This is a genomic window from Marinobacter sp. 1-4A (assembly GCF_016597725.1).
In the GTDB taxonomy this organism is placed as follows: Bacteria; Pseudomonadota; Gammaproteobacteria; order Pseudomonadales; family Oleiphilaceae; genus Marinobacter.
This window is the reverse complement of the sequence record NZ_VCGY01000002.1, coordinates 573,119-630,789: the sequence shown is the minus strand read 5'-3', so window position 1 is coordinate 630,789 and position 57,671 is coordinate 573,119. Positions and strand designations below refer to the sequence as shown.

Genomic DNA, 57,671 nt, shown 5'->3' with positions numbered 1-57,671 from the left:
GGTGCGGCAGCTCTTTGGCATCCAGACTGTCCACCATGGCTGCCAATCGGTCATGACAACGGAATAGGAGATCTGACAATTCTTCGTTAACGGACAGCCGTTTTTCGGTCAGCCCTTCAAACAGGTTTTCAAGTTCATGGGCCAAGTCGCCCACTGCTGAAATATCGGCAAGGCGGGCGCCACCCTTTAAGGTGTGCAGGTCTCGCTGTAGCAGGCGCAGTATGTCTAGATTGCCGGTAGCTTCGCTCCAGCTTTGCAGGGCTTCCGCCGTGCTGTTGATGAGTTCCCGCGCCTCTTCGAGGAAAATCTCTGCGAGTTCGTCATCCAATTCACTGTCGGAGGCGTCGGCATCGCCGTCATCTGCCCAGTCGATTTCAGGCAGAGGTAGATCGGACGTCGACTGCGGCTCTTTGCTGGCTTCATCAGCAACAGAGGGGTCAAGCTCGTCCATGTCGAAGCTGAGGTCGATTTCTTCCAGATCTTCTGTGAACTCTTGGTCGAAGGCGCTGGTACCGTCGTCGGCTTCGGAAAGAGATGCGGTCAGTGTTTCAAGCTCCGTCACCAGCTCATCGCCAGATTCGGTGGCCAGCCCCGCGGCAACCTGATCCATCATGTTGATCAGGTGTTCGTGGGCGTTGCGCAGGGTCGCGAAGAAGGGTTCATCCGGTGCTTGGTTCCGTGCGGCGGCGGCCACGTACACCTCTTGCAAGGCTTCTGACAAAGCTGCGACATCCGGTAGCCCAGCGTCGGAAGCAGCGTCGGTAAGCTGCGTCAGTTCTGCTGTGAGGCGCTGAAGCGGGTCTTGGTCTTGAGGGTTTTCTGCCCACTGCGCAAGAATAAGATCGGCATCCAGAACAACGTCCAAACCTTCATTCAGGAATAGCTGAACCAGCTGAGAAGGCGCCGGTTGCGTACTACCGCTGGTGTCTTCGCTGTAGCTGTGGAGCGTGTCGTTGGAGATGCGCTCCAGCTTTTCCAGAAACTCGTCAGTGCCGGGCAACGAGGCTTGGGGTTGCTTGCGTATCTGGGCCAGTCCTTGTGTCAGGAATTCGCAGGCCGTTTCAATCAGTGAAATCACGTCACGGTCGGCGCGCAGATTCTGGGCGCGGGACTCTTTTACGAAGCGTTCAAGCGGCGCAATAACCGCTGCAATAGGCGCTATGCCTGCCGTATGCGCACTGCCTTTGAGGGTATGCAGTGCCCGTGACAGGTTATCGGTGTAGGAAACGCTAATCTTGTCGCCAGCAGATGCCAGAAACTCTTTGAGGGTTTGCAGATGAGTCTCTGTTTCGCTCTCGAAGATATCCAGCAACACCGGATCGGCAGCGTCATCTTCCTCGTAGTATTCGGCTTCAGTGTCTTCTATTTCAATAGAGCCAGATACGCCATCGACTTCGGCGGCAGGCATGGTGCTGGCATCCGGGATTTCACCGTCCGCAAGCGCTTTCGCTCGCGCCTCCAGACCTGAAGTATCAAACGAGGGCGGCTGATGGTTTTCAAAGTCACTGACCAGAGCCGGGAAAACTTCGGTGGCGTCTTCCAACAGACGAGCAATGTCGTCGTTCATGAAGGTACTGCCATCGATCACACGGTTCAGCAGGTTCTCTACCGACCAGGCAAGCTCTCCCACAACCAGAGCGCCGACCATGCGGCCGCTGCCTTTGAGCGTGTGATAGGCACGGCGGACTTCAGCAAGTGCGCTACGGTCATCGTGCTGGCGTAGCAGCATGGGCAGGTATTCACGGATGGTATCCAGAACCTCGCCCGCTTCTTCGACAAAAATCTCCAGAATTTCGTCGTCAATCAAGTCGTCCTGTTGTTCCGAGCTGGCAGCTACGACCGGCTCTGGAGCAGTCTCAACAACGGGCACCTCATGCAGGCTTGTATTGGCTTCCGGGGCTTCAACCTGTTCGCCATCACTGCGGCGGGTTGTAGCCATGGCTTCACCACGCTCAATCAACTCGGCTACGTCGCCCGTGCTTTGGCCATCGCGGAACTCTTGAATCAGCGAAGGAATGCGAGCGTTCGCTTCATCAATGTATGAAAACAGGTCGTCGTTAGGCTTGATACTTTGGTCAATAACTCGGTTCAGTAGGTTTTCTACAGACCAGGCAAGCTCGCCAAGGCTGGTGGCACCAACCAAACGGCCACTCCCTTTAAGCGTATGGTACGCGCGACGAACTTCGGTCAGTGCCGGGCGGTCGTCATGATTTTGGCGCAGGCGAGGGTAAAACTCTCGGATGGTTTCCAGAACTTCTTCGGCTTCTTCTACAAATATGCCAAGAATTTCGTCGTCCAAAAGTTCTTCATCGGAGCCTTTGGTTTCGGTTTGCTGCGCTGTGCCACTTGCCGTGGGCGCATCTTCCGCCGTAACAGGGTCGACAACCGGTATTTCGTCTGCGGCGGGCTCTGTGCCCCAGGTGGGTTCCTCACCGACCGGGAAGCCAAGGCTTGCAAGGCTCTCTTCTGCGATACGCAGAATATCTTCGTTATCACTGATGCCCTCTGCCAGTCGCTCAAGGTAGTACTCGATACTGGTGATTGCATCGGCAAGGGTATCGAGCTGCTTCCAGTCTGGAACGTGCCGGTCACTGAGCAATACGTCTGAAATGTAGCGCTCAGCAGAGGCTAACATGCTGGCCACACGCTCCAGCGGCACCAGACTTAGGCCGCCACGAATGCTATGAAGCAGGCCGGGAACGTGTTCGATTTCCCGAATGTCCCACTGGGAGGCAATAAAGTTAATGACCGCCGACTTTACCTGCTCCAGCGTATTTCGGGATTCTCTCAAAAGCGCACTACTGGCCTCGCCAAGCTCGCGAGATCCCTGATTGCCCGGCAGGTTGTCTATGCTGCTTCCAGACGATTCCGGTTGCCGGTCACTGTCGAGCCCGGCTAGGCTGGCTTCCACGTAAAGCAGCGCCCCGGCTATGTCCATCATTGTGCCGTCGTCGACTAACTCACTCTGGGCACTCAGTTTTTCTATAAGCTCGATTTGATCGGTAATAACTTTTCGCGGTATACCTAAGCCCAGTACAGCAAGCGTATTACCCACTTGCACCAAGCCCGGAAGAAGGTCTTCAAGTTCGCTGTTCTGACGCAGCTCTGACCGCACAAACAGGTCTAGCTGGTCTTTTAGTTTGGCAAGCTCTTCGTTGAGCGCACTGACAACAGAGTGAATCGCTTCACGGCCTGGGCCGGAGACACGATTTCGGGCAGCGACCACATCGTCGTCAGACGGCAGAGCCTCGCCTAGTTGGTAGCGGCTACGTAGATCCCGGACGTTTTCGGAATCCAAATCCCGCGCCCGTGCGACGTAATAAAGTAGGTGCTTGAGCAGGGCATCGGGTGCTGGCTGCGCGAGAATATCCGCGTGCTCGTCAGTAAGGCGGCGGATTTCGCTGTCGAGCTCCCGCAGCAGCGATTTTACTGCTGCGTTAACCGGGTTGGCTTTTGCCTGAAGGGTTTCCACGAAGGCTGCTGCTGCTTTCCAGAGTTCCCCGCGCGGAGTTCTCTGGCACAAGCGGACCAATCTGTGGATAACTTTTTGCAGGTATACGAACTGGGCGCTGAGGTCTTCTTCGCGAATAATACCCGCAAGTGCAAACTGATACATTTGCCGAAGCTTGCGGATATGGCCAAGCACCGTGGGGTCCTGCAACCGCTGTGAGACACTGCTCGCCACCTTCATGCGCGAGGGCGCCAGATCGGGCTTGAACAGCGACGTGTCTGAAAGCAGGGAATCACCGCGTGCTGCCCGGAGATCGTTCAGCAGAGGTAGCAGCACCATGGGGAAATCATCTTGGCTACTGGCCAGATGTTCCAGATACTGTGGAAGCTGCAGGATGGCCTGCATCAGTACCTCAACGGCTTCGTCCACGCTGGTGACGCTGTTATCCAGCACCGCCTGAGTGAGCTTTTCCATTTCTTCGGTCAGCAGGGCCGCACCGTAAAGCTCAACCATCTGCAGGGTGCCATGCACCTGATGGAGATAATTCAGGCAGAAACGCAGGCGTGCCGTGTCGTCACGATTTTCGACATACGCCTCAAGCGCATGCTGACCTTGGGTCAGCGTGTCCTGTATTTCGCCCCGAACCCAGTCGAGGGCGATGCTGTCATGGTGATTGCCCATAACCTCTCCGGTTATTCTTCGTCAGTCTGGCGTTTTATCCACGCCAGTACATGTTCCGAGGGTACCTTTTGAAGACCCGGGGGCTGCCAATCGGTCAGCTCTCCCTGGCCCAGAACCAGTAGTCCCCCGGGCGCCAGCCGCTCTGCAAGTCGCCTGACAATGTCCCGCCTGCGCCAGCGACGGAAATAAATCAGCAAGTTCTGGCAGAAAATAATATTCATTCCGTGCATGGGCGCTTTATCCAGATCCAGTACATTCAGTCTGGTAAAGCAGACCCGCTCCCGGATGCTTTCGATAATTTCAACGGTGTTCCGCTCGGCCGGGCGGAAGTACCGGGTTTTCATGTTTTCTTCCATGCCCAGCAGTTTGCGGGCATTGAACTGGCCGGTCCGGGCCTTTTCGATAACCGGTGTACTGATGTCTGAACCGGTTACTCCATACAGCGGTTGCAGCCCCAGTTGGGTCATGCACTCGTTCAGCACCATGGCCAAGGTGTATGGCTCTTCGCCGGACGAACAACCAACACTCCAGGCCTCAATCGGCCGCTTTCGGAACTGCTCCCTTGGCCGCGTAAGAACGTAGTCGGCAACCAGTCGGAAGGCATCAGGGTCCCGAAAAAAACGGGTTTCCTGCACCGTAAGCCGGTCAACCAGCGTTGACCATTCCCGTATGGCATCCGGCCCCGAGACAATCGTTTCGTAATAGGCCTGATAGCTGCTGCAGCCTATTTCCCGCATCCGGATAGCCAAATTGGTTTCCAGAAACGAGCGGCGCTCTGCAGGCAGCGTCATGCCGGTACGGTGTTCCAGTAATACTTGCCACTGGCTGAACTGCGCCTCGTCCATTTCAGGAAGACGGCGCAGAAACCAGGTGCTCTCGGCAGGTGACGGAGCGTTATGAAGCTCAGACATAAACCGCCATTAGCCTCGGGCTGAAAATCAGCCCACCACCGGAACGTTGCTGTCTTCCTCTTCTTCGTGGCCTGCCAGATCTTCTTCTGGCAATGTAAAGCCGGCAACGGAGGATCGAAGCTCGGAAGCCATTTCTGCCAGATTCCCGATAGACTTCGCAGTAGCATTGGTACCGGACGATGTCTGGGAGGTGATTTCCTGGATAACGTTCATCGTGTTGGAAATGTGGGCCGCAGAAGACGACTGCTGGCGTGCCGCGTTGGAGATGTTCTGGATCAGCTCCGCAAGGCTCATGGATACGTTCTCGATTTCTTCGAGGGCGATACCCGCGTCTTGTGCCAAACGTGCACCACGTACCACCTCGGCGGTGGTGTGTTCCATGGAGATAACCGCTTCGTTGGTATCAGACTGGATCGTCTTAACCAGCGCTTCAATCTGTTTGGTTGCAGCAGAGGAACGTTCCGCAAGGCGCTGAACTTCGTCCGCAACGACCGCAAAGCCTCGGCCCGCATCACCGGCCATAGAGGCCTGAATAGCAGCGTTCAAGGACAGAATGTTGGTTTGGTCGGCAATGTCGTTGATTAGGGATACGATGTCACCGATTTCCTGTGAGGATTCGCCCAGACGCTTGATACGCTTGGAGGTTTCCTGAATCTGCTCACGAATGTTGTCCATGCCGCGAATGGTGTTCTGTACCACTTCAGCGCCTTTCTTGGCGATGGCAACCGAGCGCTCCGCAACCGCAGACGATTCAGCAGCGTTAGAGGATACCTGATCGATGGACACGGCCATTTCGTTAACCGCAGCGGAGGCGCCTGCAATTTCTTGCGCCTGATGCTCGGAAGCGTCTGCCAAGTGCATCGCAGTAGACTGGGTTTCCTGAGCAGCAGACGCTACACGTACCGCTGTACCACGAATCGCTTGTACCAGCCCGCGCATCTGGTCGATCGCGTAGTTGATGGAGTCAGCGATGGCACCGGTGAAGTCCTCGGTAACCGTGGCCTCGGTAGTAAGGTCACCGTCAGCCAGATCGGCGAGTTCGTCGAGCAGTCGCAGGATTGCGTTCTGGTTCTGTTCGTTTTGTTCCTGAGTGGTTGCTAGGCGAGCTTGAGCTTCCCGGTACAAGGCCAAACCGATAAACACAACGATGGCAACCATGGCCGCAAGAATAACAAAGGCCAGAGTTGGGCTTACGAGGCGCGAGCCACTTTGGGCGCGGAAGCTCTCAGCAAGAACAGACAGTTCTGAAAGCAGAATCTCCGAGTTCTGGAAAATGTCGCTGGCCGCAGTACGTACCTTGAAGAGGTCGGGAGAGGCTTCAAGGATGGCGTCTACGTTTTGGGAAATGAACTCGAAAAGCTCATCAACCGCTTCAAGGCCATAAATGGCGTCTTCATCATCAACCTTGGAAATGCCCATGTTGGGATTTCCGGTCAGCTGGCCTTCGAGCACCCGTCCAAACAGGCTGGCGTCACGGCCGAAGCGGTCGGCAGCAATGACGGCATCTTCATCACCGGAGAGTACGTTGTTAACCGAACGCACAATACGCTCTGCAAGCAGCGATTGGCGTTGAGCCAGCGCAATCTGTTCCGCCGGAGCGCCACTATCCAGAAGGATTTGTACGATATCGTCGTACTCCACCTGAAGCTGGGGTATGGTTTCGTTCAGGGTGCGCGCTACTTCGTGCAAGCCCAGCACTGCGTCCCGAGTGGACAGAATGCTATCGGCGTTCTCGCGTACCGTATTCCAGTGCTGTTGAACGCCGCTTCCGCGGGCCATTTCACTGGCTGGCAGGCCGGTTTCCGGGTTGCCTTCGGTCACGTTGGACCAGAGCTGCTGGAACTCATCGCGGGAGCGACGCAACTGGTTAAACGCCTCGGCGGTACCGCCAGCAGCTTCAGTCGCGTTTTTCGCGATTTCCTGTGACAGCACCCTGAGTTCAGCGGCGTTGGCGATATATTCCTGATCGTTCTGGCTATCCCTGTTAATGATAAACAGGACCACAACGAGCAGGACGGTGAGTGCGATCAGTGAGGTAATCAGGCCAGCAACAAGCTTGTTGCCCCCCTGACCCATACCGATTCTTCCGGCTCTGTTTTTCATTTTCTGGCTCCCGGCCTCTATCTGGAATTTGGCAAGTTGTTTTTAATTAGGTTTCAGGCAGTCAGGGTGTTTTTCCTGCCACTGTCATCACCCTTACCACTGTGCGACGTCAAGAAAGCGTTCGTCTTCGAGCAGGTCGACGGCGGAGAACACTTTCCAGACTTCTTCGTTTCGTTCATAACCGCCTGCGACAAACGGCTGAACGTTTTCAGGCACACCAGCAGGTGCTGCCTTGAAACTGTCGGTTGCAAAGTACTGCATACCCAATACGGAATCGACGACTAACCCGCTGAAAATATCCCCCTGCTCAATGACAAGAACCCGCCGTTCCCTTTGGTTACGGGAAGAGCGGGGAATGTCGAAAAAGTTGGCTAGATCGACCAGAGGGAGGAGGCGCCCGCGAACGTTGGCAGCTCCCATGAGAAACGGCCGTACTCCCGGAATGTGCGTAAACCGGGGTACGTGCAGAATTTCAGTGACCTCACCCATGGGAGCCACATAGCGCTCGCCTGCAAGAACAAAGCCGATGCCGTTCCAAAGTTCAACGGCTTCTTCCTGTTCGGGTAGGCCAGCGGCCATGGATCGGCTACGCCGGGCGATATCCGTCAGAACGGTAAAAGGGGCGGCCTGTGCGGACATGCTTACTCCACAGTTGGGGATCAGCCAATCAGATTGTTGATTGTTTTGATCAGGTCGTCTTCGTTTACCGGCTTAACCAGATACCCTTTGGCGCCCTGACGGGTACCCCAAACTCGGTCGGTTTCCTGATCCTTGGTGGTGACAATAATCACCGGAATGGAAGCCGTTTCCGGAGCCCGGGTTAACTGGCGGGTCGCCTGAAAGCCGTTAAGGCCAGGCATAACCACATCCATGAGCACCAGATCTGGGGTCTCAGCGCGGGCCTTGGCAACACCATCCGCGCCATTGTCGGCTGTAAGCACCTCGTGTTTGTGCTTTTCCAGAATGGTGGAGATTTTCTTAACCTCGGTAGGAGAGTCGTCAACAATCAGAATGCGAGCCATTGGTTCCTCGATGGTTCTTTAGTGTCAGCAGGGTTTACTGTGGCGTCACGGGTATGTAGTGACGAATCGTATTGAGCAGTTCATCCTTGCTGAACGGTTTGGTCAGGTACTGGTCAGAGCCGACGATGCGACCCTTAGCCTTATCGAACAGCCCGTCCTTGCTGGATAGCATGATAACGGGCGTCTTTTTAAATGAGGAATTATTCTTGATGAGCGCACAGGTCTGGTAGCCGTCCAGACGGGGCATCATGATATCCACAAAAATGATGTCCGGCTGCGAATCGGCAATCTTTGCCAGAGCATCAAAACCGTCTGTCGCGGTGATAACCTCACAGCCAACCTTTTTCAGGAGGGTTTCTGCGGTGCGACGGATGGTTTTGCTATCGTCGATCACCATGATCTTCAAGTTCTCGAAGTTGTCATCCATTGTCCAGGTGCCTTGCGCTCAGCGACTGTCATTGTTTTCAAACGAGGGTTTTAACATAAACCTTAAGGTTCTTCTGTAAACCCCGTCCATTTATAGATTATTGATGGCCCGATAAAAAGTATTACTTTGTGACCAAATGTACTTTTGCCTGAAACATCACGTAATTTACCAGAGATTTCTCGGGATGCATTCACGGCTCGGGTACAATACCATCTGATTTCCTAGCATAGCACTTATTGGCCGGTTCGCTCTGCAGACCGGTTCTGTTTTTTCACTCCTTGGGAGCTCAAGAGGCACTATGACAGTTCGACTCGGGATAGTGATGGATCCGATTCAGGATATCCACTTCAAAAAAGACAGCTCTTTGGCGATGCTACTGGCAGCGCAAGACCGTGGCTGGGAAATCGAATACATGGAATTGCAGGACCTCTATATGGAAGGCGGCAAGGCCATGGCCTACACGCGCAGTTTAACGGTTCGAAAGGACCCTGAGGACTGGTACAGCTTTGGTGCTGACAGAGATCGCGCGCTCGGCGATCTCGATGTTATCTTGATGCGCAAGGATCCTCCCGTTGATCGGGAGTTCCTTATGGCAACCTATATCCTCGAGTCCGCAGAGCAACAGGGCGCTTTGGTGGTTAACCCCGCGGCTACGCTGCGCGACTGCAATGAAAAGCTGTTTGCTACCCAGTTTGAGGATCTTACGCCACCGCTACTTGTGAGTCGCTCCGCCAAACGGTTCCGTGAGTTTTATGCAAAGCACGGTGATGTGATCATGAAGCCGGTTGACGGCATGGGTGGCCACTCGATCTTCCGTATCAAGGAAAACGACTTCAACTTGGGTGTGATAATTGAAACCTTGACGAACTATGGCGAACATCAGGCCATGGCTCAGAAGTACATCCCCGAAATCAGCGACGGTGATAAGCGGATTTTGATGATTGAGGGCGAGGCAGTGCCTTATTCCCTTGCGCGAATTCCTTCGCAAGGCGAAAATCGCGGCAATCTTGCGGCCGGTGGCCGTGGTGAAGGTCGTGAGCTGACAGACCGCGACCGCGAGATCTGTGCGCGGGTAGCGCCGGTTATCAAGGAAAAAGGTTTGATGTTTGTTGGACTGGACGTGATCGGCGATTATCTAACCGAAATTAACGTGACCAGTCCAACCTGTATCCGGGAGTTGGACGATACTTTTGGAACAGACATCGGGGGCATGTTGATGGACGCCGTTGAGAAGCGTCTTAACCAGAACTGACGGGAATACCATGGATCAGGGCCAACGACAGAGACGGGCGTATTAATGGCGGTGCAGGTAAGCGAGTTCGATAGGTTTTCCTTCACGTTATTCATGGCGCTGGTGGTGCATGCGGTTGTGGTGCTGGGGATTACCTTTGCGCCCGAGTCGCCGCGTTCGTCTGCCCAGACCATGGAGATCACCCTGTCGCAGTTCGATGATGAACAGGCACCGGAGAAGGCCGACTTTCTGGCGCAGACCAACCAGCAGGGTAGTGGTACGGAGGACGAGGCGCTGGAAATGACCACGCCGCAACCCTCCGAGATCAGCCAGCCTGAGGTTGCGCAAGTGCAACCGGAACCCAAGGCACAGGTAGAGCCTGTGCGCCGTCAGGAGCGGGCGGTTGTGCAGACCGAGAGCCGTTCAAGCCGACAGGTCCAACAACCGGAACAGTTCGCCGAACCGGAAGACGAGCCTCTGCCGGTAAGGGAAAAGAAAAGCTTGATGGATCGCAGTCTGGAGATTGCCAGTCTTGAGGCCCGCTTTGATGCCCAGCAACAAGCCTACGCCCGTAAACCCAGAGTTATGCGGGTAACGGCGGCTTCCACCTTAAAGTCCACCAATGCCTGGTATGTGCAGAATTGGGTGAGCAAGGTGACGCGGGTTGGTAATATCAACTATCCCACTGAAGCTCGCCGTGCTGGAGTTTATGGCACCTTGCGCATGCTAGTCTCCATGCAGAAAGATGGCTCCATCAAAGAAGTAGCCATTCTGCAGTCGTCAGGAAGCACTCTGCTCGACGATGCAGCGATTCGGATTGTCAGGATGGCTGCACCCTTCGCACCCTTTCCCGACGACATGAAAAAAGACGTGGACGAACTGGAAATCATACGTACTTGGTCTTTCCAGCAACGGGGGCTCTCATCCGGATGACGGCATCAAAACACTCTCCACACAGCCTTAAGCACCACTTCCTGGTGGCCTCACCCTATCTCGCTGACCCTCGGTTTCATGGGGCGGTTGTATACCTGTGTGAACACTCAGATGATGGCGCGCTTGGTTTAATGATCAATCAGCCTCTGGATATTCATTTGGGGGAAATTCTGGAGCAGCTTGACCTTCAGGGTGGCGAGCTCGATCTTCCAGTGTTTAGTGGTGGCCCGGTTGAGCAGGAACGGGGTTTTGTTCTGCACCCGCCGGGCGCCAGCTGGCAGAATACTGCCGAGGTGGCCGACGACGTTATGCTGACCACATCCCGTGACATACTCGCGGGCATTGGACGAAACGAAGGCCCGCCAGAGTTTTTGATGGCGCTGGGGTATTCCGGCTGGGGAGAGGGGCAGCTGGAAGAAGAGCTGGGCAGCAATGCCTGGTTGACTTGCCCGGCAAACACCGAGATTTTGTTTCGAACGCCCTGGGCTGAACGTTACAAAGCGGTTCTGGACCTGATTGGCATTGATCTCAACCAGCTTAGCGAAACGGTGGGGCATGCCTAAAGCCGGCCAGCGCAGTGTCATGGCATTCGATTTCGGCCTGCGCCGAATTGGTGTGGCGACCGGGCAAGAACTGCTCGGTACAGGTCAGCCTCTAGCCATGATTCCTGCCGATAACGGAACCCCTGATTGGGGCCAGCTTGAGAAACTGCTGGTGGAGTGGCGGCCGGATCTGGTGCTGGTGGGCTTGCCTCTGAATATGGACGACAGCGAAAACGATATGTGTGGTCGTGCCCGCAAGTTTGGTAAGCGCCTGCACGGCCGCTTTCACGTTCCAGTAGAAATGGTAGACGAGCGCTTGACCAGCTACGAGGCCAAAGGCCAAGTGATGGCTGCCGGTGGAAGCCGGGATTATGGTCGCCACGGCGTGGATGACCGTGCAGCAGTGCTGATACTAGAAACCTGGTGTCGGTTGCAAACAGAATAAAAAAGCGAGGATGGAATGAGCGCATTGCTTGATGTAGACCAGCTGATGGATAAGTTGGAAGCGGGGCTACGCGGCCTGCTTAACGAGCGGGGTATTGAGTCGCCGGTGCTTATTGGCATCCGCACGGGTGGTGTCTGGGTCGCGGACATTATTGGTAAGCGCTTGGGAATTGAAGAGCCGTTCGGCGAGTTGGATATTTCCTTCTATCGGGATGATTTCAGCCGAATTGGTCTCAACCCGAAAGTGACGCCTTCTAGCCTGCCTTTTGATACCGAAGGCCGGGACATTATTCTGGTTGACGATGTCATCATGAGTGGCCGCACCATAAGGGCTGCGATGAATGAGTTGTTCGATTATGGTCGCCCAGCCAGTATCATACTCGCCACGTTGATCGATCTAGGCGCCCGTGAACTGCCTATTCAACCTGATGTGGCCGGGCAGTCGCTGACCTTGGGTATGCAGCAGCGTGTGAAGCTGCGTGGCCCAGACCCGCTCCGGATAGAGCTTCAGGAAACCGAGCAGTAAACCCCCGAACTCGATAGCAGGCAAATCATGACCGCAAATGCAGCTTCCCCTAATCACTTACAGCTAACCCGGGACGGCCAATTGCGGCATTTCCTGACTCTGGACGGTTTAGGCAGGGAGTTGCTGACCGACATACTCGATACCGCTGATTCGTTTATTGAAGTTGGCGAGCGAAGCATCAAGAAGGTGCCTCTCCTGAGAGGGCGCACGGTAGTCAACTTATTCTTTGAGGCCAGCACCCGCACCCGCAGTACCTTTGAGCTTGCTGCCAAGCGGCTATCGGCCGATGTGCTGAACCTCGATATTAATACCTCGGCCACCTCCAAGGGCGAATCGCTTTCAGATACGCTTCTCAATCTGGAGGCCATGGCTAGCGACATGTTCGTGGTGCGCCATGCTCAAAGCGGAGCCCCGCACTTTATTGCCCAAAGTGTGACCCCTGGGGTCGCCATCATCAACGCGGGCGATGGCCGCCACGCACACCCCACTCAGGCCATGCTGGATATGTTGACCATCCGGCAACACAAAGGCGGTTTTGAAGGCTTAAAAGTCGCCATAGTGGGGGATATTTTGCACTCTCGGGTGGCTCGCTCCCAGATACGCGCCCTGAATGAACTGGGAGCCGAGCAAATACGAGTTATTGCACCCGGAACCCTCTTGCCAAGAGATGTAGAGAGCCTCGGCTGCACCGTGGAATACGATATGGCCAGAGGTATGAAGGACCTGGATGTCGTTATCATGCTGCGCCTGCAAAAGGAACGCATGGAGGGGGCGTTACTGCCTAGTGAGCGGGAGTTTTACCGGCTTTATGGCTTGAGCCAAGACAAGTTGGCGCTGGCGCACCCAGAGTGCATTGTGATGCATCCCGGGCCGATCAACCGAGGTGTAGAGATAGAATCAGCGGTCGCGGATGGCCCGCAATCGGTTATTTTGAATCAAGTAACGAATGGCATAGCTATCCGCATGGCGGTGATGTCCATGGCGATGGGTGGGCAGGTCGCCGAGCGCCAGCAAAAATTGAACGAACTGAGCGGGTTGAATGAGAGAGGTCTGGCATGAGCGGCAACACACTATCCTCCAGCGCCAGCCTTAAAATTACCGGCGGTCGCTTACTTGATGGCCATGGCAGCGAAACTCCGAATCGCGCTTTGTTGATACGAAATGGACGCATTGCCGCTACCGGAGCGACGGCTGAAGCAGCCGACGCTGAGCAAACGTTTGATGCTAAAGGCTGTATGATTACTCCGGGGTTTGTTGATTTGTATTGCAACCTGCGCGAGCCGGGCAATGGCCAGAAGGGCAATATAGTTTCGGAAGCAAGAGCCGCGGCCCGAGGCGGTTTCACCACAGTCTGTGCGTCGCCAGAAACCTCTCCCGTTAATGACTCGCGGGCCGTTACTCACTTGATCCAAGATGGTGCCGACGCTGGCTCGCCTATCCGTGTTTTGCCCGTAGGTGCGTTAACTCGAGGCCTTGAGGGCGAGATGCTCAGCGACATGGCGGGTCTAGCCGCCGCTGGCTGTATTGCCTTGGGCAATGGCTCCCGTGGCGTACGTAATGCCCGAGTGTTGCGCCGCTGTATGGCATACGCCCAAACATTTGGACTGACCGTGATGCTGCGCCCGGAGAACCAGTCCTTAGCCGCAGACGGCTATGCCCATGATGGTCTGGTAACAGCTCGCCTCGGCTTGCTGGGCATCCCGGAAGTGGCAGAAACTGCATCCGTTATGGAAATGCTACTGCTTGCCGAGGAAACCGGTGTAAAGCTGCATCTGAGTCAACTTTCCTGCGGGCGCAGTGTAGAAATGCTTGCTGACGCGCGCCGCCGGGGGATTTCCGTAACCGGAGACGTAGCCATGCACCAGCTTGTGTTTACAGAAGACGCCCTGTCAGGTTTTGACAGTCGCTTCCACTTGCGCCCACCGCTGCGTTCAGAGGCCGACCGTAAGGCCTTGGTAGCAGGGGTTCGCGAAGGGGTAATCGATGCAATTGTAAGCCAGCACCTGCCCCATGAGAGTGCTGCGAAACAGGCGCCGTTACCAGACACTGAACCAGGCCTTTCCAGCATCGAAAGCGTGTTGTCGTTGGGCCTTGGCCTTGTTAAGCGGGGCGAGTTAAGCCTTGCTGAGCTGGTTCGCGGACTTACATCCGGCCCCGCATCGGTCATCGGCTTACCTGCCTCGATCAGTCAAGATGAGATAGCCGACCTGTGCGTGTTTGACCCCGGTGCTGATTGGACGCCAAGTAGCCAGTCTCTCATCTCGGTGGGGCATCATGCGCCTGTACTTGGCCAGCCGTTGCCCGGAGTGGTTAGGCTCACGTTGGCCGAGGGTCGAGAAGCTTGGGGCGGAGCTTAAAAACTAAACAGCCTGCATAGAAATGCGGCAGGGGTTGGCTAACCGCTGTCGACACCATCACATAATCCAAATTTTTGCTCAAAAACCCCTTGAGACAGGGCACCTGTGCCAACGTATTCTTGCACTTGCCAGCATACTGTTGGCGCAATAGATGCGGCCCTGCTTATACAGCGACACATACTCTGGCCAAACAATAATAGCTCAGGAGTTATCCCTTGAAATCAGTAACCTTCCCGCAGCGGGTGGCCTTGGCAGCCACTCTGTGCGCTAGCCTCATCCTGCCCTCACTGGGACATGCCCAGGCAAACACTGAAAACAGTGGCGATATTCTGGAGAGAAGCTTCTGTGTGTTTGACCCAGTTGGGGCCAATGGGCCGCTATTTGCAATCACTAAGACCTTTCAGCCCGTTGCTCTTAAAAACGGTATCGAGCTGAACTTGAGTGCTTACACAGACGAAAAAGTTGCTGCTGAAGATTTTAAAGCTGGACAGTGTGATGCGGTGTTGCTTACTGGTACCCGCGCTCGCGAATTCAATAAGTTTACCGGCAGCCTAGAAGCCATGGGCGCCGTACCCGGCGAAGAGGAGATGCGGCTGCTATACAACACGCTCAGCCAACCTAATGCTCGCCCTCTGTTGAAAGATGGGCCTTATGAGGTGGCCGGCGTGTTCCCGGCCGGTGCGATTTACCTTCATCTTCGTGATCGCTCCATTAACTCTGTTGAAAAGCTGCAAGGTAAGCGCGTAGCAACATTGGATTTTGATGAGGCGTCTGTTCGCATGGTTCGCCATGTAGGTGCGTCAGTTGTTGGCTCTAATTCCGCCAACTTTGCTGGCAAGTTCAATAACGGCAGTGTGGATGTCGCATACGCGCCAGCCGTAGCCTATTCGCCGTTGGAGTTGTACAAGGGCGTTGAGCCAAATGGTGGGGTGTTGAAGTACGCGCTGGCGTACATGAACTTCCAAGTCATTATCCACAGCGATCGCTTCCCTGATTCAGCGGGCCAGATGGTGCGTGATGAGGCCATCAAGCGCCTAGATGAAGCCTACGAGATTATTGCTCAGGCGGAAGCCGAGATGCCTGAAAACGTATGGATGACTCTGCCGCAGGAAGTGACCGCCGAGTACGACAAGATGCTGCGGACCGTGCGCCTGTCGTTGCTTGAAGATGGCGTGTATGACGAACGCGCAATTAAACTGATGAAAGCCATTCGCTGCCGCGTGGATGCCACCCGGTCAGAGTGCGCTTCCTGATAATTCTATTGCCACTGAAAGCCCCTCTTAAGCAACGTTGGAGGGGCTGTTCTGGCAGATCACTAGGCTGAGCGGAGCGCGTCTTTAAATGCTTTGCCTGCTTTGAAACCGACTGTTTTACTGGCAGGAATATGGATGGATGCCCCGGTTTGAGGGTTTCTACCCTCACGTGCTTCACGGGTGCGGATATTGAATGTGCCGAAGCCGATCAGGGTTGTGTCTTCTCCTCTGCTAGCGGCAGCTGAGATCTGGTCAGTAAAAGCGGTAATTACTTCGGCGGCTTTTTCTCTTGTTAAGCCTGTGCGTTCAGCGATAGCTGCCGCGAGTTCGGGTTTGCGCATCGAGTATCCCTTTTTGTTTTTGTTCGTCGGAACCGCCGCCCAACCGGCCTACGGTTGCTTGAATCTATAGCGGCTTGCGGCTCTTTGTGCAAATCGGCGTGTGGGTAAAAACTGTGTGCATAGGCGTCATTTGCGGCGCCAGTCTCAAAAAGCGCGAACGCTGTAGGCCATAATGCGCGGCTGACAGCGGATTCAGAATAACAATGCAAACACGTTCAAAAGGTTCAGAAACCATGATGCAAACCACCGGCATTTCATATTCAGAAACTTCCGTCCGGGGCTGTTCACGCCCGTCGTCTTTCGGGCAAAGATTGAAGCATTCGGCCTCCCGGCTCAAAGGGGTTGCAGTTGCTCTTACCCTCGGGTCGCTGCTGTCAGGCTGTGGTGTCGTGAACCACATGATTTACAAAACCACCGGCGATGTAATGCAGGGCTTTTCTCGCGACCACACCATTCCCTATCTGATGGCCAGCGGTGATCTGGCCATGGGTTGTGCCATGAGCGAGGCTACCGCTCCATTGCTTATGTCCTTCGGCAGGGTCACCAATGAGCCAGATCAGCTGGCTGTCATGCTCTACCTTTCGGCTGGTGGATGTGCCGAAGAAGAAGGCCGCGAGCATGAGCTGGCGGCACTGGCTGCCATGTACGAGAGAAAAGGTAATGCAGCTGAAGACGCCATCATCCGCCAGAAGCGGGCGTATTCTCTGGCCGCCAAGCGTTATTTGAAGGGCTGGCAGCATCACAACACCTATTATGGTGAGCCCGGCACCGGAGAGTGCCCGGACTTTGACGACGATATGGATGAGTTTATCTACTTTGCAGGTTTGCTCGCAGGTTTGCAGGCGCTTAACTCAGAGATCCAATCCACCTCCTCCATCGGTGTTCCCAAGAACGTAGGTTCTGTTGTAGCCCGCGCCTCCAGCTGCCTTGAAAGTGAAAAGTGGTGGGGTGCCCCGATGGCCTTGAAAGCGACCGTTTGGGCAATGATTCCCGGTGCGCAGCCAGAAGGTGAGGATGCCTTTGAACGCCTCGCCATGACTGATCGTCAGGGCGAAGAGGCAGGGGTGCGCCTTAGCCATGTATTCCACGCAATTGCCGCCACAAACAAGGGCGATGAAGCAATGGTGAAGTCGGTAGTTCGCCAACACGCCGAGTCCCTCAAAGAGCAGCCTTCCAATGATGAATGGGCTTTTGTGGATGCTATGGCGACCAACATGATTATCGCAATCTCCGACCGCCTATGGGTAGAGAATACCGGGCACCGTACACCGCTAGGCCAGCTTGGCACCTTCTGGGATGACCAAAAACCAGAAGTTGAAACTATGGACTTGGATGGTCTGCTGTAACCCGTTAACGTTCCAGAGTGTAGAGTCATGTCTAAGGGTAGTTTTCGTCGTAACGGGTTGGAGTGGTTTTCATCACTGCCTGCTTGCCTGCTCTTGCTGTCTGTGGTGCTTTTTTCCACAAGCAGCGATATTCACAACCAGATGCTGCGTGGCGGCGAGCAGCTCTGGAGCGGCTACTACAAGCTACGCATGGACCCGGCTGCACCAACCTGTAATCCAAATCGGGATATTGAAGCTGCTGTGGCCCATGAGCTGGCTCAAAAACCAGCAGCTGACGACCCCATGGCGGCTCTCTTAGGCGCCCAAGACAAAGACCCTGCCGATGTTCGCCTTGCGATTGAGCGCTCTGTAGCCGAGTGCAAAGCTGCGTTCCAAAGTTATGAGAGTCTCCAAGGTCAGCTTACTCCAGGAGTAAAAGCCTATCGTGCGGTAGAGCTGTTTATTGCCGATCTCATTGCTTTTGGGCTCGTTTCTCAGCGCTATATTTTGGTGGTTCTGGTTATGCTGTGCGCTGCCACAGCAACCCTCACGCGCCACCATATCGCTATGCGGGCCATGGAAACCCGTTTGGACTATACGGTTTCTCTGACGCTTCAAACCGTTGCCAACGCAATGCTGTTGGGGTCCAGTCTGATTTTCCGCCAGTCCAGTGTGGGCTCAGACCTATCGATATCTTCCGAAGATCTGCTACTCCACAATTTTTGGGTTGTCGGGTTTGCCTGCCTCACATTGGCCAGCCTCTACCGGCTGATCCGTGCACCCTCAGATCTTGCCCCGGGTGGACAATTGAACAAAGCGTTTCTTGCGGTGCCGCTGTATACCGTGATGTGTCTGATTTCCGGTAGTTACTTTGCGTTGATTGGCCATGCATCGGGCATTGGTATCTATCTCGGTAAAATGATGGAATTGGCAGACATGTTCCTCAATGTGGGACTCTATGTTTGGGTGGGCATGATGCTTAAACAAACACGTCTGGCGACGCTGGTGTTTAATCTATTCCGACCCTGGCGTATGCCGCCGGAAATGCTCGCTGTTGTTGCGGTGCTTGTGGCAGCCGTTCCCACCGCCTATACCGGCGCCTCCGGGATTTTCGTAATTGCTGCAGGCGCAGTGATCTACAGCGAATTACGCGCTGCCGGTGCGCGCCGTCAGCTTGCGCTTGCGGCCACTGCCATGTCGGGCTCTTTGGGCGTGGTGTTGCGCCCTTGTTTGTTGGTTGTCGTTATTGCCTACCTCAACCGTGAAGTGACCACAGACGACTTGTTCGGGTGGGGAATATGGGTGTTCGTGCTGACCGCGGTCATGTTTAGCACGGTTGCGCTCACGGTAAACCGTCAGAGTAAGTTTAATCTGGCGCCAGCTGCTGAAGCCATGCCTGCGACACTTCAGGCGTTGCGGTCGCTGGTTCCTTATGTATTGGTGATTGTGGGCGTTGTTTTGCTCTACCGTTTTGCTTTAGATGTGCGTATGGATGAGTTTTCGGCACCGCGCCTACTGCCGGTGATTATGTTGTCCATACTGGTGTACGAGCACATTAGCTTTAAGAACAAAAAGGGCAGTGCATCCGGCGAGATTAACCACCAAGGGTTAGAACGCAGTGTGCGCGGTGCCACCAATGACACCACAGCGGAAATTGGGGCGCTGCTGCTGTTATTGGGCCTGTCGGTTAGCATCGGTGGTGTGATTGAGCGCTCTGAGATCATGCAGGCATTCCCTCAGGCATTCGACAGCGCATGGTCTGCCATGTTGTTAATGGTGGTTATTCTGGTGATTCTCGGGATGATTATGGACGCCTTCGGTGCCGTCATCCTAGTGACCGCAACAGTAGCAACCATTGCCTATTCCAGCGGCATTCACCCTGTTCACTTCTGGATGGTTACGCTGGTGGCTTTTGAGTTGGGTTATTTGAGCCCACCGGTTGCACTCAACCACCTGTTAACGCGACAAGTAGTGGGTGAAGCCGAGGTTCTAGCTGCCCAGCAAGAAACCGGCACCTTCTACGAGCGCCACGAGCGCATCATTATGCCGCTGATCGCTATGGGTATTTCGCTGGTGCTGGTGGCATTTGTGCCGTTGATGTTTTACGCCTGATCGATGCGGTGCAAATGGCTTTAAAGTGAATGGGAGTGTGCGTTCTTACATTGTGCCCTAAAGCGTCTCCAGCACACTCCCTGAATGCAAAGAACGCCTGCAATGGCCAATCTCCTACACCGCTCTACGAACCTGCTTACATTCGTATCATCCCGCTAAGGATAGGATCTGCGTCCTCTTTTGAACGTTGACGCTGGTGTCGGGGTAATGCGCAAGAACCCGTTCATCGTAAAAAACGATCACATTTTTATTGTCGGGCACACCTTCTCCTCATGATGCAGGCGCGGCACCAGAGGTTATCTGGTGCGTTGCGCGCACAGCAATGAGACAAGCATAGACGCAAAACTGGCGGCAAGCGATGCGGTGTGCTTAGCGCATCAACGTTGTGGCGCGTTTAACGAGTGGCTGAGCACGGCTAGTCTGGTTTCTGGCAAGCAGAATATCTGCTTGGGAAAGGTAAGCCTCGGCCAAGCGCTTCTCTGCCGTTACGATCTTTTCGAAGTTCTCAGGAACAACCTTTTTTAAGGCTTGAATGTCTTCATAAACCGCATCTAGCTGACGACTTGAGCGAGCGTTCTTGATGGTAACGGGCCATGTCTCAAATTTTTGTGCATAGAACACAAGTGCTGCACCACTTGGGAAAACCTGATCACCGTCGGCGGCTTGACTGTCTTGGTACTGAGCCAACTCTTTGGCAGCCTCTCCAAGCTTTTCGAGAGCAATACGTTGATCGCTCGTTTCTGGTGATTGTGCAAAGAAGCGATTTCCGATGGTTAGCAGTTGTGCTTGCTTTGGGGCGTCAAATGCTTTGAATGCCGAATCTACCTGAGAGAGATATTCGTTAACAGCTGCTTGCGATGGCTTGGGCGGCTTATCCCCCAAAAATTCAAGATTAGAGCCTAGTTTTACCAAGGCGTTTGCGCTTTTGGCTGCTTTATAGTTTCCCTGCTCAAGAGTGGATTGGATTTCGTTGGCAAGGGCACTCTGCAGGGTCTTTTGCCTATTCTCGATACGGTTTTGAACACTCAAAAGCTCCCCGTCCCTTGGGAAGAGGGCGGTAGCACTTTCAAGTACTGAAAGTGCCTGCACTATGTTCGGTAAACCGTTCTCCTCATTGGGCTCAAGGGCCTTGTCAATGCGAGATAGGAAGTGGTTGACCAGAGGCGTTTGTTGGAGCTTAAGAAGCCCTGCTTGATCGAGCTCTGACATTCCCGGTAACTGTTGCAAAAGCTGCTCCGCAGGGAGGTCTTTCAGCGCCAGACTATGTTGTCTCTGTTCTGTCAGGGTCTGTGCGGTAAGCCTTGCTTTGGCAGACTCCGCCGTTCCCGTGTACCAAGCAATAATCCCCGCTGTGATTGCGGCAGTGGTGACCACTGTTTGTCCGACCGCCAGCCAAGGGGTTGGCTTCAGGGCGTTTTCTGTTTTTTGGATAGAAAGCTGCTGAGGGGCTCCGAGCAGTTGCTGCTTCAGGGTTCGCCATGTTTTCAAGGGTAGGTTGCCGGGCCGCTTTAATTTGGCCGATTGCCGCTCCTTTTGTGATGGCGATTGCCGATTGAAGGGGTGCTTGGAGCTCAAAAGCTCGTAACAGATGCAGGCAAGGGCGTATATATCGCCCTCGCCGGTAGGCTGTTCACCCTTCGCTATTTCGGGCAGTGTGTAAGCTGGCGTGTATCCGTAAATGGATGTCTCGTCGAGACCGGGATGTAGAAAATTCTCTTGAAGCGGATCGCTCAGTACCCGGGATACGCCGAAGTCGAGGAGTTTGATCTGGCCGTTACGCGTAAAGAAAATATTTGAGGGTTTTAGGTCTGCATGCACAACGTTGTTAGCGTGAGCGTATTTCAGTGCGGACACTATCTGCGCGACAATTTCCTTTACCCCTTTCCACTTCAAACCGCTGGGCCGCGAGCGCTGGATCATGCGTGTAAGCGGCTCACCTTCAAGCAGCTCCATGACCATAAAGCAGGTATCACCATCCTGTTGCAGGTCTTGCACCCGGATAATATTGGGATGGCTTAGGCTTTTGGTTTTGGCGGTTTCTCGGGCGAGCACGCCAAGTACACCGTCTTGGGTCAGCATGTCGTGCTTGAGGATTTTGAGTGCGACTTTGCAATCGGCTGCCCCCGCTTGCTCTAGCTGCAAATCCACCGCCCGATACACGTCGCTCATGCCGCCTGAGGCAATGAGAGCTTCAATTCGATAACGCTGGTTTAGTGTTTTATCAAGCCATTTATGTTTATTGCTCTTGCTTTCCACCGTGCTCACCCTCCCGTTAGAACCGTAGGGTTTCCGACGACAATTTTCCCGCCATGAACGGTGGCGTCGCCTAAGCGCGCTACCGGCAGGCCGTTTGCGAAAACCGTTCCGGAGCCCTCAACGACAACATCGGGTGGACCAACGCAAATGAGTTTGTCTGAAAGCCTGGCAATAGGTAGGCCGCCAACAAAAACGTTTGGAGATGCTGCGAGGGTGGGGCCACCAACGTGCGGCACGGGGCCGGTTGTGGCGGGGCAGATATGAAAAGCTCCAAGAAAAGCAGTCGGCTTGCTCATGAGCAATACGTCCCTGAAAATAAATCCGTCCAATGGTTTTACAGAGCGTGATGTTCGGCGATCCGAAAAGGTAGGTCAACCCCCTTGTGTGATCTTTGCCTACATTTGTGAAGTCCATTTTTAACAGGAATTGACAGTTCCGAGAGGCTGGAATAGTATCCATCAGTCAAGCCGCATTGGCGGTTGATAAGTTGTATGTGATCCGTTCCGACGTTCTTACAAAATTGGTCCAAGGAAGGTGCAGAAATCCGTGTCGTTATGACACTGCTTTCTAGGTTTTAGCTCCAAGGGAAGAGCGAGTGATGTTGTTAGAGCTCAAAGTTACCAGCTATCAAAGGCTGTCGCCCTCAGTTACCGGCCAAAAGACGGTTGAACCCAACAATGTCATTGTTATTGGGCGAGCTACCGATTGTGACTGGCATTTACCCGACCCGCTGAAAGTCCTCTCCTCCCGGCACGCCGAGATTCGTTTTTCTGGTGGCCATTATACAGTCACGGATATATCCACTAACGGTGTGTTTCTGAACGGCGAAGCCTCGGCTATTGGTCGTGGTAACACCGTGGCAATCAAGTCTGGAGACTGCCTGCGCCTCGGTGATTTTGAAGTTGTGGCTTCTATTGTTGCCACGGCGCCGGAGCAGGTTGAGCCCGATTTTTCGAAGTCATTAGAAAAGAAGCCATTAGAAAACAAGCCGCTAGAAAGCCAACTAGAACAGTCGTCCCCCATTCAAGCTGGGCGCTCTGAGTCGCCTCTGAATAGCAGCCGTGTTGTAGACGACAGCCCTGCAGCAGGTGCTTTTGGAGATTTTCTTGCTGCTGGCTTGGGCGAAAGGGTTATGGCGGATAGCCATGTGCCAATGCAAGAGCCTGCGATTCCCGGCGAGTGGCACTGGGGACAGGGTAGTGAGCAGCCCCAAGGTGCTGCGACAGCGCAGGATATGCCTGTCTCATCTCCAGCTCCAAGAGACCATGCCCCTGCTGCACCGAGTCAACAGATTGATGCGCTAACAGCTCTTGCTGAAGGCCTTGGGCTCCCTTCAGAAAAGCTAGAGGGTGCGGGACCGGCCGTGTACAGGGATCTTGGAAGTCTGACTCGGGTACTGCTAGATCGCCTGTTGGATATGATCCATATGCGAGCCCGCCAGAAGCAACAACTGCGCGTGGCACAGACGCTGTTCCAGCGAAGCGAAAATAACCCTTTGAAGTTCTCTGCTACACCTCAGGATGCGCTGGATAGCCTTCTTATTCGGCCCCACGCTGCCAATTTAGGGCCGGTGGATGCGGTTAACAAGGCGTTTGATGATCTCTTCTCGCACGAGCAGGCACTGCTCAAAGGTGTGGAGTCTGTCGTTCAGGACCTTCTGGCTGATACGCCGAATGCGACTGGCACAAAAAATACAACAGGGCTGTTTGCCCGCCGTAAAGCCTTGGAAACAATTACCCGTCATCGTGCCTGGCAGCGGGAGGTTTACGGTAGCACCGACAGCATGCTCAGGAGTGACGTGTTTGTTGAAGCTTACGAGCAGGCCGTTGGCCAGAATGAGGAGAGTGCCAAAACATGATATATGCCATGCGCTGGGCAATGGTCTTAGTGGCTGCAATAGCTTTAAATGGCTGCGTTGTTGCAAACGCCATAGTGACGCCCTACACCGACTTACACTTCGCCCCCCACGGAAACATCAATCCGGATGCGAGTGGGCGATCTTCGCCACTGGTGGTAAGGATCTACGAACTCAAGTCCGCAGCCAAGTTCAAAGATGCGGGTTTCTTTGAAATCTACGATGATGCGGAAGCCCTACTCGACGAAGACTTGCTCGGCTACGTTGAGACCATTATCCGGCCCACACGAGGGCAGGTTCACGAGATGCGATTGCATAAAGAGACCACGCACATCGGAATCGTGGCCGCCTTTAGAGACATTGAGAATGCTGAGTGGAAATTGACGCTCGCAGCAGACCCTCGCGGTTATGACGATCTGAGAATCAGTATAGACAGCCGAGCAATTGCCCGGGAGGACCGCTAACACCTTCGTGTGCGGTCAGTTCAGAATGAATAGCAATGGGTTTTATACATCATGGAACGAATAGCTAAGGTCGCTTGGTCTGAGGGTATGCTGCTTCGGCCACAGCATTTTCAACAGCAGGATCGTTTCTTGTACCAGACGGCGCGAAGCCGACATGCTCGTACCGCTGTGCACGGATACGGCATTTCAGAACTGGAGATGGATTCTCAGGCTCTCGCGCTTGGTCAGGTATCACTGGTTAGGGCGGTAGGCATTCTGCCGGACGGCATGCCTTTCGCCTTCGACCAAACCGATGCACTTGTATTAGAAGTTCCGCCAGATGCCAGAGATGAGCTGGTGTATCTGGTGCTGCCCATGGAAAAGCTATCGGGCACCAATATTGCCGCAGACAGCTCCACCCAGGGAGCGCGATACCGTTTTGAAGAAAACCGCTTGCTAGACGATTCTGCAGAAGATGGTGAGGAAGAGCTTTTGGGCTTGGCGCACCTTAATCCTCGCCTCAAACTCGGGCGTGATGATTTGGCGGGGTTTGCGTGTCTTTCTGTTGCTCGCATTGTGGAGGTGGTGAACGAGAAAGAAGTGAAGCTTGATCGGAGCTTTATTCCGCCGACATTGGATGTGGCAGCTGTTGCCCCTTTGGCGTCATTCCTGCGTGAAATCCTTGGCATGGTTAAGCAAAGGGCCAAGGCGCTAGCGGTACGAATGCAAAAGGGCGCAGAGCAATCATCAACACTGTTTGATGTGTTGATGCTGCAAACGCTGAATCGTTGGCAACCTATGCTAGAGCACCTGAAAGGCGCACCGCAAGTGCATCCGGAGCGCTTCTACGAGTTGGCAATTACCTTGACCGGCGAGCTGGCACTCTTTGCACGCGCAGACAAAATGGTGCCGTCTTTACCCCCATACCGGCATGAGCAATTGACGGAAACCTTTGGCGATTTGGCTGCATTGCTGAGCCAGTCACTTAGCACCGTTCTTGAGCAAACGGCGATTGCATTGAAGCTAGAGAATGCTCAGTACGGAATCCGGGTTGCGCCATTGCCTGACGGCAGCCTTCTTGAAAGCGCTCAATTTGTACTTGCGGTTAAAGCAGACTTGCCAACGGAAGACATCCGCCGTCGCTTGCCAGCACAGATTAAACTGGGAGCTGTAGAGCATATTCGTGACCTCGTTAACAACCACTTGCCGGGTATACCGGTAAGTGCGCTTCCCGTGGCGCCAAGACAGATTCCTTACCATGCAGGCTATCACTACTTTTTGCTGGATGGGAAAAGTGAGCGCTGGCAGCACCTCAAGCAGAGCGGCGGGTTGGCGGTTCACGTGTCCGGTAATTATCCGGGGCTTGAACTCGAACTCTGGGCCGTCCGGCAGTAGCCGACATACACTTAAGCAGGGATTGCTACATGAACGACAGCACCGTCCTCAAACCGCGACCAGGCGCCCGACAAGCACCCGGCCCAGCGCCACATGCTGCTCCCCGCCCGGCAGACGAAACTGTTATAGCGGCGCCCGCAAAAAGTGCTTCTGGTTTTAGCCGGTTCAAGTTGCCCCAGACTCGTTTGGGCCCCGTTTGTGATCACGCATCTAAGCTGCTTTCTCTGGCTGTTCGGTTGCCAACTGCAGAGTTGGTTGATGATGTTGCAGAGCTTCGCAGGCGGTGCGTGGAGTTGGTTCGTGAGTATCAGACCAGCCTTCAAACGGAAGGCCTCACCGCGGAAACCGTCGAGACAGCATCGTATTGTGTGTGTGCACTGATTGATGAAATCGTGCTCAACAGCAGTTGGGGCGAAAACGGCCACTGGGCTGCGCATTCACTGTTGTCAGAATTTCATTCGCAAACCTGGTCAGGTGCCTATTTCTTTGATCTGGTTGCAGCCGCAAGGCGCACGGCAAATACAGATGTTCTGATGCTTCAGTACCTTTGCTTATCGCTGGGCTTTAAAGGCAAATACCGGGTTGAGTCACGCGGGCAAGAGGAGCTGGATACGCTCAGAGATTGCCTGTATCACGAAATATGTTCCGCCCGTGGTTCTTTAGGCACTCCATTCGAGAAAGCCTGGGAGCAGAAAGTACTGACCGGCCCCGGCGTGACGCTAGGCGTTCCTGTGTGGGTCGGTGCCGCAGTCGCTGCAATGATACTGCTGGTTTTCTATATGGCTTTTTCACAGCGACTCGATTCTATCGCAGAGCCGGTATTGGGGAATATGGCAACACTGGCAGTCCCTGAAGTAAGAGTGCCTAAAGGGCAGGTAGGGCCGGGACAGGGTGACTACCTCAGACGAGTGCTCCAAACCGAAATCGACAGGGAGTTGGTCACACTCAACGACAGCGATGGCGGCAAGATTACGCTGAGTATCGGTAATGAATCGCTGTTTGAGTCTGGTGCTGCTGTTCTACGAGAAGATGTGCTGCCACTCATGAATAAGATTGCCCGTGCGCTGGAATCGACAGAGGGAACCGTCATGGTAACCGGACACACCGATAACCAGCCTATCGCAACAAGCCAATACCCCTCTAACTGGCACCTGTCACTCGCTAGAGCGACAGCAGTTTCTGACGAGCTTGCAGGCTCGGCAAACCTGCAAGGCAGGTTGTGGCCTGAGGGTCGTGGTGAAACGGAACCCCGTTTTGATAATGCTACCTCTGAGGATCGTGCCCGTAATCGGCGCGTTGAAATCAGCTTGGTTCCTGAAGCCCTGAATGATTGATTACGTGAGGTAACCCCATGGCATGGATTCGCCGAATTTGGTCTCGGATAACCCCAAGAACAATTTTTATTGTTCTTGGGTTTGTCGCACTTACGGTATTGGTGTGGTTTGGTGGCCCGTTGCTGGCCATCGCGGACTGGAAGCCATTTGCAAGCAAGTTGGCTCGAATTAGCTTCCTATTGACGCTCGTTGTTCTTTACCTCGGTGTTCAGTTGTGGCGCTCTCGACGTGAGCGTCGCGACAACGAACGCGTTGTAGAAGAAATGATGGCTACCGATCAGGGGGATGAGCTACTTCAGGAAGAGCTGGAAACTCAGCGCAATAACATGCGCAAGGCCCTTGCGCTTGTGCGCAAATGGAAGTCTGGGCGCTTTAGTTCTGTCTATCAGTTGCCCTGGTACATGATTGTAGGCGCGCCTGGTTCTGGCAAATCCACTGCATTGCTCAACTCGGGCTTGGAGTTTCCGCTAAAAAGTGAAATGGGGTTGGATTCGGTCAAAGGTGTTGGTGGTACCCGTTATTGCGATTGGTGGTTCACTAACCGTGCCGTGATCATTGATACAGCAGGCCGCTATACCACTCAGGAATCAGGCGATAAACGAGACTCAAAAGGCTGGAATGCATTTCTAGGGCTACTGAAGAAGTATCGGCCCCGCCAACCAATCAATGGGGTGATTGTTGCCGTTAGTGTTGCCGATATGCTGGAACAGACGCCTACGGAACAGGCCATTCATGCGAGGGCGATAAAACAAAGAGTTCAGGAGCTGCGGAATCGTCTGGGCGTTGTTTTCCCGGTCTACGTGATGCTTACCAAGTTTGATCTTTTGGAAGGTTTTGTAGATACCTTCGGGATGCTCTCTGATCAGGAAAGAGAGGATGTTCTTGGTGTCACGTTTGATTTGGGAGCGGTAACCGATCCTGAGAAGTTACCGACGGCCTTCGAACACGAATTTGATCAACTGCTGAATCGCCTTAGCGGGTTTTTACTGCACCGGCTGAAGCAGGAGCGGGCACCTGACACCCGCAGCCGAATTTACGAGTTCCCCAAGCAAGTAGCGCTGCTCAGAACACCTTTGTGGAACCTGATCAAAGATGTGTTTTTCCCCTCGGCTTACGAAGAAGTGCCGTTATTGAGGGGCGTTTACATGGTGTCTTCGGAACAGGGCCAGTCCGGCTTCGACAAAGTGTCCGGCATTGTCGATCAACAGTTCCGGCTCAAGTCATCGAAGGTGGGGAAAAATCACAGCGCGCAACCTAGCGGGGGCTATTTCCAGCGGAAACTGTTCGATCAGGTGATCTTCTCCGAGCATGGGCTTGCAGTGACCGATAGCGGTAAAGCACGGCAGCGAATGTTTGTTCGCCGCATCGCCTTTGCAGCAATGGCTGTTCTGACGGTTGGGCTTGCCGCAACTTGGTATGTTGACTATGCCCGGGCGAGGGACGCCATTGCGGGTTTTGCAGAGCGAACCGACGGGTTAGCGGATACATTAAATTCGGTTCCGGACGATGCCCAGTGGTTGATGCTCGAAACCGTACTTAATGAATCAGCGGCGCTTTCAGGTGGCAATGAGATTCCAGAGACCCACGGTCTATCGTCTCTTGGCCATTTTCAGATCCAAGCCCTGTATCAGGGTGCCACAGGTGTGTACGGCCGGGTTCTTCAATACCGGCTTGCCAAAACGCTGAAGGATGCTCTGGAAGAAGATATTCAGTTGCATTTGGATAACCCCGAGTATTTGTATGAGGCACTGAAGAGCTACCTGATGCTCGGAGATCGTAGCCGCTTCAATCGTGATCAGGTTTCGTTGTGGTTGGCCTACTTGATGGAAAACCATTTACCCGGAGAAATTAACCGCCCTCATCGAGAAGCGGTGCTGAAGCACTTTGAAGCTTATTTGGATCTTGAACAGCCCCTACGTGTATCTCAGGGTCTTGTGGAGGTCGCGCGGAATGAACTGACCTCCGTGCCGCTTTCGGAACGGGCATATCAGCGTATTCGGTTGGACGCTCAGGCAGCAGGCCTACCGGAATTTCGACTGCCCATGGTGCTGGGCACAGTCGCCGCAGAGGTATTTGAGCGTCGCTCCGGCGAGAGCTTGCACAAGGGCATACCCGCGCTTTATACCAAAGCAGGTTATCGTGGCGTTTTTGAGCCGGAACGGGATCAGATTGTTAGCCATCTACTTGAAGATTCCTGGGTATATGGAGACGATTCAGCGGCCTACCGCAACCTAGACGAGGACAGAATTAAAGCCCTCGTTGAGGATCATTATTTCAGGGATTACATCCATGCATGGGACTCCCTGATGTCTGATCTTAAAATTCGTTCGTTCAGCAGTCCTGAGCAGGGGCGCTATTTGACGGGTTTGCTCAGTGGTCCGGATGCGCCGTTGAATCGATTAGTGTCTGCCGTCAACTACAACACACAGCTGGCCGCCACAGAAACGGAAGGTGCATCAGCCGCAGATGCCGCAAAGGGTCAGGCTATGCGTGAGGCTGGTCGAAAAAGCCGTGCGCTTGATCGGCTGAATCGAATTCTTCCCCTCACAGGTAAAGAGCAGCCCCAGACCACTCTGGTGGACGACACCTTTAAGGTTTTGCATAGCATCAAGGAAGAAACCTTCCAAACGCTACAAAGCAAAACGCGCACAATGTCCCAGTACTTTTCCGAACAGTCGGACGGCGCTAATAGGTTTCAGACAGTTTCTCGTGCTGATTTCAATTCCGCCGTGACTGGCTTCTACGCCACCGTTGGCAACACTCAGTCCACGCATCTTAAATCAATTGTCTCGGATTTTGCGCGTGAATCCAGAGGTTTGGTACGAAGCTCTGCAACGCAAAAGATCAACGGCCTGTGGCGCAATCAGGTGTATCGAGAGTTTAAATCGGCCATCGCCGGGCTCTATCCTCTGGCACCGAATGCATCAGATGAGGTGAGTTTGGCGGACTTCAGCCAGTTCTTTGGCCACGGCGGCACTATTGACGAATTCTTTAATAAATACCTCGCTGATCATGTGGACACTTCGTCAAACCCTTGGCGGCTATCAACAGACCTCAACATTCGTAGAGACAGTCTGCGCTTTTTCCAAAGGGCGAACCGCATCCGCAATGCGTTCTTTGAGGATGGAACTAAAAATCTGAAAGTGCCCTATGCCGTTCAGCCAGTTTACTTGGACAGTCGCGTAACCCAGTTCTCGATTGAGGCGGGCGGAGATCAGATGGTTTACCGCCATGGGCCAGCCAGAAAACATCACTTTGAGTGGCCGGGCACCAGTGGCGATGTAGTGCGGATTGCAGTCAACCCTGGATCGACATCTGACGCGGTTGTTCAGCGGAAGTTTCAGGGTGAATGGGGGCTTTTCCGGCTACTCGCTGCTTACGGCGGAGTTGGAGGTGAGGGCCGAGATCTTACGCTGGAAATCATGCTCAGTGACTATTTGGCTCGATTGAGAATTGAGCCGGCCTCGGTAAGGCATCCCTTCGCCGACGGGCTGATTGAAAACTTTACATTGCCAGCACGTTTGTAGGTCAGGGAGCGAAAGCATGTGGGGATATATGGGCAAGGTGCCAGCGCGAGGAGATTTCATCACCGTGGATGTACGCCCGGATGTAAGAGATCTCTTCTTCGAGTGGTGCCAGACCTCGCTTGCTGTGAGCAGGGATCAACTGGAAGGGCAATGGATGGATGCCTACCTCACATCACCGATCTGGCATTTTTGCTCTGCCCCCGGAGGTATGCTTGATTCCGGCTTATTGGGCACGGTTATTCCGTCGGTTGATCGCGTGGGTCGTCACTTTCCGTTTCTGGTGGTTCGCGAGTTTGCGGGCCAGATGCTTGATGGTTGGCGCCAGCCGGAATGGGCATCGTCTATGGAAAACTGCATTCTCGATGTTTTGGAGGACGGCTGGCATGAAGAAGTTTGGCGTCAACAACTGTCTGCTATTGAGCCTCCGGAGCCCACAAGCGCAAGAATGCAGTGGCCAACGGGGGCGGGCAATTTGGTATTCGCCTCATCCGGCAGCGAAACCGACTGGTTAGAGGCCATGTTGCGAAAAGATCGGAGAACAACCATCTGGTGGACTCAGGGTTCAGCCTTTGTAGAGCCAGTAACACTGCTTACCGATGGCCTACCAAAGATTGGCCAGTTTGCTTCGATGATGGTCGGCCAATGGCACAACCATGGCTGGCTGGAAGCTGAATTTATAGGGCAGGGTGCCTGAGATGCGTTATTTCTCAGCTCAGTTCACACACACCGGCGCCGTTCGGGATCATAACGAAGATGCTTATTTGTCGTTTCCCGAGGACGGGCTTTGGGTTGTCGCTGATGGTATGGGTGGGCATCAGGCGGGTGAAGTAGCCAGTCAGTTGATATGCGATACCGTGAGTTTAGAACGGCAGCGAAGCGGCAGTTCCATGAGCGCGAGTGAGTTGGAAAAGGCGATACATCTGGCCAATCAACGCATACGAAAATATGGCGATGAGCAGCTACCCGGGGCCACTTTGGGCTCAACGATGGTGGCACTAAAGATCACCGATGACCGATATAAAATTCTCTGGATTGGCGACAGTCGAGCCTACCTGCTGAGAGAGTGCAAGCTACAGCGGTTGTCAAAAGACCACAGCCAAGTCGCAGACCTTGTAGAGCAGGGAGTTCTCTCAGAAGAGGAGGCCGAATCACATCCACTCGCCAATGTGATTACCCGTGCGTTGGGTGTAGAGGCGGAGCCTTTGATTGACAGTGTAGAAGGCAAAGTGATGCCCGGAGATCGTTTTCTTTTATGTACGGATGGCATTAGCCGTGAGTTTGAGCGCGAGGAATTGGAGCAGTTTCTAATGGAAGAGCCTATTGAGGATATCAATCAGGCCCTCCGCCATGCGGCTCTGGTGAAGGGGTGCCGGGACAATATCACCTCAATTATCGTACAGGTTGAACCACCTGTTGGGTTGGCCGGTTTAGCAGACAGCGCCAGAGATTCGACACTTCCGCTGGGCCAGTGGAATCTTTAACAGGTGGAGAAGCCAATGACACATGAAGCCAATCGACTGTTTCCGCTTGAGTCTCTGCTGGCGGACATATCGCCGGAATTACCCTGTGGGGATGACACTCGGGAGGATACCTCGCCGGTTTCTCCTTATTTTACGCTTAAGGATCTTAGGAATCAGGCTAGAGCGATAGAGCGCCAAGTGCTTATCGGTGAGGAACCACCGCAAACGCCTCAGTGGCGCCAGCTTCTTGACGAGATTCCAGCAGTATTGGAAAACCGATCTAAGGATCTTGAGTATGTTGCCTGGCTGATTGAGGCCTTATGCAGGGAAAAAGGATTTGAAGGCCTCGCGGAAGGTTTTGAGCTTGCCCGTGAGCTGATCGATCTGCACTGGGAGAACCTCTATCCGAAGCCCGACGAAGAAGGCTTAGATACTCGGATAGCGCCGCTGGTTGGCCTGAATGGAACGGACGGCGAAGGCACTCTGATTAAGCCAATCATTTCAGTGCCCTTGTTCTTCGATGGTGATGGGGTTACCTGCTACGCCGCCTGGCACGCTGAGCAGGCGACTGAAGTAGCCCGCCTGGATGATTCTAAAGCCGAATCAAGAATCCGCAGTGGTGCTATGTCGCCCGACCTCTTGGCAACCGCTGTGCAAGAAACACCGACCGAGCATTTGGTGCAAACCCGGCATGCGCTCGAACGTGCGCATTCCGAGTTTCGAGCTCTGTCAGATGCCATGGATCGCGCCATGGGTGGCGACCCTCAGCCGACGACCAATATCTCAAAGGCCCTTGATCGCTGTTTGATCATGCTTAACCACAACGCTGGTGAACGTATTGACCGGTATTTGGAAGCGCAACAGCAGGAGCTGCATGTCAGTGCGGATCCAGATACATCGAATGAGGATGGCTCACCGAATACAAGCGCGAAGCCTGCCGGTATAGATACGGTTAGAGTTGCTATTGAGAGCCGGAAAGAGGCGCTGGAGCAGTTACGAAGGCTGTCAGATTTTTTTCTCAAGACGGAACCTCACTCTCCGGTTTCTTACGCGATTTTACGGGCAGTTCGATGGAGCGAGCTGTCATTGCCTGAACTTATGGACGAACTGATATCCGACAGTGGAGCCCGGGACGGGTTCTTTAAATTAACCGGTGTGCCTGCCCCCGAGCAGCAGGAATGACCACTGGCAAACCAACAGTGACGCTCAAAAGGAGACAGCAATATGGAAAGCATCCACAACAAATTGTCCCGGGTTCGCAAGCCCCGGGTACACATAACCTACGATGTGGAAACAGAGGGAGCCCTGGTAAAAAAAGAGCTGCCTTTTGTAGTTGGCGTGATGGGGGACTTTTCGGGCAATAATAATGCCGACGTTAAACCATTGAAGGACCGCCGCTTTATTCAGATTGATCGCGACAACTTTGATGAAGTTATGCGTCGAATGAGCCCGAGCCTGCGGCTTAAAGTTGACAACAAGTTGTCAAATGACGGCTCCCAGATCTCGGTGGAGCTGGGCTTCAATTCGATGGAAGATTTTCAGCCAGCAGCGATCGTTAATCAGGTCGAGCCTTTGCGGCACCTGATGGAAACACGCAACAAGCTACGTGATTTGTTAACCAAGGTCGATCGTTCCGAAGAGCTTGAAGAATTGCTGGAGCGAGTACTTAACAACGCAGACGATCTTCAGGCACTGAGCTCAGATCTGAGCAGCACAGAGGAGGACAAGGGATGAGTCTTGAAACACGCACCGAAGACGCGGTACTTGAGCATGAGGCAGGGTCGATCAGCTTGCTGGAGCAAGCCATTGGCGCCACAAAGCAAACTGAAAGCAGTCGCGCCGAGGAGCTAATTCGAACGCTGACTGAAGAGGCCATGAAAGGCACGGTGACCTGGAACAAAAATCTGGCCATCACATTTAATCAGGCTATTTCGCGTCTCGACCAGATGATCTCTGGCCAGCTTGCTGAAATTCTGCATCAGGAAGAGTTCCAAAAGCTGGAAGGTTCATGGCGTGGTATGCACCATTTGGTGATGAACTCCGAAACCAGCGCTATGCTGAAGATCCGTGTCCTTAACCTCAGCAAGCAGGATTTGCACAAGGATTTGTCGAAGGCGGTTGAGTTCGACCAGAGCCAGATTTTTAAGAAGATTTACGAGTCTGAGTTCGGCACGCCAGGTGGTGAGCCTTACGGCATGATGATTGGCGATTACGAATTTAATAGCCACCCGAATGACATTGAGACCTTGAGCCTGATGTCGAACGTAGCGGCGGCGGGCTTCTGCCCATTTGTATCGGCTGGGTCTTCAGGCATGTTTGGCTTTGATGACTGGACTGAGCTCTCCAAACCTCGCGACCTTGAAAAAGTATTCGAATCGCTTGAGTACACCAAGTGGCGCTCGTTCCGCGATAGTGAAGACTCCCGCTTTGTTACCCTGACGATGCCGCGGGTTCTTGCGCGCCTGCCTTATGGTAAGGCGACCAAGCCGGTTGAAGAATTCGGATTTGAAGAACTGGAACTGGATGCCGAAACCGGTATGGCTGTGAAGCCGGAGCACGATGACTATTGCTGGATGAATGCCTCTTACGTGCTTGGCAGCCGTATGACGAATGCATTTTCCAAATACGGCTTTTGCACGGCGATTCGCGGCGCCGAGGGTGGCGGTAAGGTGGAAGGCCTGCCAGCGCACATCTTCCGCAGCGATGATGGCGATCCCGACCTCAAGTGCCCAACCGAAATCGGTATCACCGATCGGCGAGAGGCAGAGCTGAGCAAGCTAGGCTTCTTGCCGCTGTGCCACTACAAAAACACGGACTATGCGGTTTTCTTTGGCGCTCAAACCTGTCAGAAGCCAAAGATTTACGATAATCCGGATGCTACTGCAAACGCCGCAATATCCGCGCGTCTGCCTTACATGATGGCAACTTCGCGTTTCGCCCACTACCTGAAAGTGATGGCGCGCGACAAGATCGGCTCGTTCATGGAAGCGGATGACGTTGAAAACTGGTTGAACCGCTGGATTATGGGCTACGTCAATGCGTCTGAGGGCGGTGGTCAGGAAATCCGTGCAAAATTCCCCTTGGCAGATGCAAAGGTTCAGGTGCGTGAGATTCCGGGTAGCCCGGGTTCATACAACGCTATTGCCTGGCTGCGCCCATGGTTGCAGATGGAAGAGTTGACCACGTCTTTGCGGCTCGTCGCCAAGATTCCGGAAATCGGTAACTGATGGAGCCTCCCGGGGAGGCTCCGGGATTGCTTGGAGTTGGCATGAGCTCAGCATTGTCGTTTGTCGAGCAGGATTACATCACCCGCCGTCAGGCTTCTGACAGCACCTCTGCACCTTCGTGGGGCAGAGGGCTGTCTGAGCGGCTGATTGCCGAGGCTGATGACCAGCAAGCACTGATGTTGTTTCTGAGTCACTACCCCGGTCGCACCGAGTGGACGCGGGACCAGATTCGGGCAGTGCTCGCCGATCGTATTCTGCGAATCGACCGGCTTATCAATGCTCAACTCAATGCCATACTTCACCATCAGGATCTTAAAGATCTTGAGGCCCATTGGCGCGGAGTCAGCCTTCTGGTTGATCAGGCAGCACAAGATGCGCAGCAAGATCAGGTCAAGATAAAGGTTCTGGATGCGTCGTGGGATGTTGTTGCCGCAGACTTTGCCAGAGCTATCGAGTTTGATCAGTCTAAGCTGTTTGCCAAAATCTATTCTGAGGAATTCGGCAGCCCGGGAGGAGAGCCTTTCGGGTTGCTTCTCGGTACCTACAGCATCAGTCACCGAACTCGGGGTGGCGCAGCAAATTTGGAGACGCTTCGGGAGCTGTCGCAGGTGGCGGCGGCCGCATTTGCGCCATTAATCCTCAATGCCGCTCCAAGCTTTTTTGGCGTAGACCACTACGCAGAACTAACGGGTGTGCGGGATCTGGAGAGCCACTTTTCCCAAGTGGAACTCAGCGCCTGGCGCTCCCTACGGGACACCGAAGACTCCCGTTTTCTCGGTTTAGCCGTGCCAAGAATGTTAATGCGACCACCCCATCGGGAGTTAGGTGAGGGAGCAGAAGCGTTTGGTTTTCTGGAGCATCGCAAAATAACCGATAGGGACTATCTTTGGGGCCCTGCCTGCTTTGCTTTTGGAACCGTTGCGATACGAGCGTTCTGCGAATCGGGTTGGTTTTCTCAAATTCGTGGTTTTCGGCCCGGCCGTGTTGCCCATGGCACGGTTGATAACATGCCTGACATTGCAAAAATCAATCCTTCGGGCGTGCTGTTTCCAACACGTCAAGCCGTGGATTGGCAGATTAGTGATCGTATGGAAAAGGCGTTGTCGGAGGAGGGCTTCCTGCCTTTAGTACCTTTGCCGAATACACCCATGCTTGTATTCCATTCCGTACCTTCGATACAGCAGCCAGAGCGGCATGAGACAACTGCGGCAGATGTCAGCGCGCGGCTCTCCTCTATGCTGCATTACATACTGTGCGTTTCAAGGTTTGCGCACTATTTGAAGGTTATGGGGCGAGACCGGATAGGTGGCTATCGGACACCGGAAGAGTGCGAGGCCCAATTACAGCGCTGGATTCACGGTTACACCATGTCAACCGAGAATGCTTCCGATGGCCTACGCACGAAGTTCCCGTTACGTGATGCGCGTGTGACGGTAAAAGCTCGAGCCGGAGAGCCGGGGAAATATTACTCGATCATACATCTTCAGCCTCACTTCCAGCTTGATCAGTTGGTGAGTGGTTTAAGGCTGGTTACTGAACTAACACCGGTGGACGGCCACTGAGCCGGACACCCAGTTTATATTCGAACGGAGGAGTAGGAAATGGATGTCATCAAACAGCATTTGGCGGGCGGCAATCTGGCGCAAGCTATCGAAGAGGTCCAGCAACAGGTAAAGGCTCAGCCTGCTGCGGCAGAACTAAGGGCTTCCTTGATTGAGCTCCTGTGTGTGGCGGGCCACCTAGAGCGCGCCGACGACATGCTGGGGTCTCTCGCCCGTCACCATCCTGAGTGGCTGGCCGGTGCAGCGAACCTGCGCCAACTCATCCGTGCACAACAGGCCCGGCTGGAGTTTCACCAAGGCAAACTGGCGGAGGATGCAGTGGTGTGCGAGGCCGAAAATCTTCAGACCATCCTAGCCCTAAGGGCTGCCCTGAATGAACAGGACTTCACTGCTGCCGAAGCGGCGGCCATCCTTTTGGAGCAGCAAAGACCAGCGACTGAGTTCCGGCTTGGTGAGGTAAGCGGCGATATACGTGACTGTGACGATAGCCTGTGTGACTTTTTGGAAGCGTTAAGTGCAGAAGGCAAGTTCTATCTGTGGCGCTGGTCGGATATCGAATCTATTGATTTTCATCCACCAACCTCGCCAGTCGAACTGGTATGGCGTCGAGCAGATGTTGAGCTGGCATCCGGTAAACAGGGGGAGGTGTTTGTTCCCCTCGTGTACGCCGCTAGCGACACCGATCATGAGCGCCTGGGACGTGTGACAGAATGGCGCGCGCACTCTGACGGGTTAGTAACCGGCATAGGCCTGAAACAGTATCTCGTGGGTGACGATGCTGTAGGGCTTTCGGATGTGAAGCGAGTAGAGCGAGTAGCGGCAGTTTATGCAGACTGAACGCAATGTGCGCCTGCAGATGAACCTCTTGGACCGATTGGCAGCGGATCACAACGCTAAAGCGACGGTTACGACCATTCGCCAGTCTGTTCGTCGAGATCTCGAGGCGCTCTTAAATACCAGAAGATCCTGGCTGGTACTTCCCCCTGAGCTGCGGGAACTCAAACAGTCGGTGCTTGGCTACGGCTTGCCGGACTTTACAGTGATGGATCTGGGAACAGAAGAAGCACGGCAATGGCTGTGTGAGGAAGTGCGCCAGACCATTGTGCGGTTTGAACCAAGGCTGACACGCATTGAAGTGATTGCAGAAGAGGGAGACACGCCCCTTGATCGCACCATGAGGCTGCGAATTGATGCCATTTTATTGGTTGATCCAGTGCCCGAGCCAGTGGCCTTTCGCTCCGACCTTGAGCCCGTAAATCTCTCCATGACGCTTCAGGAGTGCGCGTGATGAGTGATGAACTCCTTCAGTATTACAACCGTGAACTTGCCTACCTAAGACGACAGGGGGCTGAGTTTGCCAAAACTTACCCCAAGGTAGCGGGTAATTTGCGCGTCAGTGATGAGTCCGTAGAGGATCCTCATGTCTCGCGGTTGCTTGAGGGTGTGGCATTTATGACCGCCCAGATTCGTCGGCGTCTGGATAACCACTTTCCTGAACTGACAGATATCTTGATGGGCAACTTGTTTCCGGATTATCTGGCCCCGATTCCTTCCATGACGGTCATCCAGCTAAAAGCCGGTGCATCACAGACCCATTGTGCGGCGTTGGACAAGCAGCAGCGTTACGAAACAACTGTGGAAGGTTTGCCGCCCTGTGAGTTTCGGTCTCCGGCAAGCCACCACTTAGCGCCCGTCGAGGTTGTGACTGCAGCGTTTGAGAATGCACCCTTTGATGCGCCAAGGCCCACGGGCTCGGAGGGCGCACGCAGCGTGATCAAGCTTAGGCTCAAATCACCTCTGCCGTTCAGTGAGATCAACCTGCCATCGTTGAGATTCTACCTGCATGGCCAGACTCATCTGAGCAACGAACTCTATGATCTTATCCACCGCTCAGGCATTGGCTTTGCGATTACCCCAACTACAGACACCCGACAACTGCGGTTCTTCAGTGCCCAGCACATCAAACCGGCAGGATTTGAGGCTGATGATGCCTTGGTTCCCTACAGTAAGCGCAGTTTTGATGGCTTTCGTTTGTTGACCGAGTTTTTTCTATTCCAAGAAAAATTTTTGTTTGCTGAATTTTCGGGGCTTGAAGGGTTTTGGCCCGAACATGAAGAGGTCGACCTGTTTGTCTATCTAGGCGAGGCTTCCGGCGAACAAGAAAAGAGTTTTGTGCCGGAGCATATGCGGCTTTGGTGCGTGCCAGCCGTAAATCTGTTCGACGAGGCTCTGGAACCGGTTAGCAACGACGATTCCAATCATGAACACCGGCTAGTTTCCCGATTCCGCGGCGCTGACACCTATGAGGTTGTCAGTGTGGAGTCTGCCAGTTTGGTGGAGAACGAAAACGTTCGTGAGATGGCGCCTTTCTATGGTATCGGTCACCCTCGCTGGCAGTCGGGCCTAGACGTATTTTGGCATCTGGAAAGACGCGAAACAGGCTGGGCTGGCGGGCAATATGAGCCGGGATTTGAAACCTGTTTAACGCTGGTTGATCGCCGCTTTAATCGTCGCGTACTTGAGGATTTGCCCCAAGGCGAGATCTTGATGGTGAATGCTTGGTGCTGCAACCGGAACATTCCCGAGCGGCTGCCCTTCGGCGGTGGAGAGCCTCGTTTTCGGGCGATTGGTGAGCCTCTTGTGGAGGATGCCGTAGCGCTTGTGCCGCCAACACCCACAACCCGGGCAGATCTCTCAGACGGAGCGCGTTGGGAGTTTGTTCAGCAGTTGAATCTTGAGCACTTCACCGGCAGCGAAGCTCTGAGTCGTCTCAAGGCGGTGTTGCGGCTACATGATTTCAGGCACACCCCGGAAACCGAAGCGTTGATTGAGGGCATCGAGCAGGTAAAAACTCGCCGAATTGCCGCCCGTATTGGCAAAGGCGTCCACAGCGGTGTATGTCAGGGCACCGAGATTTGTATCACCTTTTCCCGGTCAAACTATGCGGGCACCAGCATTTATTTGTTCTCGGCCATTCTTGACCGTTTTTTTGCGCAGTTTGCCCAGATCAATACCTTTACTCGAGTACGGATTCGGCTGGAGGGGCATCATCGTGATTATTATCTTTGGCCTGCGAGAGCGGGCGAGCGGGAGTTGTTGTAATGGCAACCTCAACCACGCTGTTCAAAGCGGTTTGGAAAGCAGAACGCCAGTTAATCAATAACCACGCTGGCTACCACCGAGTTGGCCATGATGGCTGGCCAAATAAGGAGGTGGTGCGCTTTCGCGCCAGCCAAAACCTTGGGTTTGCTGGTCAAGACCTTGTCCGTCTCAAAACCCATCGCGAAGACGATGGCGCAGTACTGCATGAAATGATGACAGATCTCATGGGGTTAACGGGAGCGCGGGGCGCATTGCCCGCCTGTTATACCGAGCGGGTGCTTGAACAGGTAAGGGATAGATCACCTGCTACCCGAGATTTCCTAGACCTGTTCAATCACCGTCTTATTTCGCTGTTTTATCGGAGCTGGGAGAAAACACAGCCAGCCGTGCATCAGGAACGATCTGAGGCGGATATTTTCACGCGAATCCTAAAGTCTCTGACCGGCTGTGAGCAGAGTTGGCAACTTTATTACGGCGCTGCCTTCGCCCGCCGCTCGCGCTCTGCCAGTACGTTACGGTCTGTTCTGGAAGATATCGTGGGCATGAGTGTGGAGGTTAGAACGTTAAGGGGGGAGTGGGCGCCCTTGGCTCTGGAAGATCAATCAAGTCTGCCGAGCAGAAAACAGCCTGAGGGCCAATATGCTCGGCTTGGCGGCGTTATGCTGGGGAGTCGGGTATGGATGGCAGACAAAGGGGTGGATGTTGTTTTTCGCCCGAAATCCCGGGAGCAGCTTGTTTCTGTTTTGCCCGGCGGCACCTATAGCAAGACCGTTTCACACGTAGCGCAACAGCTGGTTAGCGGCCAAATGCGTGTTCATTATCGTTTGTCAGCCCGCGCTGCTCACCTGACCCACACTGTGTTGGGGCGTCATGGTCGGCTTGGGGCTGACAGTTTTATTGGAGCTCGGCCAGAGTCAGTGAAAATGGTCGAGGTCAGTTTCAAACCAAGCCAAGGAAAGGACTGAATTCATGTCTGCAATGACACTCAAATCCCTCGTCGAGAAACTTAATGACTCGGGCAAAGAATCGTTGGAAACAGCTGTAGGCCTTTGCTTCCAGCGGACACACCATACGGTTGAGCCAGAGCACCTTCTAAAAAGCATGATTCGCAATGACGACTCTGATCTGAAAGGGGTGCTGCGGTATTTCAACTTGGATATCACCCGTCTAGACGCGCAGCTGGATAGCGGGTTGGAAACGTTCAGAACAGGCAGCGGTGCAACACCGAGTCTCGCCCCAAGATTGGTGGATCTATTTCGTCAGTGCTGGCTGGATACATCAATCGAGTTTAACGAGCCAACTATGCGAGGGGCCACCATGCTTTACAGCATGTTGAGCGACCCCGCCATGGCGGCGTTGGTTACAAGGCACGCGGGTGAGCTTAATGGTATCGACCCGGCGCGGTTGCTTGCCGAATGGCCTGATATTCATGCAATGCTTGCGCAGGGGGCGACCACGTCCGCGAAGCCAGCAACCGCACGTGCAGGTAAAGAGCAACATCTCGCCAAGTACACCATCGACCTTACAGCTCAAGCGAACGCAGGGGAGCTAGACCCGGTTATTGGTCGGGACGATGAAATCCGTCAAGTGATTGATATTCTGACCCGTCGACGCCAGAACAATCCAATTCTTACGGGTGAGGCCGGAGTTGGGAAAACCGCAGTTGTTGAGGGGCTAGCCAGACGCATTGCTGAGGGAAATGTGCCGGACGTGCTGAAGCCTGCGCGCCTTTTAACTCTTGATCTTGCGTTGCTGCAGGCAGGTGCGGGTGTAAAAGGGGAATTTGAAAATCGCCTGAAAGGTGTTATCGAAGAAGTTAAAAGCTCTGAGCGGCCAATCATTCTGTTCATTGATGAAGCGCATAACATGGTAGGCGCAGGTGGCCAAGCTGGACAGAATGATGCCGCCAATTTGCTCAAGCCAGCACTGGCACGCGGTGAATTGCGCACCATTGCGGCTACAACCTGGGCTGAGTATCGAAAGTTTTTTGAAAAAGATGCGGCTCTAACTCGTCGCTTCCAAGTCGTGAAGGTCGATGAGCCGGATGAGACAACGGCTATTCAAATACTTCGTGGGTTGGTGCCTACGCTAGAGGCACACCACGGCGTTGCGATTGCAGATGACGCGCTGAAAACAGCCGTGGTGCTTTCAACGCGCTTTTTGGCAAGCCGCCAATTGCCGGATAAAGCCGTAGCCTTGCTCGACACGGCCTGTGCTCGGGTGGCCATGAGTCAGGCGAGCGTGCCTGCTTCTGTGGAGCGCGCAAGGGCTGAGGTAACGGGGATGCAGCAAGAGTTGGCCCTGTTGTCCCGCGAATCCCGCTTAGGCGTTAATCATGGCGACCGGCAAGATACGCTGCAAACCCAACTGCATATAGCGGGTGAATCTCTCGCTCAACTAGAAGCTGAATGGGCAGATGAAAAGGCGCTGGTTCAAGAGGCAGCTGCCATCAGCAAGACGCTGCTGGAAGATGAAACCGATGAAGGGAAACAGCGGTTAAACGAAATTCGCGCCAGTCTTGGTGAGCGCGAACAGGTTATGGTGCATTGGCAAGTAGATACGCAGCTGGTTTCAGAAGTACTGTCTGACTGGACCGGCATTCCCTTTGGCCGCATGCAGTCAGATGAAGTGGCGGGCATATTGAACTTGGCTACAACGCTCAAAACCAGAGTAACCGGCCAGGATCATGCCTTGGATGACATCGCTCGCACTATTCAAGTTGCTCGAGCTGAACTCGCTGACGAAAAGAAGCCCTTGGGTGTGTTTCTGCTGGTTGGCCCCAGTGGTGTGGGTAAAACGGAGACCGCCATGGCCCTGGCTGAGCAGGTCTATGGTAGTGAATCCAACATGACCGTCATCAACATGTCGGAGTTTAAAGAGGAGCACAAAGTATCCCAGCTGGTTGGTTCCCCTCCGGGCTACGTGGGTTACGGCGAAGGTGGCGTGTTAACCGAGGCAGTCCGCCGCAAACCCTACAGTGTGATATTGCTCGATGAGATGGAAAAGGCGCACCCTGGTGTTCAGGACATTTTTTATCAGGTGTTTGACAAGGGTTCGCTGCGGGATGGCGAAGGACGTGATGTTGATTTCCGGAACACTGTGCTGTTGATGACCTCAAACGCAGCCTCCGAACACATCTCTGATCTGTATGTAGATGAGCTTACCGCGCCAGAACCGGAGGCGTTGAAAGATGCGATCTGGAACGATCTGCTTGCTATCTTCAAGCCAGCCTTTTTGGGGCGCACGGTGGTCTTGCCTTATCGGCCCCTTGGTGAGGAGCAATTACGCACGATCACTCGAATGCAACTAGAAAGAGTGTGCAAACGTGTTCAGAGGCAGCACGGCATTGCGCTTGAGTATAGCGACGACGTTGTTGAACGTATTGCAGATAGCGGTCACCAGGCCAGTACTGGTGCACGGAATATACAGCAAGTTATACAACGCGAGGTGCTAACACGGCTGTCAGATGTCTTGCTCAATGCGATAGCAAATGACAAGCCTCTGAAAGAGCTTCGAATAACACTCGACGATAACCAGTTCCATATTGGCAGTTAACGGGTGGGCAGGAGTAGCAATATGAAAATAACGGGGTGGTTGCAAAAAGAATTTCGACTTTTGTTAGTTACACCGTTTAAAATTCTGCTACTCCTGTTACTATTTCTAAATGGGTGTGCGTCCCATGGGAAACCAGTCACTCTACATGATACGTATACCGAATATACATATAGAGTGAAAGCTCGAGACTACGCTTATATATTGGATAATTTGATCACTCAATCCATGGGCGATCGAGGTATTAAAAAATCATCAGATTTTCCTGATTATTTTCCGATATTGTCAGACTTGCCGAGTATATTGGTTAAGAAAAAGGAACATTTTGAATTGCGGGATGGCAACTTCGGTTGCTTAACGCTAAATGGTTTCGATCGATTTGATCGACCAGCTGTTATAAAGATGGAGTTTGGAAGGGAGCAGGGAAGCTGGAAGCTGGCTTATGTTTCAGTTGATTACCTCAATTTGCCGTCAGAATTTACGGGCGCAGCTGTGTGCCCAAAGCGACGTGCATAGTAACAGGGCTTTTAACTATGCCGCTGTTCCTCTCTCTTTGTATTGCTATCTAAAAGCTGGACACAAACCCAAGAATCCGAGGTTCTGGCTAAGTGTCAGGACTAGGGTAACCATGTCCTCGTTACAGGACGTAACTTAAAAAGCAAGGAGATACACATGCAAGCGAATACCTACCTGGACTACGAAGGTATTAAGGGTGAAACCACCGCAGAACAGTTCAAGGATATGATCACTGTTCTGACCATGGACTTTAACGTTCATCGGGAGATTTCTTCTTACACCGGTACCGCTATGGACCGTGAAGCCTCTTCTACCCGCCTTGGTGATATTACAATCACTAAACTGCAGGACAATGCCTCTACGGACTTGTTCAAAGAAGCCACTGTTGGCAAGGGTAAAAAAGCAACCTTCTACGTGACCAAGCAGGGTGACGCAGTTGAAGAGATCATGAAGATCGAACTGACTGACGCCATGATTTCCAACTACGCGGTTTCCGTTTCCGGTGACCGTCCGGTTGAGTCTATTACCATTTCTTACACTGAAATGATGATGACTGTTACTCCGACTGATGACAAAAACAGCATCACTGGGCCGAAAGTATACGGCTACAGCGGTGTTAAAGGTCAGCAGTTCTAATAGCAGGCTCCGAACTAGTAGGGGAAGCCCATTGGGTTTCCTCTGCTCTTTTTGTTCACCGAAACCAGGAAGGCGCGGCGATTCATGGGCAAGGAAAAGCAGCATCATTTTCTTCAGATTCACAGCTCTCTCGGTAAAGACGCTCTGGTATTGGAGCGGCTGAAAGTGCGTGAGGGCATGTCACGCCTGTTTGAGGTGCGGGTTGGATTTACCGCTAATCAACGTATCGCTGATATGAAGAAGCACATTGGCGAGGGTGTAACCGTTACCCTGAAGGTAGGGTCAAAAGATGGCGGTGGTGAAAAGCACTTCCATGGCCACTTTCTTAGTATGTGGGAATTGGGAAAGCCGCTTCACAATAGCGATGGCCAGCGTTATGAGGCCATTATCGTACCGAAAGCCTGGTCTGCAGCTAATCGCACCAACTGCCGAATTTTCCAAGATAAAACCGTTAAAAAGATTGTTGAGACAATTCTGGGGGAGCATGGAGTCGCCTTTAGCTGGAAGCTGAAAAAGGGACTTTATACCTACCGTTATTGTGTTCAGTACAATGAAACCGACTGGGATTTCGTTTGCCGGCTACTGGCTCACGAAGGTCTGTGTTTCCATTTCGAGCATTCTAGTGGCTCTCACACGATGGTCATTACCGATCATGAAAAAGCTTGGCCTAAGGCTGTTGAGGGTTCCGTTGTATTCTGTTCCAGGCCAACCGGTGTGGCACATATTTCTAGCTGGTATGCCGGTTTTAAGGCAACAGCTAACTCCATCATTGAGCATGGCTTCGATTTCGAAACGCCCAAGCAGAAGGTTAAGGCAACCAGTAGCGAACAGGTACCTGGGGGTCCGTTTGGTTCTCGCGAGTTGTTTGGGTACTTCGGTGAAGATCGTCCCATCAAGGATGGTGCCAACCTTGCCGCTTTGCACCTGAAAGGCATTGCCCAGGAATCAGAAAGCTACAGGGCTGTATCCGATTACCGCTCTTTTGGTGTTGGTCTAACCTTCTCCTTTAAAGAGCATGAAGACGAAATTCCTCCGCATAATGAATTCGTGATCACGGAAGTGGCGATAGAGGCTTCGGTGCCGCTGAACGCGGATAACCAACCATCAATGGGTAACTTTTTTTACACCAACAGCTTTCGCTGCATACCAACCAAAGCGCCCTTTGTGCCCCGTAAACTGCCAAAGCCAATGGTGCCCGGTTTGCAAACGGCAACCGTTACCTGCGCACCCGGTGAAGAAATCTATGTGGATGAACATGGCCGCATTAAGGTTCAGTTCCACTGGGACCGCGAAGGCAAGTATGACCAAAAGAGTTCCTGCTGGATTCGTGTAGCTCAATCTTGGGCGGGCGAAAATTGGGGCGCACAGTTTATTCCCCGCGAAGGCCAAGAAGTGCTTGTTGAGTTCCTCAGTGGCGACCCAGACCTGCCGCTGATTACCGGCTCCGTTTATAACGGCAAAAACAAAATGCCGTATGAGCCTTTGTCCAAGAAGAATATTTCAGGGCTCAAAAGCCGGTCTACTACGAAAGGCAGCGGTGCCAACTACAACGAAATAAGTTTCGACGACACCATTGGCAAAGAGCTTTTGCTAATGCATGCCGAAAAAGATCACACGTTGACGGTCGAGCACGATCAGACGGATGAGGTTGAGAACGACCGAACCACCACAATCGGCAATAACGACACGCTAACTGTCAAAAACGACCAGACCGATGACGTTAAGAATGACCGCACCACAACGATTGGCAACAATGACACCCTAACGGTCAAAAACAACCAAACGGTTGATATCACCGGTGCTCAAGCGACCACTGCGGGACGAACCGTAACGATTGATGCAGGCCAGAGCATTACCTTAAAAACAGGTGCAGCAAGCCTGACAATGGAGGCTTCCGGTGCGATATCGATTAAGGGCACCAGCATTAGCGTGCAAGGTGTCACCATTGATATGAAAGCCGCGAAGATTAGCCTTAACTAATCAAGGGCTTTGTGCCGGAGTGCCCGTTGATGCTTGAAGGCTTGCTTAAGCAGCGGCAAGCGCTGCTAGACAATGCGCTATCACCTTTGGAGCTGTTGCGGCAGCTCGATAGACGCTTGGTGCTTTGGTGTGAGCAGCATCCGCAAGACTTGGCATTGGATAATTGGCGAAAGGCACAAGGTGATGCCCCAGCTTTTTGGTCGGGAGCACTGAGATTGGAGCTGACCATGCGGCTCTATACTTGCCCGCCCGGAGAGGGCTTCGAGCTGTCGCAGAGTGAAACGGCCAGTGAGTGCAGGGAAGGAAGCCACTGGCAAATGCTGGCCTGTCATTCCGGAATGGAACTTCCTAGGGAATGGCCGGAACCTCCGCAACAACAGCTCTGGGCAGCTATGGCGGCCAGTCGCAGAGGGCAAGAAGCCAAAGTAGACGCTTGTTGGCAAATCTGCGTAAGCATGCAGACCGGCGCGATGCTGGTGAGCGAGCCCGCTGTTAAGAGTTTGTTGTCAGAGTTGTGGTCCGCAGGGAATCCATTTTGGCGAGAGTGGTTTTTCCCGCTGTTATTGGCTGCGTCAGAACAACTGCATCCAGCCATGATTAATGGTTTGGCTGGAAGAGTGAGTGATGCTTCGGTGATTGAAGCTATGGGCATTTCGGGGAGTGATCGCTTTTTGCCGTTGCTTGCAGAGGTTGCTTCCCATGGCGGCGAGCCAGGAGAGGTAGCGAGCGAGGCCTTGCAGCGGAGGAAAGCTCATAACCAAGACCTTGGCCAGCGGTACCGCCAATGGTGGGCAAGTTGGTTGCGTGTTCAGGGTGCTCCGTGGTCGCTGTTCGGAGGTTGTTGGTGATGGCTGCAAGCGAACGCACCGGAGGCTGGCAGGTCAGTGCCCTAATTGGAGAGATTGCTGGCCGAGGTCTGGATGACTGGTTTCGGAGCGGGTTTGTTCCCGCAGATGATTCTGAGTCGCGGGAGGCAAACGGCGGGCTGTTAACGCCAGAGCGGCTGCGCCCGTATTTAGATCCAAATTGCCCGGGATGGTTAATACTTCCAGCTGCAGAGCATCAACGTAGAGAGCAGTGGCTGGCGGCATTTACTGACCAGCCTGTGGAGATTGGTTTTGGGCGGGCCGGGTTGGCTTTAGCTATTCGGGCTGTGGATCGTGCCGGGGTTGCTGCGCAGATACTGGCCGCGGACCTCGAGCCAGAGCTTCAGGTTCTCGCAATGGTTTTGAGCCCGGGGTCTGGTCCTAGCGTGCACTTTAGTGCTCTGGATGGAAGGCTGGAGGGCACTAACGATTTGGCGACTCTGCTGACTAATGCGCAGGCGGCTGTGCCGGAAATAGAAGTGCTGGTATGCCCGGGCACTCCGCAGGAATGTGGCTTTGAGCGGATCATGCCTTTTTTGGCCAGCCTTTCACGTTGGAATCGACCCGCTTTGCGTTGGGAGTTTCCTGAGCTGGTGTTGGATGCTCCCGGTGTTTTAGGCGCTCTTTGGGGGCTTTATTGGCTGTTGGATGGCTACAGAGTAGGCGATTGGCAACAACCGGGCGCACTCCTGTTGTTGGATGCGGTTAGCCCTTTGGCGGGAGTGATTGCAGTTAGTTGTAGTGAAAAGAGTATGGCCGGTTTGGCGCCTCGGCCAGTCATCAAAAGCCTTGAACAATACAGAACGGAGAGTGCACGAATTTCCAGTTGATGTCGGGGTTGTCCAGCGGATCATAAGTGATAGGTCACTGTGGACAAACGTACCAGCCGACCGGTTCCAGAGGCGCGTTCGGTACTTGGCGTGAGGCTTATGGAGTTTGCGCACCGGGCAAAACGGAGACAAGCCGTGAGAATGAGTTTTTATTGGAGATGGTTGCCGGTTTTACTGATGTTACCTGTGCCAGCGGAGGCAGGAAGCGTCGCTTCTCCGGTGGTTGACGCCAGAGTGATGGAAGTGGGGGTCGTTCGACACCAAGACACCCTATGGCGCTACGCCCGTTTTAGCACCGAGAGCGATTACCCGTGTTTGAGGTTTGAGGCGATTCACCCCGACCAAGGCTGGCGTGAGCTAGAGCGGCTGGATGTGTGCGACATCACGCTTCAGGATGATGCCACACTCGACTTTAGAGAGACCGCTTACACGGATTTCTCGGTGATCGAGTTTAGCCGAGAGCACAGTGCCTTTACTTTTGAGGTGGAATACATCCGCCGGACGGCGGCGGGGGAGCAGAGTGTGTTTTGCACGTTGCCCGTTTCTCATAAAGAGAACTTCGGACATTTAGTGTGCCGGTGATGAATACCAACACCGGAAAGGCCAAGCTGGCCAGATGTTACACCGGACGCATTAAGCAAGGATTGCACAAGTATGGCCAGTCATATCGAATTTAACGGCGCAGATGGCTACAAGTATATTGTTGTGCGGCCAGACACTTACGATGGCCCTCAAGGTCCAGAGAACGCTGAGGGCAACGAAGACTGGAGCCAGTGGCTGCGCAACCGCTTTAGCCCCGGGTTCGCCAATGAAAGCACCCAATGGCTGAGTGTGCTCCAAAGCCATGGTGTTTCACTCCACGTAGCGAGTAATAGCGACCTGCTATTCCGGCATGTTGCTCAGATGCTTCGAGAGCGGCAGCTGGCTATCTACAAAGTGCCTTTGCACAGCCTGCCGCCAAGTGAAGGCAGTGGCGGTGGTGGGGGAGGCAGCAGCACTGCCCGTACGGGCAACGCCCCAGCAAGTGCCGCATCATCTGCCCCTACAGGCAGCTCGAAAGCAAAGCAAGCCGATACCGACGACCCCGGAGCCAACACCGCTGACATGCAGTGCCAAGGTGATCCGGTAGCGCCTGTAACGGGTGAAGAAATCCTCGATATTGAGGACTTCGTTATAGAAGGCCCCATGCCCCTTACGTGGACGCGCCGCTACCGCTCAGGATACTGCGAGAGACAGTTGGGCTTCGGAGCAGGCTGGGCCATTACGTGCTTACGGCAGATACATTTTGATGGCGACCACCTCTGGATACTCGATAAAGACAGCCGATCCCTGCGCCTTAAAGCACTCGCACCGGGTGAGATAACTTGGCAGGTTCATACCGGCCTGAGGGTGGAGCGGCGCCAAGACAACCAAATAGTGTTGACCGAAGCCAACGGGATGGCCTGGATATTGGCCACACAAGACAACAAAACCTGGTTGCCTGTGAGTGTGCAAAACCTGACAGGCCAACAGTGGCGTTTCCACTATGACGCTGAATTCAGGCTTTCTCATCTGCGGCTGAATGGCCATGCCGCCGTGGTGTTCAGCTACAACAAGCATCACCCGGAGCGGGTACACGCCATACACTTGGAAAACGGTGAGCAGCGTCGCCTCTTGGCGCTTTACAGCTACGATGATCAGGGCAACCTGCTGCGCGCCGAAAGCGATCATGGCACCGAACAGTACCAGTATCAGGGGCACTTGCTCACCCACCGCGAATTACCCACCGGGTACACCTTCCACTTCGAATGGCAAGGCCACGGTGAGCGTGCGCGTTGCCTCCGCAGCCGGGGTGAGCAGGGCCACCACGACTTCCAGTTCGACTACCAGCCCGAGCGCTACCTAACACAGGTACGCGATGCCCACGGCAACGTTCAGGTATTTCATTACGACGACAACGGCCGCATCCTCGCCCGGCAAGACCCTGATGGCGCACTCTGGCAATGGGCCTACGATGGCCTAGGGCGCTTGGTGCAGGAAACCCGGCCCGATGGTGCGCAAACCCAACACCGTTACGATCGTCACGGCCGCAAAGCTGAAACCATCGAGCCCGACGGCCGCAGCCACCGGTGGCACTACAACGAACTGGGCTTCTGCACCACTGAAACGCACCCGGATGGCCGCACCCACAGGCGCCGCGTTGATCTGGCCGGTCGCCTGCTCAGCGAAGACCGCCCAGATGGCAGCCAATGGCACTACCAGTACGATGCTGACGGTTGGCCATTACAGGCCACCAGCACCACCGGAGAAACCACCGAGTTGGGCTGTGCCGACACAGGCCACCTTCTGGCGAGCAATCGCAACGGCCAGCTTCAGCGCTTTGCCTTCCACCCGGATGGCCGCGTGGCTGGCAAGCTGGAACAGGGCTTGGTAACCCAATACGACTATCAAGGCCAGCGCCTACTGGCGGTGCACCAATACCCCGAACAAGCACCGGAACAAAAACGCAGCCGCCAGTACCACTATGACAAGGCTGGCCGCCTGACCGACTACACCACGGCCCAAGGTGACCAGCACGGCTACGAATACGGCCCTTTGATGCGCCCATTGGCTTATCGCCGACCCGATGGTCACAAGGTTAAGTACCAGTACGATCTCAGCGAACGCCTGACTGCCATCACCCGAGCCGATGGCCAGCAGTGGCAGCTGGGCTGGAACGCCCAAGGCCACATCGACCGTTGCGCCGCCCCCGACGGCCGCGATATACGGTTTCAGTACAACACCGCCGGGCACATCACCCACCGTGAACACCCCGGCTTCTGGGCACAACGCACAGAGCGAGACCCAGCTGGCCGGGTACTGACCCAAACCAGCCAAGGCAAAGACCGCAAAGCCGTCACCCGCCACTACCGTTACGACGCCTTTGGCCGCCGCACCCACGCCAGTTGCGCCGACCGCAAACTGCACTGGGCCTATAACACCGTCGGCCAGATCACCGAACACCATCAGGACCGCCACCGCACCACCTACGGCTACGGCCCCGGTGGCCGGATAGAAACGATCCACCTGCCCGACGGCACCACCGCCCATTACCACTACGACCCACAAGGCCGTTGGCATACCCTGAGCGTGAATGGCGACACCCTGATCGAACGCACTTTCGACAGCCAGAACCGGGAAACCACCCGCACAGCGGGCAGCAATACCCAAAGCCAGCTGCACGACCGCTACGGCTGCCTGATCAAACGCAAATGGCAAGGCCAGCAAAGTGCCACAAGACGCTACCGCTGGGACGCCGAAAACCGCCTGGAAGCCACCCAGGACAGCCTGACCGGCGACACCCACTACCAGCGGGACAGCCAGGGCCAGCTGATCCAGGAAAACGACACAACCTACCTCTACGACCTGGGCGGCAACCGACTCCCGGAAGGCGGCCAGATTGAACAGGATCGCCTGATCAGAAGTGGCGACAATAAACGTACCTATGATGCACTCGGCGCGGAAATCCGCATCACTGGCCACACCACCGAACACCGCACCTTCGACGCCGAAGGCCAGCTCATCGAATTCAAACGCCCCGAATTGCACATCACCTACGGCTACGACGCCCTGGGCAGAAGAGCCTGGCGCAAAACGGAAGCAGGCACCACCACCTACCTGTGGCACAACGACGTCCTATTGGGGGAGCAGAACCCCGAAGGCCACTGGCAGTGGTACCTGAGAGACCCGCAAACCGATGAGCCCTTAATCACGCTGATCGACGATCAACCCTACTACTACGAACTGGATCATCGAATGATGCCTGTTCGGTTGTGGGATCAGGAGGGGCAAAAGGTCTGGGAGGGCAACTCGGATGCCTGGGGCAACTGCCAGGCCGACACACTCAATCACGGGATTCACCAGCCACTCAGATTGCCGGGGCAGTTTGAGGACGAACTGACGGGGATCGTTCAGAATCGGTTTCGGGATTATGACCCGGCTACTGGACGGTATCTGACGCCGGATCCGTTGGGAGTGCAGGGCGGCCTCAATACATACCGTTATACTCGGAACCCTTTAGATTATATCGACCCGCTGGGTCTGAGTAGTTGTGAGACTTCCGGCGTAACTCCGGAAGATGCGATGAAAGGCGAAGAAGGGCCTGTCGGCGATGATGGGCCGGCCTTCCAGAACATTGAACTGGCAGGTGCTGCTGCGTTGGCCCGAGCGCCCGCTCCGGTTCCGACACCACCAACATCAATCGTTCCCCGTGTGATAACCGGTGCGGCGGCGAATGATGCAGTGTATGCCGCCGAGCGGTCGTTACTTTCCAGAGCTCTGCCAGCTCTGGGAACGGCGGCAACGTTTGTGACCGGGATGCTTTATAGTCCGGAACTGGGCGGGGGGCTGGAACATATCAACGCTCCGGATGGCACTGTATACAGTAAACATGGTGATGAACGAATTTGGAATGCCAGCGGGATTGATGGTTCTACGTGGCAAACGGCCTCACCGCAGGAGGACATGGAATATCGGACTTGGTTGGCGAATGGAGGCGAGGGGTCATTCGAGGAATGGCGGGCTAGTGGTAAGCCTAAAGATGTGGTTCCTGATGGGGCAGCAAGCGTTCCAAATAATACAGCGAACGCCAAAGTGCCTGACCATGTTCCCATGAGCCAAAGTGAGTATGACCGCATCATTAACCTTGAAAAAGGTAATCGTCCTGAGGACGTTACTGACTACCTTCCGCAAGACTATGTGGATGCTCATCTAGAGAAGTTTGAAAAGGAAGGTGGAGCTTTTATTGTTGTGGAAGGATGGATTGCTAGCCCTAGGCCAGATCGCCAAGCATTTCAGGCTAAGGGAAAATTTGTTGGCCTTCGCTCGGAAATGGATGAGGTGATTAAGAAATATAAGGAATCTGGAAAAGATTGGCGTGTTCTTAGGGATGAACTAAACCTCGGCGAGAACGCTGATTTGTCTAACGAGCGCATTGTCTATGTGACGCTTCCTCCCAAAGATTCAAGATTCAGTTACGAAATGCCAACTGGAAATGAGCCGGGTGCATACGAAGGTGAGTGGGTGCCGGGCGGTTATACGAAGAATGGGACAGCTGAAGCATCATTAATAGGCGGGGATAAAATAAAGCACAATAGTAATGTTGATGATATTTCCAACTTGCTGGGAGACAATGTGGAGCGACTTCAATGAATGACAACCTATTCGAAGTAGCATTGCGTAATAATGACGCATCAAAGTTTTTTAAGGGTGAAGACGGCTATTTTTTGAGAAATCCAGAAACAGGTGAGCACTCGTTTTATGTTCACATGAGTGGCTGGGTCGTAAACTATATAAAGCAAAGTGAACATAGGTTGATAGAGTTTAAGGATGCTTTTGAGATCTTTATGAAGAGTTCTGATCCCTCGAGTGAATCTGATTTTGAGTGTGTTATGGAGAATGTTTTTTCCTTTATCTCGTTGCGTGGGCGAGGCCTTATTCATGATTATATTTCTTTTCGATCTGACGAAGATCGGCTGTTTTCTGCGTTTAAGAATTTCTTCGAAAATTCAAAGAGATGTTCTTTCTATGAAAAGTGGAAATATTATGTAAAGATGTTGTGTGAATACTGCAGGCTTCATAATGAACCTAAATTAGCTTCATTGATTTGCTCTTGATTTTTGGGGGTGGTTTTGAATTTTCCATATAATTTGAAAGAAACTTTTACAGAAGCTCGCAGTAAGGGAAATATGGCCCTAGCGCTTCCCGCTTTATTATCCAGCCAGCTCTACGTCGTGGGTATAGATATGAGCGCTCAGGGGGAAGGGTTTGAGTTTGCTCTGACCAAATCTCCAAAGGACGGGGAGCTATGTGTGACCGCTTCCGAGAATCCAGCGAGTGTGACTTTTAAGGAGTGGGATGTGGCTCAATTTTATGGCCGTGAACTGCTTCAGAAGGCGCCTCAAAACGCCGGTGTGTTAATCGCCTATGAGTCTGGGGGTGACTATCTTTCAAGAGAGCAAATTGACCATTTTCTTTCGCTGCTAGATAAGCCCTCATAACCTACAGCACGGTGGACGGGTAGAGTTAAGAAGGAAGGTCAGCAAAGAGCAGCTCGAACAGCTGTTCAGATGAACTAGTTCAGGTCCTCTTGTGCTCTTCACATCTTGATGATTGGTTGAACACCCTCAACTGACGTCACACCACTGGGCTGGTGTCGCATCCGCTTGGCATGGGTGCGACCTGTCTTTGCATTCATGCGAGGGACTTCGGCCCGTCTGAGCCCGCGAAGTAAGCGTTCATTCCAAGACGTCCTGCCACCTCGCTGAAATTCGCCCTACAGTAACCTCACATTTTTCAACACGAGGTTACTCCCATGAGAAAGCACCGCACACCAGAACAGTGGCAAGCTCTGGTCGATCAGTAGCGCGACAGTGGTCTGTCAGCACCACAGTTTTGTAAACAGGGAAATATCGGTTACGCCAGTTTCTGTAACTGGCGCAAACGCCTTTCTGACCCGTCGACGGATGAGTCATCAGGTTCCGGTGAAGCCGGTTTTCTCGATCTCTCGTCGTTGATGGGCAACTCTCCATCCTCCGGCCCAGGCTGGAACATTGTGCTGAGCCTGGGCAACGGTGTGGAGTTGCGGCTGAGCCAGAACGGATGATCGGGCTCGATAGCCAGGCGCGGATCTGGCTGTGCAACGAGCCCACCGATATGCGCAAGTCATTCCGGGGCCTCAGTGCTCTAGTTCGAAATCAGTTAAAGCATGATCCGCTTTGCGGTCAGTATTTCGTCTTCGTTAATCGTCGCAAGACCCAGATGAAGATGCTGTGCTTTACGGCCACTGGGCTGAAAATCGCCGGTTATTTCAGTATCTATATCACGGCACTTTGTTGGTTGGTATGGCCCGTTACTTTTGCTTTTGTGCTGTACCTGGCCAAAGTGACGCTGCTGGTGTCATTTATTAGCATGATGGCCAGTACGATGATGGAGTTGGAGTGAGGTATTGGGCAAAGCTGAGAGCCGGTTATCCGCCGGGCCAGAATTTGCCGCCATCAAGCCCTGCAATTACTCGCTCAAGGTTTCGCCGAGCTAGTGTCTCTCGCTCGCGAAAGAAAATTTCGGTGTGGTAAATTGCAGGCTGATCGAGAAAAGCCTGCAGTACCTTTGACCGCCCCTCTTTATAAATTATCTCCGGTACCCACTGATATTCTTCTCGAATTTGCTTTTCATACACATCAAAAATTTCAGATGATGTGCCTAAAATGGAAAGGTCTATGTCGAGGAGGTAGCGCTCTTCCAAAGAGTCAGGAATGCTGGGGTGCTTAGTTGCCATGATCAGTTTATGGACAAGGTTGCGATTCTCTTCAGAGATATTCAGTTTTGCGAGTGTCTCAAAGGCATAGTTCGCGCTTTGTGCTTCATTATCGTTTTTGTGGGTGTCGTAGATGACGTCGTGATACCAGATGGCCATCTCGATAGCGTGAAAATTTGTCAGTTGATCCCTGATGCTATCCAAGTGGCGGAGGCACGCGTCAATATGCTGAAAATTATGGTAGGCACGGTGGGGTTCCGCGTAGTGTGCGCGTAAACGTTTATAAGCGTTCGCCGCTAGGTCTTTTGGGGCTTCAGGGAACAGTGCTAACCACCGTTCATAGTGCAGGTCTAACACACCTACCCCCCTTCGCTCTGCCAGCTTTTCCGAGGCTGTGAAAATGGAGCTAACCATGCTCCCGCATGGCGTGCAAATGCTGGAAGGTTATGTTTTTACATCAACTCTGAGTAGTCCATTCTCCTCTTCAAAGTCTACCCGCACCTCATCCGGACTAAACTGGTAAAGATAATCAGGAATGTCCCGTCCTTCAAATCGTCGTTGAACAAAGTCGTACACCTGAGGCTCCAGAATAGGGCCGGGGTAGAGGTAACCTTGAGCTTCATTCTGTTTAATGAAAACGACAGAGTAGTGGGTGAGGGTAAAACCAAACTCGATCGGGAGTTTGGGGGTCGTTGCCTGCGGGTCTAGTGCAAAAAATGCCCAGTGATCGCCAGCAGAAGCGGCAAAGTTGTTGAGATAGTGCGCGAAGTCGCCATAAGTCTCGTCGGTTTTGTCAGGATTGGGGCTGGTAGTGATGACGATGGCTTTGCCTGCATGCCAGGCCTCCACCAGTGGATGGGTGTCGGCCGACGCGCAGGCGGATATCAATAGCGCCAGCCCTAGAGTAATTGATGAACGTAGTAGCTTCATGGTCAATTTAGGTTCTTGAGAGGTATCGGGTGATTATTGGCGATGGTGCGCTGGTTGAAGAAGAACTTGAATTCATAGGCATCGCCATAGGGGTTCAGCCGCTTGTCGAAGTGGGGCGTATCGGGATTGGAAAAATTTCCGCCCCAGCGGTAACCAGCGTTTTTCATATCGTTGATAAAGTTGGTTGCCCCTTCGGTCTGTCGACCGGCGGCAAAAGTGCGGCTGTTGTTCCAGTTGCTGCCATCAACAATGTTGCAGTCGATAGCGTGGCCAATCAAATGTTGAGAGCGGGTTGCCGGGGTTACCACGGCACCGGAAACCGGTACGCCATTTACCCGAAACGCCTGGTTTAGCACTAGCTTCACACAGCGTTCACCGGCTTTTTTGTTGGCAGTGCTGAGCAGGTCAGCGGCAGCTGCGGAAAGCACTACGTCGCCCTCACAAACCGACACGTGGCTCAGTACTCGGAAACCATCGCCGACTTCGACGTGGTCCAGTTGTTTGCTGTCTAACCGTATAAGGTCGCCTGTACTGACATAGCCTTGAGCGACCCACCGGTTAAGCTCACTGGCTGTCTGGGTGTCCAGTCGCCCGCTTAAGGCCTGAGTGACTTTGCAGGTGTCGGTTACTAAAGACTGATTGAATCGCCTGTAGGGGTGCGCTGTGAGGCACCACTGGAACATTTTGAGCGCCTGCTCGGTGCCGGGCCCGAATTGACCATCCACAATGGCTAGGGGAATGTCTACCGCTCGCAGAGCCTCCTGCAATGCGGTGACATAGCTTGCAGCGTTCGGACGCCGATGGCCGCCAAAAATTTGTTTTTTGTCACTGTCACCACTCTTGAGCTCGAACGGGCCGAAACATGAAGACCTTGCCATTGGATGTCCTTATCTCTTTTGGTTCAGAAGCAGAGCCCGCGAATGAGCGGGCTGTAGAATTTTTACGGATACCTACACTTTGACTGGCAGGGAAGAGATTGGCGCGTGCGATCCTTCCATGTGATCTGAGCCAGCATCCTGAGGTGGACAGTAGGCGGCACTCTTAAGGCTGTCAATGACGCCTTCGGTTGCACATTACTCGTTAATTAAAAATAACGCCTCCAACAATTGACACCCAATACAGCCTACATTAATGTTGATTTTCAAATTGGCCAGGAAGGCGTTACGTTCAGGGATTTAGAACATGTAGTTACTTTCAGTACATCGTTAATTGGTTTGAAAGTACCCTGCCTAAAAACACCAATGTTCTTCATCTACTGACTCGTACCT

The 57,671-nt window shown here is 53.7% G+C and carries 49 protein-coding genes (1 of these 49 cut by a window edge); 37 read left to right on the top strand and 12 right to left on the bottom strand.

Going from position 1 to position 57,671, the window contains the following annotated elements:
* From FE845_RS06605 to pilG, 6 genes are all read right to left on the bottom strand, one after another.
* On the bottom strand, positions 1 to 4,132 hold the 5' portion of the coding sequence (locus FE845_RS06605) for an Hpt domain-containing protein (protein WP_200362589.1). It extends 3,374 nt beyond the left edge of the window; the window shows 4,132 of its 7,506 coding nt (coding positions 1–4,132); the start codon lies at positions 4,130 to 4,132; its stop codon lies off the left edge, out of view.
* Between the two features lie 11 nt (positions 4,133 to 4,143).
* Positions 4,144 to 5,043 carry a CheR family methyltransferase gene (locus tag FE845_RS06600; protein WP_200362587.1) on the bottom strand — a complete coding sequence of 300 codons (900 nt, stop codon included), beginning with the start codon at positions 5,041 to 5,043 and terminating at the stop codon, positions 4,144 to 4,146.
* 27 nt (positions 5,044 to 5,070) lie between these two features.
* Positions 5,071 to 7,146: a methyl-accepting chemotaxis protein gene (locus FE845_RS06595; protein ID WP_200362585.1), complete on the bottom strand. Its 2,076-nt coding sequence runs from the start codon at positions 7,144 to 7,146 to the stop codon at positions 5,071 to 5,073.
* A gap of 93 nt (positions 7,147 to 7,239) precedes the next feature.
* Positions 7,240 to 7,785, bottom strand: a complete 546-nt coding sequence (locus tag FE845_RS06590) for a chemotaxis protein CheW (protein WP_200362583.1) — start codon at positions 7,783 to 7,785, stop codon at positions 7,240 to 7,242.
* A gap of 20 nt (positions 7,786 to 7,805) precedes the next feature.
* Positions 7,806 to 8,168 carry a twitching motility response regulator PilH gene (pilH, locus tag FE845_RS06585; RefSeq protein ID WP_200362581.1) on the bottom strand — a complete coding sequence of 121 codons (363 nt, stop codon included), beginning with the start codon at positions 8,166 to 8,168 and terminating at the stop codon, positions 7,806 to 7,808.
* Positions 8,169 to 8,202: 34 nt separating this feature from the next.
* Positions 8,203 to 8,595 (bottom strand): twitching motility response regulator PilG, encoded by a 393-nt coding sequence (pilG, locus tag FE845_RS06580; protein ID WP_071268417.1) that lies wholly within the window; start codon positions 8,593 to 8,595, stop codon positions 8,203 to 8,205.
* Positions 8,596 to 8,893: 298 nt separating this feature from the next.
* Between pilG and gshB the strand changes: the two genes are divergently transcribed.
* The 8 genes from gshB to FE845_RS06540 all read left to right on the top strand — a co-directional run bounded on the left by gshB (position 8,894) and on the right by FE845_RS06540 (position 15,881).
* Positions 8,894 to 9,847, top strand: coding sequence for a glutathione synthase (gene gshB, locus FE845_RS06575; protein WP_200362579.1), 954 nt, complete (start codon positions 8,894 to 8,896; stop codon positions 9,845 to 9,847).
* 45 nt (positions 9,848 to 9,892) lie between these two features.
* On the top strand, positions 9,893 to 10,759 hold the full coding sequence (locus tag FE845_RS06570; RefSeq protein WP_200362577.1) for an energy transducer TonB: 867 nt from the start codon (positions 9,893 to 9,895) through the stop codon (positions 10,757 to 10,759).
* Positions 10,756 to 11,322 (top strand): YqgE/AlgH family protein, encoded by a 567-nt coding sequence (locus FE845_RS06565; protein WP_200362575.1) that lies wholly within the window; start codon positions 10,756 to 10,758, stop codon positions 11,320 to 11,322. The genes FE845_RS06570 and FE845_RS06565 overlap by 4 nt, the downstream gene beginning before the upstream one ends.
* A complete protein-coding gene (ruvX, locus tag FE845_RS06560) occupies positions 11,315 to 11,746 on the top strand; it encodes a Holliday junction resolvase RuvX (protein WP_200362573.1) in 432 nt (143 codons plus the stop codon). Before FE845_RS06565 ends, ruvX begins: the two co-directional genes overlap by 8 nt.
* A gap of 15 nt (positions 11,747 to 11,761) precedes the next feature.
* Complete coding sequence (gene pyrR / locus FE845_RS06555) at positions 11,762 to 12,271, top strand: bifunctional pyr operon transcriptional regulator/uracil phosphoribosyltransferase PyrR (RefSeq protein ID WP_200362571.1); 510 nt, start codon at positions 11,762 to 11,764, stop codon at positions 12,269 to 12,271.
* Positions 12,272 to 12,298: 27 nt separating this feature from the next.
* Complete coding sequence (locus tag FE845_RS06550) at positions 12,299 to 13,330, top strand: aspartate carbamoyltransferase catalytic subunit (RefSeq protein WP_200362569.1); 1,032 nt, start codon at positions 12,299 to 12,301, stop codon at positions 13,328 to 13,330.
* Positions 13,327 to 14,628 carry a dihydroorotase gene (locus tag FE845_RS06545; protein ID WP_200362567.1) on the top strand — a complete coding sequence of 434 codons (1,302 nt, stop codon included), beginning with the start codon at positions 13,327 to 13,329 and terminating at the stop codon, positions 14,626 to 14,628. Before FE845_RS06550 ends, FE845_RS06545 begins: the two co-directional genes overlap by 4 nt.
* A gap of 215 nt (positions 14,629 to 14,843) precedes the next feature.
* Positions 14,844 to 15,881 (top strand): putative solute-binding protein, encoded by a 1,038-nt coding sequence (locus tag FE845_RS06540; RefSeq protein WP_200362565.1) that lies wholly within the window; start codon positions 14,844 to 14,846, stop codon positions 15,879 to 15,881.
* A 62-nt stretch (positions 15,882 to 15,943) separates the two neighbouring features.
* Here FE845_RS06540 and FE845_RS06535 read toward each other — a convergent pair whose 3' ends face one another.
* On the bottom strand, positions 15,944 to 16,222 hold the full coding sequence (locus tag FE845_RS06535) for an HU family DNA-binding protein (RefSeq protein ID WP_200362563.1): 279 nt from the start codon (positions 16,220 to 16,222) through the stop codon (positions 15,944 to 15,946).
* Between the two features lie 398 nt (positions 16,223 to 16,620).
* On the opposite strand from FE845_RS06535, the gene FE845_RS06530 reads away from it, so the two are divergent.
* Both FE845_RS06530 and FE845_RS06525 read left to right on the top strand, forming a co-directional pair.
* Positions 16,621 to 17,568, top strand: a complete 948-nt coding sequence (locus tag FE845_RS06530; RefSeq protein ID WP_265091997.1) for a hypothetical protein — start codon at positions 16,621 to 16,623, stop codon at positions 17,566 to 17,568.
* A 27-nt stretch (positions 17,569 to 17,595) separates the two neighbouring features.
* Entirely contained in the window at positions 17,596 to 19,659 is a 2,064-nt protein-coding gene (locus tag FE845_RS06525; RefSeq protein WP_200362561.1) for a TRAP transporter large permease subunit, read from the top strand.
* A gap of 369 nt (positions 19,660 to 20,028) precedes the next feature.
* Here the strand turns inward: FE845_RS06525 and FE845_RS06520 are convergent, their stop codons facing one another.
* Both FE845_RS06520 and FE845_RS06515 read right to left on the bottom strand, forming a co-directional pair.
* Positions 20,029 to 21,915: a serine/threonine-protein kinase gene (locus tag FE845_RS06520; protein WP_200362558.1), complete on the bottom strand. Its 1,887-nt coding sequence runs from the start codon at positions 21,913 to 21,915 to the stop codon at positions 20,029 to 20,031.
* A 5-nt stretch (positions 21,916 to 21,920) separates the two neighbouring features.
* Complete coding sequence (locus FE845_RS06515; RefSeq protein WP_200362556.1) at positions 21,921 to 22,211, bottom strand: PAAR domain-containing protein; 291 nt, start codon at positions 22,209 to 22,211, stop codon at positions 21,921 to 21,923.
* A gap of 302 nt (positions 22,212 to 22,513) precedes the next feature.
* On the opposite strand from FE845_RS06515, the gene tagH reads away from it, so the two are divergent.
* The 27 genes from tagH (at position 22,514) to tnpB (ending at position 55,160) form a co-directional block, all read left to right on the top strand.
* Positions 22,514 to 23,773 carry a type VI secretion system-associated FHA domain protein TagH gene (gene tagH / locus FE845_RS06510; protein ID WP_200362554.1) on the top strand — a complete coding sequence of 420 codons (1,260 nt, stop codon included), beginning with the start codon at positions 22,514 to 22,516 and terminating at the stop codon, positions 23,771 to 23,773.
* Positions 23,770 to 24,234, top strand: coding sequence for a type VI secretion system lipoprotein TssJ (gene tssJ / locus FE845_RS06505; protein ID WP_200362552.1), 465 nt, complete (start codon positions 23,770 to 23,772; stop codon positions 24,232 to 24,234). Before tagH ends, tssJ begins: the two co-directional genes overlap by 4 nt.
* Before the next feature lie 51 nt (positions 24,235 to 24,285).
* Positions 24,286 to 25,608: a type VI secretion system baseplate subunit TssK gene (tssK, locus tag FE845_RS06500; protein WP_200362549.1), complete on the top strand. Its 1,323-nt coding sequence runs from the start codon at positions 24,286 to 24,288 to the stop codon at positions 25,606 to 25,608.
* Positions 25,609 to 25,637: 29 nt separating this feature from the next.
* Positions 25,638 to 26,942 carry a type VI secretion system protein TssL, long form gene (gene tssL, locus FE845_RS06495; protein ID WP_200362547.1) on the top strand — a complete coding sequence of 435 codons (1,305 nt, stop codon included), beginning with the start codon at positions 25,638 to 25,640 and terminating at the stop codon, positions 26,940 to 26,942.
* Positions 26,943 to 26,959: 17 nt separating this feature from the next.
* Positions 26,960 to 30,469, top strand: coding sequence for a type VI secretion system membrane subunit TssM (gene tssM, locus FE845_RS06490; RefSeq protein WP_200362545.1), 3,510 nt, complete (start codon positions 26,960 to 26,962; stop codon positions 30,467 to 30,469).
* A 16-nt stretch (positions 30,470 to 30,485) separates the two neighbouring features.
* Positions 30,486 to 31,163, top strand: a complete 678-nt coding sequence (gene tagF, locus FE845_RS06485; protein WP_200362543.1) for a type VI secretion system-associated protein TagF — start codon at positions 30,486 to 30,488, stop codon at positions 31,161 to 31,163.
* Between the two features lies 1 nt (position 31,164).
* Positions 31,165 to 31,950, top strand: coding sequence for a PP2C family protein-serine/threonine phosphatase (locus FE845_RS06480; protein WP_200362541.1), 786 nt, complete (start codon positions 31,165 to 31,167; stop codon positions 31,948 to 31,950).
* A 15-nt stretch (positions 31,951 to 31,965) separates the two neighbouring features.
* Complete coding sequence (tssA, locus tag FE845_RS06475) at positions 31,966 to 33,111, top strand: type VI secretion system protein TssA (RefSeq protein WP_200362539.1); 1,146 nt, start codon at positions 31,966 to 31,968, stop codon at positions 33,109 to 33,111.
* Positions 33,112 to 33,153: 42 nt separating this feature from the next.
* Entirely contained in the window at positions 33,154 to 33,663 is a 510-nt protein-coding gene (gene tssB / locus FE845_RS06470) for a type VI secretion system contractile sheath small subunit (protein WP_200362537.1), read from the top strand.
* Positions 33,660 to 35,156 carry a type VI secretion system contractile sheath large subunit gene (gene tssC, locus FE845_RS06465; protein WP_200362535.1) on the top strand — a complete coding sequence of 499 codons (1,497 nt, stop codon included), beginning with the start codon at positions 33,660 to 33,662 and terminating at the stop codon, positions 35,154 to 35,156. The genes tssB and tssC (FE845_RS06465) overlap by 4 nt, the downstream gene beginning before the upstream one ends.
* Before the next feature lie 41 nt (positions 35,157 to 35,197).
* Positions 35,198 to 36,718: a type VI secretion system contractile sheath large subunit gene (gene tssC, locus FE845_RS06460; RefSeq protein WP_200362533.1), complete on the top strand. Its 1,521-nt coding sequence runs from the start codon at positions 35,198 to 35,200 to the stop codon at positions 36,716 to 36,718.
* 39 nt (positions 36,719 to 36,757) lie between these two features.
* Entirely contained in the window at positions 36,758 to 37,555 is a 798-nt protein-coding gene (locus tag FE845_RS06455; protein WP_200362531.1) for a type VI secretion system accessory protein TagJ, read from the top strand.
* Positions 37,545 to 38,006, top strand: coding sequence for a type VI secretion system baseplate subunit TssE (tssE, locus tag FE845_RS06450; RefSeq protein WP_200362528.1), 462 nt, complete (start codon positions 37,545 to 37,547; stop codon positions 38,004 to 38,006). Before FE845_RS06455 ends, tssE begins: the two co-directional genes overlap by 11 nt.
* Positions 38,006 to 39,820: a type VI secretion system baseplate subunit TssF gene (gene tssF, locus FE845_RS06445; RefSeq protein WP_200362526.1), complete on the top strand. Its 1,815-nt coding sequence runs from the start codon at positions 38,006 to 38,008 to the stop codon at positions 39,818 to 39,820. Before tssE ends, tssF begins: the two co-directional genes overlap by 1 nt.
* Positions 39,820 to 40,785 carry a type VI secretion system baseplate subunit TssG gene (gene tssG / locus FE845_RS06440; RefSeq protein WP_200362524.1) on the top strand — a complete coding sequence of 322 codons (966 nt, stop codon included), beginning with the start codon at positions 39,820 to 39,822 and terminating at the stop codon, positions 40,783 to 40,785. The genes tssF and tssG overlap by 1 nt, the downstream gene beginning before the upstream one ends.
* A 13-nt stretch (positions 40,786 to 40,798) precedes the next feature.
* Positions 40,799 to 43,375, top strand: a complete 2,577-nt coding sequence (tssH, locus tag FE845_RS06435; RefSeq protein ID WP_227714167.1) for a type VI secretion system ATPase TssH — start codon at positions 40,799 to 40,801, stop codon at positions 43,373 to 43,375.
* Positions 43,376 to 43,396: 21 nt separating this feature from the next.
* Entirely contained in the window at positions 43,397 to 43,888 is a 492-nt protein-coding gene (locus tag FE845_RS06430) for a hypothetical protein (RefSeq protein WP_200362519.1), read from the top strand.
* 156 nt (positions 43,889 to 44,044) lie between these two features.
* Positions 44,045 to 44,524 (top strand): Hcp family type VI secretion system effector, encoded by a 480-nt coding sequence (locus FE845_RS06425; protein ID WP_200362517.1) that lies wholly within the window; start codon positions 44,045 to 44,047, stop codon positions 44,522 to 44,524.
* 84 nt (positions 44,525 to 44,608) lie between these two features.
* Positions 44,609 to 46,504: a type VI secretion system Vgr family protein gene (locus tag FE845_RS06420; RefSeq protein WP_200362515.1), complete on the top strand. Its 1,896-nt coding sequence runs from the start codon at positions 44,609 to 44,611 to the stop codon at positions 46,502 to 46,504.
* 29 nt (positions 46,505 to 46,533) lie between these two features.
* Positions 46,534 to 47,352, top strand: a complete 819-nt coding sequence (locus tag FE845_RS06415) for a hypothetical protein (protein ID WP_200362513.1) — start codon at positions 46,534 to 46,536, stop codon at positions 47,350 to 47,352.
* Positions 47,352 to 48,200, top strand: coding sequence for a hypothetical protein (locus FE845_RS06410; protein WP_200362511.1), 849 nt, complete (start codon positions 47,352 to 47,354; stop codon positions 48,198 to 48,200). The genes FE845_RS06415 and FE845_RS06410 overlap by 1 nt, the downstream gene beginning before the upstream one ends.
* A 141-nt stretch (positions 48,201 to 48,341) precedes the next feature.
* Complete coding sequence (locus FE845_RS06405) at positions 48,342 to 48,782, top strand: hypothetical protein (RefSeq protein ID WP_200362509.1); 441 nt, start codon at positions 48,342 to 48,344, stop codon at positions 48,780 to 48,782.
* 72 nt (positions 48,783 to 48,854) lie between these two features.
* The gene (locus tag FE845_RS06400; protein ID WP_200362507.1) at positions 48,855 to 53,369 is read left to right on the top strand and encodes an RHS repeat-associated core domain-containing protein; all 4,515 of its coding nucleotides are present in this window, start codon (positions 48,855 to 48,857) and stop codon (positions 53,367 to 53,369) included.
* Positions 53,366 to 53,833 carry a hypothetical protein gene (locus FE845_RS06395; protein ID WP_200362505.1) on the top strand — a complete coding sequence of 156 codons (468 nt, stop codon included), beginning with the start codon at positions 53,366 to 53,368 and terminating at the stop codon, positions 53,831 to 53,833. The genes FE845_RS06400 and FE845_RS06395 overlap by 4 nt, the downstream gene beginning before the upstream one ends.
* 15 nt (positions 53,834 to 53,848) lie before the next feature.
* Positions 53,849 to 54,217 (top strand): hypothetical protein, encoded by a 369-nt coding sequence (locus FE845_RS06390; RefSeq protein WP_200362503.1) that lies wholly within the window; start codon positions 53,849 to 53,851, stop codon positions 54,215 to 54,217.
* Positions 54,218 to 54,594: 377 nt separating this feature from the next.
* Complete coding sequence (gene tnpA, locus FE845_RS18960) at positions 54,595 to 54,822, top strand: IS66 family insertion sequence element accessory protein TnpA (protein ID WP_413785075.1); 228 nt, start codon at positions 54,595 to 54,597, stop codon at positions 54,820 to 54,822.
* The gene (tnpB, locus tag FE845_RS06385; protein ID WP_200362501.1) at positions 54,819 to 55,160 is read left to right on the top strand and encodes an IS66 family insertion sequence element accessory protein TnpB; all 342 of its coding nucleotides are present in this window, start codon (positions 54,819 to 54,821) and stop codon (positions 55,158 to 55,160) included. Before tnpA ends, tnpB begins: the two co-directional genes overlap by 4 nt.
* A gap of 25 nt (positions 55,161 to 55,185) precedes the next feature.
* On the opposite strand, the gene FE845_RS06380 is transcribed toward tnpB, so the two are convergent.
* From FE845_RS06380 to FE845_RS06370, 3 genes are all read right to left on the bottom strand, one after another.
* Positions 55,186 to 55,830 carry a hypothetical protein gene (locus tag FE845_RS06380; RefSeq protein WP_200362498.1) on the bottom strand — a complete coding sequence of 215 codons (645 nt, stop codon included), beginning with the start codon at positions 55,828 to 55,830 and terminating at the stop codon, positions 55,186 to 55,188.
* Between the two features lie 87 nt (positions 55,831 to 55,917).
* On the bottom strand, positions 55,918 to 56,403 hold the full coding sequence (locus FE845_RS06375) for a hypothetical protein (protein WP_200362496.1): 486 nt from the start codon (positions 56,401 to 56,403) through the stop codon (positions 55,918 to 55,920).
* Positions 56,404 to 56,405: 2 nt separating this feature from the next.
* Positions 56,406 to 57,281, bottom strand: coding sequence for a M15 family metallopeptidase (locus tag FE845_RS06370; RefSeq protein WP_200362494.1), 876 nt, complete (start codon positions 57,279 to 57,281; stop codon positions 56,406 to 56,408).
* Between the last annotated feature and the right edge of the window lie 390 nt (positions 57,282 to 57,671).

Excerpts from the sequence above, each read along its gene's own strand:
- FE845_RS06600 (WP_200362587.1), bottom strand. The coding sequence starts at position 5,043 with ATGTCTGAGCTTCATAACGCTCCGTCACCTGCCGAGAGCACCTGGTTT.
- FE845_RS06595 (WP_200362585.1), bottom strand. The coding sequence starts at position 7,146 with ATGAAAAACAGAGCCGGAAGAATCGGTATGGGTCAGGGGGGCAACAAG.
- FE845_RS06590 (WP_200362583.1), bottom strand. The coding sequence starts at position 7,785 with ATGTCCGCACAGGCCGCCCCTTTTACCGTTCTGACGGATATCGCCCGG.
- pilH (WP_200362581.1), bottom strand. The coding sequence starts at position 8,168 with ATGGCTCGCATTCTGATTGTTGACGACTCTCCTACCGAGGTTAAGAAA.
- pilG (WP_071268417.1), bottom strand. The coding sequence starts at position 8,595 with ATGGATGACAACTTCGAGAACTTGAAGATCATGGTGATCGACGATAGC.
- gshB (WP_200362579.1), top strand. The coding sequence starts at position 8,894 with ATGACAGTTCGACTCGGGATAGTGATGGATCCGATTCAGGATATCCAC.
- FE845_RS06570 (WP_200362577.1), top strand. The coding sequence starts at position 9,893 with ATGGCGGTGCAGGTAAGCGAGTTCGATAGGTTTTCCTTCACGTTATTC.
- FE845_RS06565 (WP_200362575.1), top strand. The coding sequence starts at position 10,756 with ATGACGGCATCAAAACACTCTCCACACAGCCTTAAGCACCACTTCCTG.
- ruvX (WP_200362573.1), top strand. The coding sequence starts at position 11,315 with ATGCCTAAAGCCGGCCAGCGCAGTGTCATGGCATTCGATTTCGGCCTG.
- pyrR (WP_200362571.1), top strand. The coding sequence starts at position 11,762 with ATGAGCGCATTGCTTGATGTAGACCAGCTGATGGATAAGTTGGAAGCG.
- FE845_RS06550 (WP_200362569.1), top strand. The coding sequence starts at position 12,299 with ATGACCGCAAATGCAGCTTCCCCTAATCACTTACAGCTAACCCGGGAC.
- FE845_RS06545 (WP_200362567.1), top strand. The coding sequence starts at position 13,327 with ATGAGCGGCAACACACTATCCTCCAGCGCCAGCCTTAAAATTACCGGC.
- FE845_RS06535 (WP_200362563.1), bottom strand. The coding sequence starts at position 16,222 with ATGCGCAAACCCGAACTCGCGGCAGCTATCGCTGAACGCACAGGCTTA.
- FE845_RS06530 (WP_265091997.1), top strand. The coding sequence starts at position 16,621 with ATGATTTACAAAACCACCGGCGATGTAATGCAGGGCTTTTCTCGCGAC.
- FE845_RS06525 (WP_200362561.1), top strand. The coding sequence starts at position 17,596 with ATGTCTAAGGGTAGTTTTCGTCGTAACGGGTTGGAGTGGTTTTCATCA.
- FE845_RS06515 (WP_200362556.1), bottom strand. The coding sequence starts at position 22,211 with ATGAGCAAGCCGACTGCTTTTCTTGGAGCTTTTCATATCTGCCCCGCC.
- tagH (WP_200362554.1), top strand. The coding sequence starts at position 22,514 with ATGTTGTTAGAGCTCAAAGTTACCAGCTATCAAAGGCTGTCGCCCTCA.
- tssJ (WP_200362552.1), top strand. The coding sequence starts at position 23,770 with ATGATATATGCCATGCGCTGGGCAATGGTCTTAGTGGCTGCAATAGCT.
- tssK (WP_200362549.1), top strand. The coding sequence starts at position 24,286 with ATGGAACGAATAGCTAAGGTCGCTTGGTCTGAGGGTATGCTGCTTCGG.
- tssL (WP_200362547.1), top strand. The coding sequence starts at position 25,638 with ATGAACGACAGCACCGTCCTCAAACCGCGACCAGGCGCCCGACAAGCA.
- tssM (WP_200362545.1), top strand. The coding sequence starts at position 26,960 with ATGGCATGGATTCGCCGAATTTGGTCTCGGATAACCCCAAGAACAATT.
- tagF (WP_200362543.1), top strand. The coding sequence starts at position 30,486 with ATGTGGGGATATATGGGCAAGGTGCCAGCGCGAGGAGATTTCATCACC.
- FE845_RS06480 (WP_200362541.1), top strand. The coding sequence starts at position 31,165 with ATGCGTTATTTCTCAGCTCAGTTCACACACACCGGCGCCGTTCGGGAT.
- tssA (WP_200362539.1), top strand. The coding sequence starts at position 31,966 with ATGACACATGAAGCCAATCGACTGTTTCCGCTTGAGTCTCTGCTGGCG.
- tssB (WP_200362537.1), top strand. The coding sequence starts at position 33,154 with ATGGAAAGCATCCACAACAAATTGTCCCGGGTTCGCAAGCCCCGGGTA.
- tssC (WP_200362535.1), top strand. The coding sequence starts at position 33,660 with ATGAGTCTTGAAACACGCACCGAAGACGCGGTACTTGAGCATGAGGCA.
- tssC (WP_200362533.1), top strand. The coding sequence starts at position 35,198 with ATGAGCTCAGCATTGTCGTTTGTCGAGCAGGATTACATCACCCGCCGT.
- FE845_RS06455 (WP_200362531.1), top strand. The coding sequence starts at position 36,758 with ATGGATGTCATCAAACAGCATTTGGCGGGCGGCAATCTGGCGCAAGCT.
- tssE (WP_200362528.1), top strand. The coding sequence starts at position 37,545 with ATGCAGACTGAACGCAATGTGCGCCTGCAGATGAACCTCTTGGACCGA.
- tssF (WP_200362526.1), top strand. The coding sequence starts at position 38,006 with ATGAGTGATGAACTCCTTCAGTATTACAACCGTGAACTTGCCTACCTA.
- tssG (WP_200362524.1), top strand. The coding sequence starts at position 39,820 with ATGGCAACCTCAACCACGCTGTTCAAAGCGGTTTGGAAAGCAGAACGC.
- tssH (WP_227714167.1), top strand. The coding sequence starts at position 40,799 with ATGACACTCAAATCCCTCGTCGAGAAACTTAATGACTCGGGCAAAGAA.
- FE845_RS06430 (WP_200362519.1), top strand. The coding sequence starts at position 43,397 with ATGAAAATAACGGGGTGGTTGCAAAAAGAATTTCGACTTTTGTTAGTT.
- FE845_RS06425 (WP_200362517.1), top strand. The coding sequence starts at position 44,045 with ATGCAAGCGAATACCTACCTGGACTACGAAGGTATTAAGGGTGAAACC.
- FE845_RS06420 (WP_200362515.1), top strand. The coding sequence starts at position 44,609 with ATGGGCAAGGAAAAGCAGCATCATTTTCTTCAGATTCACAGCTCTCTC.
- FE845_RS06415 (WP_200362513.1), top strand. The coding sequence starts at position 46,534 with ATGCTTGAAGGCTTGCTTAAGCAGCGGCAAGCGCTGCTAGACAATGCG.
- FE845_RS06410 (WP_200362511.1), top strand. The coding sequence starts at position 47,352 with ATGGCTGCAAGCGAACGCACCGGAGGCTGGCAGGTCAGTGCCCTAATT.
- FE845_RS06405 (WP_200362509.1), top strand. The coding sequence starts at position 48,342 with ATGAGTTTTTATTGGAGATGGTTGCCGGTTTTACTGATGTTACCTGTG.
- FE845_RS06400 (WP_200362507.1), top strand. The coding sequence starts at position 48,855 with ATGGCCAGTCATATCGAATTTAACGGCGCAGATGGCTACAAGTATATT.
- FE845_RS06395 (WP_200362505.1), top strand. The coding sequence starts at position 53,366 with ATGAATGACAACCTATTCGAAGTAGCATTGCGTAATAATGACGCATCA.
- tnpB (WP_200362501.1), top strand. The coding sequence starts at position 54,819 with ATGATCGGGCTCGATAGCCAGGCGCGGATCTGGCTGTGCAACGAGCCC.
- FE845_RS06375 (WP_200362496.1), bottom strand. The coding sequence starts at position 56,403 with ATGAAGCTACTACGTTCATCAATTACTCTAGGGCTGGCGCTATTGATA.
- FE845_RS06370 (WP_200362494.1), bottom strand. The coding sequence starts at position 57,281 with ATGGCAAGGTCTTCATGTTTCGGCCCGTTCGAGCTCAAGAGTGGTGAC.